Origin of the sequence: Frankia nepalensis (genome assembly GCF_016786325.1) — a bacterium.
GTDB classification, from domain to species: domain Bacteria; phylum Actinomycetota; class Actinomycetes; order Frankiales; family Frankiaceae; genus Pseudofrankia; species Pseudofrankia nepalensis.
The window spans coordinates 1-40,393 of sequence record NZ_JADWYU010000098.1; the positions used below are offsets into that span (position 1 = coordinate 1).

Here is a 40,393-nt window from a genome sequence, read left to right on the forward strand (position 1 = left end):
GGCCGGCGCGGACCGGCCAGCACAAAGGATGATCGGCTGGGCGCCGGCCGCGAGGCTCACCGACGCCGCCGGTCCCGGCCTGGGAACGCGTTATCACGTCGCCCCCGGGCAACCAGGTGGAAAGCTCTCGACGGGTCGGCGCGGCAGATGCTCGCGGCTAGACTGCCGCTGGGGTGAAAGGGGTCTCAAATGTCGTGGCCGGGCGGTAACCAGCAATACGGCAACCAGCCTTACGGCGGCGGCCAGCACGGAAACCCACCACCTGGCCAGCCATACGGCCAGCCCCAGTACGGCCAGCCCCAGCCTGGTCAGCCGCCGTACGGCCAGCCCGGCGGTCATGGCGGGCCGCCGGCTCCCCCCGGAAGCCAGCCGCTGGGGCAGCACGCCCAGAACTACGCCGGCGGCCCGCCGTTCGCCCTTGAGGAGGGCGAACGGATGCTGCGGGTCCGCCTCGACGGCGGCGAGATGTTCGCCAAGCAGGGCTCGATGGTCGCCTACAAGGGCCGCGTCGACTTCGCCTACAAGAGCCAGGGTGTCGGTGGGTTCATCCGGCGCGCGGTCACCGGCGAGGGCCAGGACCTGATGACGGTGAAGGGCCAGGGCATCGTGTGGTTCGCCGAGTCCGGCAGCCACATCTCCATCTTCAACCTGGACAACGACAGCCTCAACATCAACGGCCGCAGCCTGCTCGCGCTGCAGTCCGGCCTGCGGTACAAGATCACGACGACGTCCGGCGGGCTCGGCGCGATGGTCGCCGGCGGCGTGTTCAACACGGAGGTCTCCGGCAACGGAGCCGTGGCCGTGCTCTGCCTGGGCAGCCCGCTCGTGCTGCCGACGGACGAGCCCGTCTGCGTCGACCGGGACGCCGCGGTCGCCTGGACGTCGGGGGTGCAGACCCGGGTCGTGTCCAGCTTCAAGGTAGGCAACCTGCTCGGCCGCTCCTCCGGAGAGCTCGCCCAGATCGAGTACAGCGGCCGCGGCGGCTTCGTCGTCGTGCAGTGCGGCGAGATCCCCGCCGCCGGCACCGGCTCCTCGGGCGGCTCCCACTAGCCACCGCGCGCCGACCGCCGCGCCGGGCGGCGGGGAGCGGCGGTTCCCGGTGACGGCGTGAGCCTGGCGAAGTTACGCGACTTTCCAGCTCGGCGATGTCGATACGCGGTCGACGGCTTCGACCTAGGGATGGTGGGTGAGAAGGTCACCCACCGCCAGGAGGAGTCGGAAGGAGACGTCGTCATGACGAAGCTGCGGGCGCACTGCCTGAGCATGTCGTTGGACGGATACATGGCCGGGCCGGCGCAGAGTGTCGACAACCCACTGGGGGTGGGCGGCCCGAAGCTGCACGAGTGGATGTTCGAGACCAGAGCCGGTCGGAGCATGATGGGCCTTGAAGACGGCACGGACGGGGCCGACAGCGACCTGGTGACCGCCGGCTTCGACGGGATCGGCGCCACGATCATGGGCAGGAACATGTTCGGCCCGGTGCGCGGGCCGTGGGAGAGCGCCGACGAGTGGACCGGCTGGTGGGGTGAGGAGCCGCCGTTCCACCACCCGGTGTTCGTCCTCACCCACCACGCCCGCCCGTCGGTCGAGATGAAGGGCGGCACCGTCTTCCACTTCGTCACCGACGGTATCGAGGCCGCCCTGCGCCGCGCCGTCGAGGCGGCCGACGGCCAGGACGTCCGGCTCGGCGGCGGCGCCGCGACGGTCCAGGCCTACCTGCGCGCCGGGCTGGTCGACGAGCTGCACGTGGCGCTCGTGCCGGTGCTGCTTCGCGGCGGCGAACGGCTCTTCGACGGCCTCGACGACGGGCCGCGCGAGCTGGAGGTCGTCGAGGTGGTCCAGTCCCCGGGCGTCTCCCACGTCCGGCTGTCCCGACCGGCCGCCTGAGCGCCTCAGCAGGGCCGCCCACCGAACACGGCGATCAGGAAGGACAACAGCGGACCCGCGGGGATACACGCGGACGGGGCAGCTCCCGTCGGCGCCGTGGCGGGTTCCGTGGCCGCGGGCGGGGCAAACCGCGTGGTGGCCGCGGCCGGCGCCGGGGCGGCTGGCGGCCTGGGGACGACCTGCGTGGCGGCCGCGGGCGCGGTGCTCGCCACCGCGTCCGTGACGGCACCGGTGTCGCCCGGAGACGGCGCGGCCCCGTCGGGCGGGCCGCCGCCCTCGCCGGAGGGCGCACCGGTCGCCGTCCCAGCCGCGCCCGGCGCACCGGCTCCCAGGTCGGTCGGGAGCTCGGCCGCGGACGTGCCCGCCGCGTGGCCGCCCCTGCCGGGCAGACCCTTGAGGCCCACCGCCGTCGCGCCGCCGGCCAGCAGCACGAGCAGTACGAGGCTGACAGCCACGACCGCGCGCGGTAACACCGGCCCTGCCGGCTCCTCCACCTCCTCTGAATCGTCGAACTCATCCGGCTCGCCCGGACTCCTGGGATGGCCGAACTTCCGCGAGCCGGCCGGCGCGGCCGGGGCGCCGCCGGCCGGATCGCCGGGTTCCCCACCCGCCTCGTACAGCACTTCCCGCCCGGCGGGGTCGATGGTTCTGCGTGGCGTCGGTCGGCCCTGTCTCTGACGCATCAGCCCTCGCCGAGGTGCGGTCGCGGGCGGGCTGGCCCCGCCGCGACGGCCTGCCCTGTGTCGCGATCGGCGGCGCGGTCGCGCGCGGCAGCCGTGCCACCCGCCCGAAACCGGACCGTTACCGAGCGGAACAGTACCGACAAACGACGCCAGAGCCCACCGAATCCGGCCGCCCGCCGCCCTGGCCGGGGCTTGCGGCGTGACGAGGTGGCCGTCGCGGGGGACGGGTGAAACCCGAAGGCCGGCCCGGACGCCGCATTCCCCCCACCGGACATGCAACCTGTTCTAGTTTGTCGACGACGCGGCGTGTCGACGGACGCGAACGAGGGGGAGGCCGATGACCACGCAGACGGAGCTGGTGTTCGCGGAGCTGCTGGCGGAGCTCGGCGTGCTGCAGCGGCGGCTCGTCGAGCAGCTCGGGCCAGACGGCGACGAGCAGACCCTTCTCGAGGCCCACAAGTGGATCCTGTCGATCCTGCAGGTCGCCACCGACGTGAACGTCTGGGCCGACCCGGCCCGCCCCCGCTTCGTCGACATCGTCGGGCCGTACAAGAAATGGGGCGGCGACAACGCCGACGCCTTCTACAAGTTCGCTCCCGTCGACCCCGCCAGGACCTACCGGGTGCGGGTCGAGCCCGGGGACGCGGTCTACCTCTCCCTCACCGTCTACGGCGGGCCGCGCGACGGGCGCTACTCGGAGCGGATCGTCGGCACCGTCAACAGCACGACGGCGAAGCCCGGCCCCGACGGGTCCATCAGCGTCGTCCTGTCCGCCAGCCCGCCCGACGACCCGGACGCGGCGTGGATCAGGCTCGAGCCCGACGCGGTGGCCGCGATCACCCGCGACTATCTCGAGGACCCCGTCCGCGGCCGCCAGGCCCAGTGGCGGATCGACGCCGACGACCCGCCGAGCGCCTTCCGGGAGAACGACGCCGACCTGGCGGCGCGCCTGCGCGCCGCGCTCACCTGGGTGCGCGAGCAGGCGAACATGGTGCCGCTCGCGCTCGGCGCGCCGAACACGGTGGACCCGCCCTACCCGGTGCCGACGGCCACCTTCGGCTGGGCCGCCGGGGACGCCGCCTACGCGATGGGCTCCTTCGAGCTGGCCGAGAACGAGGCACTCGTCATCCGCGGCCGTTCACCCCGGTGCGTGTTCTGGAACCTGTGCCTGTGGAACCCGTTCCTGCACACCTACAACTACGACTACGAACGGGTGACCATCAACGGCGCCCAGGTGGTGTACGAGCCCGACGGCTCCTGGGTGATCGTGCTCGCGCCCGCGCCCAACGCCCACCCGAACTGGGTGTCCACGGCCGGCCATCGCCGGGGCCGCGTCTGGCTGCGCTGGTTCCTGCCCGAGGCCACCCCCGAGCGGCCGACCGTCGAGGTCGTCGACGTGAAGTCCTTAGGGTGACGGCGCGGGCCGGCCGGCCCGCGCCGGTGGAGATCGACGACCTGGCCGAGCCGCGCTTCACCGACGAGGTCCGCTCCGTGCTGGCCATGATGGCCGACGCGGGCCGGGGCCTGGCACTGGAGCCGGACGCGCTGATGGACGCGGCGGCGCGCGAGACGGGGCTGGCGGACTTCGGGCCCACCGACTTCGTCGAACGTCTCGGCGTGCTCTGCCGGTCGATGCGCGAGGACGCCGGCCTGTCGGACGCCGGTGTCCTCGCGCAGCACGTCCTGCTGGTCGGCCTGCTCAAGAGCAGGCTGTTCCTGGAGGACCTCGTCCGCCGCCACCCGGAGATCCTCGACGAGCGGATAACGGCGCCGATCGTGATCTGCGGCCTGCCCCGCACCGGCACCACCCACCTGCACAACCTGATGTCGGCCGACCCGGCGCTGCGCTGGCTGCCCTACTGGGAGAGTCGCGAACCGGTGCTGGCTCCCGACGAGGCCGCGGCCGTCCGGGCCGGCGCGCCCGACCCGCGCCCGGAGCGCACGGCGCGGGCGTTGTGGCTGGTGAACGCCGCGATGCCCTATTTCAACCGCATGCACGAGATGACGGTCGACCACGCCCACGAGGAGATCCAGCTCCTCGCCGTCGACTTCTCCACCATGCTGTTCGAGACGACGGCCCCGCTGCCCGGCTGGCGCGACTACTACCTGTCCCACGACCAGACCTCGTCCTACCAGTACCTGGTGAAGATCCTGAAGGCCCTGCAGTGGCTGCGGGGCGGGACCCGGTGGGTGCTCAAGTCGCCGCAGCACCTCGAGCAGTTCCCCGTGCTGCGCGCGACGTTCCCGGACGCGACCTTCGTGGTCACCCACCGCGACCCGGCGGCGGTGACCGCGTCGATGGCGACGATGATCGCCTACACCGCCCGGATGTCGCGTGACCGGGTGGACGTGGCCGCCGTCGGGCGGTACTGGGCGGACCGGCTGGAACGGATGCTGCGCTCCTGCGCGGCGGACCGCGACGGGCTGCCGGCCGCCCGGACCGTCGACGTCGTGTTCGAGGACTTCATGGCCGACGACGTCGCCACGGTCGAACGGATCTACCGGACGGCCGGCCAGCCGTTCGACGGGTCCGTCCGCGCGGCGATGACCGAGTTCATGGCCGCCCATCCCCGGGGCCGCCATGGCACGGTGCGCTACGACCTGCGCGCCTTCGGCCTGGACCCCGGGGAACGCCGCCAGGCGCTGGCCTTCTACTACGAACGGTTCGGGCTGCGCCCCGAGGGCTGACCGGGTTCGCGGCCGCCTGGCCGGCGCGTGGCACCGGGCCCACATCCGCGACTGAGGACGGGAGGACCGCTCAGTTGGGCGGCCGCGGACGGTCAAAGTTGTCGTAGGTCTCCCGCATGCTTGTAGAAGGTGGCGGCGGGGACCGGAGACCGGGAGCACGGCAGCCCGGGAGCGCGGGTGAGGCCGGCCAGGGTACGGCCACCTCGTCCGCACGACCGATGACGACGGCGGGAGAGCGACGTTGACCCTCGGAGATCAACTAGCGGTTGAAGTATCAGGCCTGGTCAAGACGTTCGGGAAGACGCGCGCCGTGGACGGCGTGGACCTCATGGTCCCCGCCGGCGGCGTGTACGGGGTGCTCGGGCCGAACGGCGCGGGCAAGACGACCACCATCCGGGTCCTGGCGACCCTGCTCGCGCCGGACGGGGGCACGGCGCGGGTGCTCGGGCACGACGTGGTCCGCGAGGCGGACGCGGTCCGGTCCCGGGTGAGCCTCACCGGGCAGTTCGCCTCGCTCGACGAGGACCTCTCCGGCACGGAGAACCTGATCCTGCTGGCCAGGCTGCAGGGCTACGGCCGGTCGGACGCGAAGAAGCGGGCGGCCGACCTGCTGGGGGCGTTCGACCTGACCGAGGCGGCCGGCCGCCAGGTCAAGACGTACTCCGGCGGCATGCGGCGACGGATCGACATCGCCGCGAGCATCGTCGTCACCCCCGACCTGCTGTTCCTCGACGAGCCGACCACCGGCCTGGACCCGCGCAGCCGTAGCCAGGTGTGGGACATCGTGCGGGCGCTGGTCGCCGGCGGGACGACCGTGCTGCTCACCACCCAGTACCTCGACGAGGCCGACCAGCTCGCCGACCGGATCGCGGTCATCGAGCACGGCAAGGTCATCGCCGAGGGCACCTCGGGCGAGCTCAAGGCCAAGGTCGGCGGCGGCGCGCTGCACGTCCGGCTCCGCGACGCCGCGCAGCGCCCGGAGGCGGCCCGGCTGCTCACGGCGGCGCTCGGCGTGCCGGTGACGCTGGAGTCCGACCCGGTCGCGCTGTCGGTCGCCGTGTCCGACGCCGAGCCGGTGCCGGCCGGGCTCGCCGAGCTCACCCGCGCCGGGGTCAGGGTCAGCGAGTTCGCGCTCGGCCAGCCGAGCCTGGACGAGGTGTTCTTCGCCCTCACCGGCCACCCCGCCGGCGACGACGACGCGGCCGATGACCAGCCACTTACCGGCAAGAGCAAGCGCGAGGCCAAGAAGGCCGCGAAGAAGGCGAAGGAGCACGCGGCATGACCACGACGACGACCCCCGCGGCGTCCGACCTCCTGAAGCCCGAACCGGCGCCAGTCCCGGCCGACCTCGTTGGCGAACGGCTGAGCGCGGTGCTCGCGTCGCGGACCAGGCCGCCCAAGCCGTCCGCGCTGTCGGCCTGCGGCACGTTCGGCTGGCGGGCCCTGCTGAAGATCAAGCACGTCCCCGAGCAGCTCTTCGACGTCACCGCCTTCCCGGTGATGATGACGTTGATGTTCACGTACCTGTTCGGTGGCGCGCTCGCCGACTCACCCAAGGACTACCTGCAGTTCTTCCTGCCGGGCACCTTGGTCTCGACGATCGCGATGATCACGATGTACACCGGGCTGGGGCTGAACAACGACATCAAGAAGGGCGTGTTCGACCGCATCAAGGCCCTGCCGGTGTGGCGGCCGGCCGCGCTCGTCGGCATGATGCTCGGCGACGTGGTCCGCTACTCGGGCGCCGGCCTGCTCGTCATCGCGCTGGGTCTCGCGCTGGGCTTCCGGCCGGACGGCGGCGCGATCGGCGTGGTGCTGGCCATGCTGGTGCTGCTGCTGTTCTCCTTCAGCCTCGCCTGGGTGTGGAACATCTTCGGGATGGTCCTGCGCACCCCCGAGTCGGTGCTGGGGGTCAGCATGATGGTGCTGTTCCCGTTGACGTTCGGCAGCAACATCTACGTCGACCCGTCCACCATGCCCGGCTGGCTGCAGGCGTTCGTCGACGTCAACCCGATCAGCCACGTCGTCACCGCCGTGCGCGGCCTGATGCACGACACGGTCACCGCCGGCCAGCTCGGCTGGGTGTTCCTCTGGTGCGCGATCCTCAACGTCATCTTCGCCCCGATCACGATGCGCCTCTACAACCGCCGCTGACCTACTCGGCGGTCGGGTCGGCGACGCGCCCGATGAACAGCGGGGTGGCGGTCTCGACGTCGTGGATGACGAACAGGTAGGGGCGGTCGACCGTGAGGTCGACGATCTGGTCGGGCGCCCCCGCCGCCACCTCCATGACCACCGCGGTCGCCGCGGCGGCCTCGGTGCCCTCCTCGTCGACGGCGATGAACGCCTCGTGGATGACCTTGTCGATCTTCAGCGGCTCGGCCGTGGTCATCCCGCTGAAGTCGGCGTCGTCGGTGAACGCGGTCGGCATGCCCAGGGCGGCCAGCAGGTCGCCGAGCTGCACCTTGGTGCGCATCGTCCAGCGCGGCAGGTCCAGGTTGACCATCGCCGACGAGAAGCCGGTCAGCAGCCCGCGCAGCGCCGGGCCGTCGAGCGAGGCCTGCGTCTCGTCGAACCGGCCCTCGTCGGGCAGGACGACGGCCATCGCCAGCTCGCCGCCGGCGTAGGGGATGTCGACCGCCCGCCAGCCCGGCCCCACCTGGTAGGCGGACGGGTGGTTGAGCGTCACGCTCATCAGGTCCGCGGAGACGACCGAGCCGTCGGCCAGGGTGAAGGGCGCCGGCTGGGCGTCGCCGAACGGCTCGTCCCAGGGGGCGCGCAGGTACAGCGCGTTCACCAGCACCAGCCGGGTGAGCGCGTTCAGCAGGCCGGGCGCGAGCAGCTCCGGGATGCGCTCATGGGTCTGGTCGGACACCCAGCGGTTGATCGCCCGGCCCGCGCCCGCCGCGTCCGCCTTGTAGTCGACCTGCCGCATCCCGGTCCCGTAGTAGCGGGCCAGGGTCTCGAGGAAGGGCTCCTGCCAGCGCAGGTCCCGCTGGCCCCACAGCGAGTTCGCCACGTCCAGGCTGATCTCGGCCTCGGAGCCGTCGGACCGCTCCCGCTTCCCGGCCCGGCTCTCGACGAGCTGGGCCAGCGCGTTCAGCCCTGGATGCAGCATGCCCTCGACCGCCGGCCCCTCGGGGGAGCTGCTGGTGTCCAGCGAGTGCAGCACGAGGTCCATCTCGGTCCCCGTCTGGCCGCGGGCACCCGCACGCGTCATGCCCAGCGCCACCGCCACCGAGTACGGCGAGCAGACCAGGTTGCCCTCCCCGGCCGCCGCGGCCTTCCGGTAGAGGTCCGCGGTGAACGCGAGCACCGCGGCGGCCGCGCCGTCGAGCGTCGTGGCGTCGGCGCTCGCCCGGTCGACCCTCACCTCGGCCACCGACCCGGACCCGCCGCCCGAGCCGCCCCCGCACCCGAGGGCGCCGGCGCCCATCCCCAGCCCAGCCGCGCCCAGGAGCGCGGTCCGCAGAAAGTCACGTCGCAGCATGCCCAGCTCCGACGCGCCGCCCGCCGGCCCGGTTCCTCACCCGGGCGCGGACGTCGCCGTCAGCTGGGCGACACCGGACCAGTCCGCGTCGCCTCGCCGACGGGGCCGCCGGGCCTCACGGCACGTGCTCGGGAGCGGGGGTCGCGGCCAGCGCGTCGCCGAGGCGGCGGGCCTGTTCGCTCGCGCCGCCGAGGGTGAACTCGAGCTGCTTGGCGTGCAGGAAGTAGCGGTGCACGAAGTACTCCTCGGCGATGCCCATGCCGCCGTGCACGTGGACGACGGCGCTGGCGACCCGGTGCCCGCCGTCGGCGGCCCAGAACTTGGCGGTCGCCACCGCCTCCGTCGCCTCCAGCCCCTCGCCGAGCCGCCAGGCGGCCTGCCACAGGGTCAGGCGGATCGCCTCGACGTCGATGTAGCAGTCGGCCAGCCGGTGCCCGACCGCCTGGAACGAGCCGATCGGGCGGCCGAACTGCTGACGGGTGCTGGTGTACTCGGCCGCGGCGCGCAACGCCCGCTCGGTGACGCCGAGCTGCAGCGCGCACACGCCCAGGGTCGCCCGGTCCCGCAGGGCCGTGGCGACTCCGGTCCCCACGGCGCCGGCCGGCCCGCCCAGCACGTCCTCGTCGCCGAGGCGGACGCCGTCCAGCCGGAGCAGGCCGGTGACCTCCCTGGCCGTCGTGAGCTGGGGGGAGACGCTGACCCCGGGAGCGGCCGGGTCGACGAGGAACACCGCCGTGCCGGCCTCGGTACCGGCCGGCACGAGGATCGCGTCGGCGACCGTCGCGAACGGGACCGCCGTCTTGACCCCGTCGAGCCGCCAGCCGCCGCCCGGGAGCCGGGCCGCCCGCGTCGCCGGGGACGCCGCGTCACGCCCACCCGGTTCGGCGAGGGCGACCGTGACGACCTTCTCGCCGCCGACGAGGGCGGGCAGCCAGGAGCGCCGCTGCGCCTCGGTGCCGTGCGCGGCCAGCGCGCCGGCGGCGACGGTCGCCGAGGCCCACAGCGGCACGGGCGCGAGCGCCCGCCCGGCCTCCTCCAGCACGAGGCACTCCTCGAAGACGCCGTAGCCCAGGCCGCCGAACTCCTCCGGCACGCCGACGCCGAGCAGGTTGGCCCTGGCGAGCTCGCCCCACAGCTCGCGGTCGAAGCGCACGACGTCGCCGGCACCGGCCTGGCCGGGCGAGGCGCGGGAATGCTCTTCCTCCGCGTCCGGGGAGGCCCAGACGTCACAGATGTCGGCCTCCAGCACGGTGAGCCGGTCGTGCGTGACCCGCTCGGTGAAGATCCGCCTGGCCAGGTCGGCCAGGTCTCGCTGCTCCTCGGTGTAGGCGAAGTCCATGTCGCGGCTCCTCGGCGGACGGGCGCGGCTGCCCAAGAAGGAGAACTTGTTCTAGTCACGCGCTAGCATCGGTCAGCGTAACCTGACGACCCGTCAGATACCGCCTCTCGCCGGCGATCCGCCGCGCGAGCCGGCGGGCCACCGGCTGACGGGCGGGCGGTGCCGGCCGGACAGGCCGGCCGTGACAGGAGGGCCCATGCGCGTCGCCTTCACCCCCGAGCAGGAGGACCTGCGGCGCGAGCTGCGGGACTACTTCGCCCGCATGGTCACGCCCGAGCTCGCCGCCGAGCTGGCCACCGGCGAGACGACCCTGCTCGGCAAGGACGGCGCCTACTGCCGCGCCATCCGCCAGCTGGGCAAGGACGGCTGGCTCGGCATCGGCTGGCCGGCCGCGTACGGCGGCCAGGACCGCTCGATGACGGAACAGCTGATCTTCGGCGACGAGGCGACGCTCGCCGGGGTGCCGATCCCGCTGCTGACCCTGAACAGCGTCGGACCGGCGATCATGGAGTACGGCACCCAGGACCAGAAGGACTTCTTCCTGCCCCGGATCCTGGCCGGCGAGCTGCACTTCTCCATCGGCTACTCCGAGCCCGGCGCCGGCACGGACCTCGCCAGCCTGCGCACCCGCGCCGACCGCGACGGCGACGGCTGGGTCATCAACGGCCAGAAGATGTGGACGTCGGTCATCCAGGTCGCCGACTACGTGTGGCTGGCCGCCCGCACCGACCCGAACCAGCCCCGCCACCGCGGGCTGTCGGTGTTCTGCGTGCCGACCGACGCCCCGGGGTTCTCCTGGACGCCGGTCCCCACCATCTCCGGCTCCATCACCAGCCAGACCTTCTACACCGACGTCCACGTGCCGGCGGACGCGCTGGTCGGCGAGGTCAACGGCGGCTGGAAGCTCATCACCGGCCAGCTCAACCACGAGCGGGTCGCGCTGTGCTCCGCCGCCGGCATCCAGCAGCTGCTGCTGTGGACCCGGCGGTGGGCCGAGGCGACCGAGGCACCGGAGGGCGGCCGGGTCATCGACCGCCCGCTGGTGCGGCACAACCTCGGCACCGTGCACGCCAAGGTCGAGTTCCTCAAGCTGATCAACTGGAAGATCGCCTGGGGGGTCGACCACGGCGCCAGGCTCGGCCCGGCCCAGGCGTCCGCCACGAAGATCTTCGGGACCGAGTTCGCCGTCGAGGCGTACAGGCTGCTGATGGAGTGCGTCGGCGAGGACGCCCAGCTCGTCCGGGACTCCCCCGGCGCCGTCCTGGCCGGCCGGCTCGAGCGCGCCTACCGGCAGATCCTGATGCTCACCTTCGGCGGGGGCACCAACGAGATCCAGCGGGACATGATCGCCATGCTCGGCCTCGGCATGCCGCGGCCCCCACGCTGACAGGAGACCGCGATGACCGAGCCCCAGCCAGCCCGCCCTCGGCCAGCCGGGCCCGAGCCTGCCGGGCCCGAGCCAGCCGAACCGCCGCCGGACCAGTCCCAGCCCCCGGTCCTGGTCGAGCGGGCCGGGCACGTCCTGATCGTGACGCTCAACCGGCCGCACGTCCGCAACGCGCTCACCACCGAGATGATGGAGCTGCTCGCGAACACCTGGGACGAGGTGAACGCCGACCCGGACATCCGGGTCGCGATCCTCACCGGCGCCGGCGGCGCGTTCTGCGCGGGCGCCGACCTCAAGCAGATGTCGGCCCGTCCGCCCGGCGAGGCCTTCAAGGGCGACGGCGACGGCACGACGCTCGCGCTGGACATGTCCGTCATGAAGTGGCTCATGAAGGGTTTCACCCTGACCAAGCCGCTGGTCGCCGCGGTCGAGGGGCCGGCGATCGCGGGTGGCACCGAGATCCTGCAGGCGACCGACATCCGGGTCGCCGGCGAGTCGGCCCGGTTCGGCGTCTCCGAGGTGCGGTGGGGCCTGTTCCCGCTCGGCGGGTCCGCGGTCCGGCTGCGCCGGCAGGTCCCCTACGCGGTGGCCGCCGACATCCTGCTCACCGGCCGGCACCTGGACGCGGCCGAGGCCAAGGAGATCGGCCTGGTCAACTACGTGGTCCCGGACGGGACCGCGCTGGCGAAGGCGACCCAGATCGCCGAGGCGATCGCCGCGAACGGGCCGGTCGCCGTGCAGGCCGTGCTGCGCACCCTGCGCGAGACGGAGTCGCTGCCGGAGGAGGAGGCCTTCAAGATCGAATCCGAGATCGGCATGCGGGTCTTCCTCAGCGACGACGCCAGGATCGGCCCGCGCGCGTTCGCGCAGAAGCAGACTCCGACATTCACCGGGCGCTGACCCGGCCGGCAGCGGGAGCCGTCATGGAGTTCAACCTCGCCGACCTGTTCGAGCGCGCCGTCGACCGCTTCGGCGACCGGGAGGCCGTGGTCGCCGGCCCGGCCCGGCGGACGTTCGCCGAGCTCGAGGAGCGCGCCAACCGGATGGCGCACCACTTACGCGGCGCCGGGGTGGGGCCCGGCGACCACGTCGCGGTCTACGCCTACAACGTGATCGAGTGGGTCGAGACGATGATCGCGACCTACAAGATCCGCGCCGTGTGCGTGAACGTCAACTTCCGCTATGTCGCCGCGGAGCTGGCCTATCTGCTGGACAACGCCGCGCCGGTCGCGATGGTCTTCCAGCGGCGGTTCACCGACCGGGTCGCCGACGTCGCGCCGAAGGTCACGAGCCTGCGTCATCTCGTCGTCGTCGAGGACGGCACCGACCCGGCGGACGCTGACGCCGAGTCCCTCGGCGCCGCGCGCTACGAGGAGGCCCTTGCCGCCGCTCCCCCGGGCCGGGACTTCGGGCCGCGCTCCGGCGGCGACCACTACCTGCTCTACACCGGCGGGACGACCGGCATGCCCAAGGGCGTGCTGTGGCGCCAGGAGGACGTCATCTTCGCCCTCGGCGGCGGCATCGACCTGATCAGCGGTGAGGTCGTCACCCGGCCGGAGGAGATGGCCGACAAGGGCGCGGACAGCGTCCTGACCTCGCTGCCGATCGCGCCACTGATGCACGGCGCGACGCAGTGGAGCCTGAACAACGGGCTGAGCAAGGGCCAGCGCACCGTCCTCGTGGACTCGTTCGAGCCGGCGGAGGTCTGGCGGCTGGTCGAGGCCGAACGGGTCAACATGGTCATGATCACGGGCGACGCGATGGCCCGGCCGTTGCTCGAGACCCTCGACGCCGCCCTGACCGCGGGGGTGGACCTCTCGTCGCTGTACGCGCTGTCGTCGACCGCCGCGCTGTTCTCGCCCGCGCTCAAGGAGGCGTTCATGGAGCGTCTCGGTGTCGTCGTCACGGACGGCGTCGGCGCGTCGGAGGCGGGCTCCCACGGTGTCAGCATGACGGTCAAGGGGCAGGCCGGAGCCGACGCCGGGGTGCGCGTCAAGGCGATCGCCGACGCGCTGGTCGTCGACGAGAGCCTGAACCCGCTTCCGGTCGGCGAGATCGGCAGGCTCGCCCGCAAGGGCCACATCCCGATCGGCTACCTCGGCGACCCGGTCAAGACCGCCGAGGTGTTCCGGACCGGCCCTGACGGCACCCGCTACTCCGTCCCCGGCGACTTCGCCCGGCTGGAGGAGGACGGGCGCATCACGCTGCTCGGCCGCGGCTCGGCCGTCATCAACTCGGGCGGCGAGAAGATCTTTCCCGAGGAGGTCGAGGGCGTCCTCAAGACGCATCCCGGCGTGTACGACGCCATCGTCACCGGCGCGCCGCACAGGCGCTGGGGCGAGACCGTCGCCGCGGTCGTCCAGCCCCGCCCCGGGGCCGCGCCGACGCTGGGCGAACTCCAGGCGCACTGCCGGGCGAGCCTCGCCGGCTACAAGGTGCCGCGGGTGCTCAGGCTCGTCGACGCCACGGTGCGCACCCCGTCCGGCAAGGCCGACCTGGTGTGGGCGCGCCGCCAGGCGGCGGAGGCGGCGCGGGCGGCCGAGACGGAGACGGCCGAGACGGAGGCGGCCGTGGGCGGCGGCGGGGACGGCGCGGGCGGTAAGGGTTGAGCATGCTGTCCTCCACGCCCGTCCTGGTGGGCGCCGCGGCCGCGGCGCGGCTGCCGGATGCCGTCGAGCTGATGGGTGCCGCCGCCGAGGCGGCGGCGACCGACGCCGCGGGCGCGGCGGGAGCGGCGCGGCTGCTCGCCGCCGTCGACCGGGTATACGTCACGCGGGGCTCGTGGGACCACCCGGACCCGGGCCGCCACCTCGCCCGGCGGTTCGGCGCCACGGCCGCGCGCACGGCCGTCGCCGAGCTCGGCGTGCTCCAGCAGAGCCTCATCACCCGGGGATGTCTCGACGTGGCGGCCGGCCGGGCGGACGTCGTGCTCGTGCTCGGCGCCGAGGCGGCGCACAGCGCCGGGCGGGTCCGGCTGGCCGGCGGCCCGCGCGCCGCCGCGACCGACGGCACCGGGCCCGACGAGTTGCTCGTGCCCGACGGCGACATCCTCGCGCCGCTGGAGATCCGCCGGCGCCTGTACCTCCCGGTCCGGCAGTACGCCGTGCTGGAGTCGGCGCTGCGGGCGGCCGACGGGGCCGGCCTCGCCGCGCACGCCGACGAGGTCGCCGCGTTGTGGGCCGGCTTCTCCCGGGTGGCGGCCGGCAACGAGGCGGCCTGGGCACGCGCGCCGGTCGAGCCCGCCGACCTGGCGCCATCGGAGCGCAACCCGATGATGGCCTGGCCCTACACCCGGTCGCACTGCTCGCGGGCCGGCGTCGACCAGGGCGCGGCGTTGCTGCTCTGCTCGGCCGGCGCCGCCCGGCGCCTCGGCGTGGCGGACGACCGGTGGGTCTTCCCGGTGGCGGCCGTCGAGTCCAACGTCATGACGCCGGTCGCCGCGCGCCCCCACCTCGCCCGCTCCCCCGGCTTCGCCGCCGTGGGCGCGCGCCTGGCCGACGTCACCGGGGTCGCGCCGGCCGACGTCGACCACCTGGACCTCTACAGCTGCTTCCCGGCGGCGGTCCGCCTCCAGGTCAGGGAGCTGGGGCTCGCCGGCCGGGACGACCTCACCGTCACCGGTGGCATGACGTTCGCCGGCGGCCCGTTCAACAACTACGCGTTCCAGTCGACCGTGGCCATGGCCCGGCTGCTGCGGGAATCCTCGCCGGGCGCGCGCGGCCTCGTCACCTGCGTCTCGGGGATGGTCACCAAGCAGGCCGGCCTGCTCTGGAGCAACGTCCCACCCGCCGAGGTTCCCGCCGGGAGGCCGACGATCGGGCAGGCCGGCGGCTTTCGCGCCGAGGACGTCTCTAGCGACGTCCGCGCCCGCGAGGTTCCGCTCCCCCTCGTCGACGACCCGCCGGAACCCGGCGATGGACGGGTCGCGGGGTTCACCGTCGCGTGCGAGAAGGGCGAGCCCGTCGAGGCGATGGCCGTCGTCACCCTCGCCGACGGCACCCGTGCCGTCGCGACCAGCGCCGACCCGGCGCTCGTCGCCGCGATGACCGCCGAGGAGTGGGTCGGCCGCCCCGTGACGGTCCGGGGCGGGGCCCTGCTTCCCTGACCGCCACCGCGCTACGCGGGGGCGACGTGGCGGGCGATGCCCTCGACGTGCTGCTCTATGCGGCGCAGGACGGCCAGGATCTCGGCCTGCGTGTCCGGCGCGGAGTCCCGCGGGCCGGCGGGCTCCGCCTCGCCGGATCCGGCGGGGTCCGGCCACGCCGGCTCGCGGCCGGGGTCGGGCAGCGGCTCGCCGAGGAGCACCCGCAGCAGATGGTCGCTTGACCAGCCGAGGGCGCGGCTCACCGCGGCCAGCGTCGCGTTCTGCGCGCGCCGGCCGCCGCCGCCGCGCTGCAGCACCCGCAGCGTCGCGACCGACACCCCGGCCAGGTCCGCGAGCTCCTGCTGGCCGACCCGGCAGGTCGCCATCCGCACGTTGAGCGCGGCAGCCACCGCGCGCCAGTCCTCGCGCCCGGCCGTGACCGGGCCATCCCCAATCCTTACCACGGGAGAAATGTAGCGCGTTAGATCACGGGGCACGCACGCAGGTCAAAACCGGGCCACGTTTTCTGCCGGCGAGCGCTCTTCATTCGCTAATCCGATCGCCGAGCGCTCCGCGAGCGGATAATCGTATCCATCGGTCATGGCAGCCGAATTTTTGGCAATCCGACAACGGACGCGGCGGCTCAGGTCACGGGCCGCCGAAGCATGGACTTCGCGGGCTGGTCGCCGCCTTCGCCGGCGACTGCATACTCCTCGCCAACGCCGCGAGTGAAGGCGGAATAGCGATTGAAGAAGAGCGAGGTCAGGTGGTCGTTGAAGATGCAGATGATAGCGTCCCGCGTATTCTTCCGGAACCAGGAAAACAGCGGTTCGAACGCCGCGAACACCGGGGCCCACGCGCCATCGTCCTGTTTGTCCTCGTCGCGGGCGAGGTGGCGGCCCGGGCCAGCGCCCGGCCCCGCCGGTCAGAGCCCCTCCGACCGGCGGGGCCGCGCCGCTACGCCGCCGGGTGGGCGGCGGCGAAGGCCCGTAGCTCGCGGGCGACGTCGGGACCGGCCGGCGTGTACATGGCCTCGCGGAAGCCGGCCTCGGCGAGCTGGTCGAGCCCGTGCCTGACGGTCTCCGGATCTCCCACCATCCGGTCGGTGTCGAGGTGTTCCAGCAGCGAGCGGTCCCGCTCGGTCAGGTGGGTCACGTGCCCTTCGAAGGTCAGCAGGTGACGCTCGTCCGCGGGGGCCAGCTCTTCGAGAGCCTCCCGCCATCGCTGGCCGCCCGGCAGGGCGTCGACCCCGGCCGCGCCCGCGAAGGCGTAGGCGGAGTGCCAGGGGGCCACCCGCCAGGGGCCGAGCGCCTCCAGCACCCGGCTGGACCGGCGGTCCTCGCCGGGGTCCAGCACGGTGCCCGAGACCATCGTCGCGGTCGGCAGCGTCGGGTGCGGCGGTCCGAACGTGCCGTCAGCCACCTCGGGGGCGCGCCTGTTGCCGCGCGGGCCGAACACGCTGAGCCACAGCGGCACCTGGATCGGCCGCTCGGCGGCCAGCCCCGGCCAGTGCAGCATCCGGGCCGCCCTGCCGTCCAGGCTGACCGTCTCGCCCGCGAGCAGGCCGCGCAGCGACCCGACATAGTCGATCATCGCGTCCAACGACATCGGGGGCTGCCCGATCGTCATGCTGGCCGTGTACCCGGTGCCGAAGCAGGCGCGAAAACGGCCACCCGACAGCCGGGCGATGGTCGCGATGGCGGAGGCCGTCGTCATGACGGAACGCTGGGCGGGTATCAGGACCGCGGTGCCGAGGCCGACGCGGCTCGTCCGGACGGCGGCCAGCGCCAGGTGCGCGAACGGGTCCTCGTACAGGGGCGCCGAATCGAAGATCCACACCCGCGCGTAGCCGAGTTCCTCGGCGAGCACGGCCAGATCGGCGAAGTCCGGGCCGGGCGGAAGGCCGCAGGACAACTCAAGCGCGTCCGTACCAGTCATGGACCGTTTATAACAACCAGTTCTACGTCACCAGCCGCGCCGAGCGGCTCGGGGCGCGCGGCGCCGACCGCTCATCACCGCGCGCAGCCAGCGGTCCTCCCGCCGATCCCGGCCCGGCGCCACGAGGGCGAAACGACCTGCCCGCCCCTTGGCCGCGCCTCGCGGCACCCGGGTCACGGGCGGCGCGGACGGGCCGCGCGCGCGAACTCGGCGAAGATCTCGGCCGTGGGGTCGGCACCCGCGATCGCCGTCAGCGCGCCGGCCCAGCCGGCAACGAAGTAGTCCCAGCCGTCGGCGAGCCGCGCGCCGCAGGCCGCGGCCTGCTGGAGGAACACCAGGTCACCGCGATAGTTGAGGTCCCAGGCGAGCAGATCCGGGCCGAAGCGCGCCCGGTCGGTGAGCGGGCTGCCCGCCGCGTCCTTGCCGAGACCGGTCGCGTTCACCACGAGCCCCGGCCGGGGCAGGGCGTCCAGCAGCGCGTCGCCATCGGCCGCGCCGGTCACCCGCGCGAACGAGAGCCGCGCGGGATCCGCGCCCGCGCGGTCCGCGACGGCGCGCAGGTCGGCGAGCGCGGCCGGGCGGACATCCGCGAAGACGGCCGAGCGCGGGGCGAGCGCGGGACTGTGCCGCCAGGCGACCAGCAGCGCCGTGGCGGCGCCGCCCACTCCCAGGCACAGCACGGCGAGATCGCCCGGCAGCGGCGCGCCCTGGCGCGCCGCCGCGCGGGCACCGCCGGCGCCGCCGGAGACGCCGGCACCGTGGTCGGTGCCGACGGCGCCGTGGCCGGCGACCCCGTGGGCGGTGGCGCCGGCCAGGCCCGGGAGCACGTGGCTGAGGGAGAGGGCGTCCCGGGCGTAGGCGGTGACCGGGCCGGCGGTGGCGAGGGCGTTGACCTCCCTGGTCAGCTCGACCGCCGGGTCGACGCTGTCGAACCGGTCGGCGCAGGCCCGGTACAGACGCAGTTTGTGGGCCGTGACCACGGCGCCGTCGACCAGCGGGTTGCTCGCCATCGCCTCGACGAGGCGGTGGTAGGCCGACGGCGGCGCGTCGGGCGGCAGGTCGACGCCGCGCAGTGCCCAGGCCCGCCCCAGCAGCGCCGCCCACGCCGGGAACACGTCATGACTGATCGAGCCCGCCGTGGTGACCCCGACGAACAGCACCAGCGGGCTCCCCCGCCAGTCCGCGATCTCGTCCAGCCGAAGCAGCCGTCGACCCGCCTGGGAACCGTTCATCCGCCCATCACCCACCGATCCGCCGCCCGACGGCCTGCCTGGCGTCGGCCCGAGGGCGGCGGCGCGGAGCCATGACTCGCCGCGGCCCACCGGTCCTGATCGGCGACGCGGAGCCGCGGAGTCAGGGCCGGCGCAGCTGGTAGGTCCGCACCGACTTCGGGTCGATCAGCTCGAGGGTCCGACCCGCCGGGTAGAGAACCGCGTTGAAGACGCCGGCGCAGAACGAGCCGCCAGCCTGCCGGCCGGGCAGGCCGGAACCGATCGGTTCCGCCTCGCCGGTCTCGGTGGTGAAGGTCAGCTGGTAGCCGTCCGCCGCGACGGTTCCCGAGCAGGACTGCCGGACCCCGTTTCGATGGTTTCCCGCCAGGACGTAGTCCTCGCCGGTGAGCTGCCACTGCTTGCCGCTGATCGTCAGCTGGTAGTCGGAGTAGCTGCCCGCCAGCGCGTAGTGGTGCACCCAGGGTCCCGCGGCTTGGGCCACCAGCTGGGTCGCCGGGTCCGCTGTCCCGGCGGACCGGCCACCTGGAACCAGCAGCGCGCCGACGGTCGCCGCCGCCAGGACCGCGGCTCCGGCGGCGGCCGCCAACGCCCACCGGCTCCGCCCACGGGTGGCCGGCGTTTCCGGTGGTGTCGGCGGGCTGGAGCGGTCGACCGGCGGGGATGGCACGAACCACTCGGTGGTCGCGCCCTGCGCGCTCCAGGGCGACGGCGCGGCTGTCGTTCGGGCGGCAGGCGATCCCGCCTCCCGAACGACGGCGGCCAGCACGGGCTCGCGGTCCGAGGACCGCCCAGCTACGAGGCCACGCCTGCCGTCCATCCACGCCCCCGGTGGCTGCCTTCGGCCGATCAGGAACAGCGAGGACTCTAGCCGGCGACGGGTCCGAGCGCCCCGGTTTCGTCATCGAACGGAAACACTTTCGAAACAGGCTGCCGGTAGGGGCCTGGACTCCAGGGGCGTTCGGCCCGCAACGCAGCCGTGCCGGCGACGGTGGCCCGGGCGGCGACCTGGGTACTCGGCGGTGGGCTGACCGGGGGCACCTGCCTCAGGTAGGCGTGGAAGCAGGTCGCCGGCCGCGACGAGCAGATCTCTTCCGCCGCGCCCCGGCGGCGGCCTTCGACGCCGCGGGTGCGGCCGACAGCCAGCTGACGGCCTGATGACCGGCGAAATCGTGTACGTGCGCCCTACAGACGCGAGCTGGTGCTTCGCTGTTTCGCCCCGTCAGGAACAGTCGACGTTGTACGGGCCGCTGCCAGCGTTCGTGACGACGTTGGAACACGAGACGACGTTGTTGGTGTCGTCGGGCTTGTGGATATTGACGCCATAGCCGGATCCGCCCACGTTGAGGGTGTTGCCGGAGATCACGTTCCCGGTTCCCCAGCCGTCGACCACGACATGTGTCTGGATCCCATCCAGCGGACTGTTCACGCCGGAGTTCTTCTCGATCCGCCAGCCGTTGCCCTTCAGGTCGATCCACGAGTCGGCGTAGTTGTCCCCGGTGATCCCTGACCCGTCGAAGCTGTTACCGGCGACGACGCCGCCGGTGGTTCCTTCCTTGATGTCCACGCCCTCGGCGGTGAACCCGCTCAGGGTGTTGCCGATGATCTGGTTGCGGTCGGAGTTGTCGACTCGGCCGCCGGAGAAGCGGTCCCAGTTCGACTCGGCCGTGCCGACGTAGATCGCCTCGCCGTAGCCCTCGTTGGTCCGCCCGGTGCCGTTGACGGTGACCCCCGCCACCAGGTTGTCGCTGGAGAAGTTGCGCAGGTGAACCGCCTCGTGCCCGACCTGCGTCACGGTCAGCTTGTGAATCACGGCATGGTTGGTCTTGTCGGCCATCAGACCCTTTTCACCGTTGCGGATCGTGAACCCCTCGAGCCGCCAGTAGTTGGCGCCGTCCAGGTGGAACACGTAGCCGTTGTCGACGTCTCCGCCGTCGATGACGGCGCCCCGCGAGCCGCGTACGGTGACCGGAGCCGCGGCGGTGCCAGGCTTGTTGCCGACGAAGTTTCCCTCGTAGACGCCGTCGGCGAGCTGGATCAGGTCGCCGGGCCGGGCAGCGGACAGCGCGGCGGACAGTTCGTCGCTGGTGGACACGTTGATGGTGCGAAGCGGCGCCGGCGCCGGTGGGACCGAGGTCACGGCGGCCGGCGGCGGCGCGACGGCCGGCGCCTGGCTGGGGACCGTCCCGCCAGTACCCTCGCCGACCCTGAACTCGGCCTCGATCACGTCGGGGTTGCCAGAGCCGTCCGAGCCACCGGTGCCGCTGGTGGGCTCGGCGCCGTCGGAGGCCGCGTCGTCGTCCACCCGCACCCGGGCGGACAGCACATGATCGCCGTCCGAGAGCTGGTCCAGCCGGACGGCGAACGGCGCGTCCCGATCGCTGAGCACGGTGTCGCCGTCGAGGGAGAACCGGACCCGTTCGACGCCATCCAGCGACGCCGTGCCGGCCACCAGGGACACCTCGACGCCGACGGCTACCGTCATGCCGTCCAGGGGCCGATCCCCTACCACCAGGGTCCACTTGCCGAGCGGCTTCGAGCTCGCGGTCGCGGCCGGTTGCGTCGGCGCGCCGGACGCCAGGCCGCCGTCCGCACCGGCGCCGACGGCCGGGTCGTCGTCCTCACCGCCCCCAAAGACCAGCACGGCGAGGAGCGCGACGACCAGCAGCACCGCGACCGCCGCCGCGGCCTTGCGGGGGCGGCTGTCGAGCAGCGCGGCGAGCCGCGCGCCAAGGCCCCGCCATCCGTCGCGGCCGCCCGGGCGGCGCGGCTCGCTGGTCGGGTCGGGCGCCGGACCCGCGGGGTCGTCCGACACGGGGTCGTCCGACACGGGGTCGGGCGCCGTGACCGTCGTCGTCGCCCCGGCGCCAGCGGCGGAGACCGCGGCCGGCGCGGCGGAAACCGGCTGCCGGCCGGCCCCGGCTGTCCGGCGCGGAATCGGTGTCGTTGGCGAGTCTGGTGTCGCCGGCGGCGAGTCGTGCCCGCGGCGCTGGTCTGGCTCGAGTTCCCCGGACGCGCGATCGTCGGGCGAGGTGAACGCCATGTGCGATGTACTCCCGGGAGACACGAGCCGGTACGGCAGGACACCGGGGTGCGCCGCTCGAGGTCCGGCGCCGTGCCCGGGAAAGCCGGTCGGCGCCGCCCGCCAGTGACAACTCGGGGCCAGCTCCGAGCGTAGTCGCCGGTCGTCCGCCGCCTTCCGCCGCCCGCGTGACAAACGGCACAGTCGCGCCGGGTAAACCCCGAGGATCCTGGCTGTGACATTTCCCGGCCAGGTGCCGTCCAGTTCCCGGCCAGGTGCCGTCCAAGTAGCCGAGGTAGTCACCATGGACGCGGCGCTGGAACAGCCACAGGCGGTGGGGTGCCGCGGTGGTGAAGCCGGTCGAGGACACGGTCGGCCAGGTCGGCCGGCCAGTCGCGTGGCAGGTCGAACACCTGCGTCCGCCGGTCGATGGTCATCGCGCCCGTCACCACCGCGCCCGCGCGCTCGACCAACGCCGAATACACGATCACACGTCGTACACGGCGAGCGCGGACTCCGCTCTGGCCAATCTCGTCGTGTCCGGGTGGCCACGCAGCTGAATGGCGCCTCTGGGAACGCCGGGCGGCCGCGGGATGCGGACGTGATGGCCGCGTGGGCGAAGAGTTTCCGCTGATCGGCTATGCGGCGCCGAGCAGTTGATTCATCCGTTCGGGCGTGATCGGGTCACCGCACAGCGGCGCGGCACCGAACAAGGGGACGAATGCCGCACCGTCCGGGATGATCTGGACAACGCTGTAGCAGGAGTTCGGCTCCTTGTAGTTCGTGCTCAGGTCGACCTCCTTGGGGATGAGCCCGGCGCCCTGATAGCTTGTCACGGCGCGCAGCGCCGCGATGAAGGATTCGCGGCTGGGGCACTGGCCGGCGAGTTTGAGGCCCTCCACGAACAGGTCGGCGGCGACGTAGCCGTTGACGGCAGTGTCCGTGGTCGCGGGTTGGATCTGCGGGGAGTAGGTGTTCATCGCCTCCAGGAACGCCTGCTGCTCCGGGGTATTTGCCTGCCATGGCTTGACCTGGTTGACGATGATTGCGTTCGCCAGGTTCTTGCCGTCCTTCTGGAGGATATTGTCGTCGTAGCCCAGCGGTAGTACAGCGGCCTTGAGTTCGACACCCCGCGCGCGTAGCGCCGGCAGGAGTTTGATGGCGATGTTCGGGAGGACGACGCCGGCGAGGGTGTCGATGTCGTTTGCCTTGATCTGCTGGGCGATGGCCTCGAAGTTGGTAACTGCCTCGGCGACCTGGTAGGTCTTGACGATCTCGATGCCGGATTCCAGCAGGCTCGCGGCGAGCTGGCGGCTGAAGTCGGAGTTGGACTTGCTTCCGGAGATCGTGAGCACCGCCGCCCGCGTCCCGCCCCGCTCGCGGACGAGCTTGCCCCAGGCGGTGTTCGAGCCCTCGCCGAGATAGTAGAAGGAGAACATGTTGCCGCGGTTCTGCCAGAGTGGGTCGCTGCCCATGCCGGTGACCGGGATGCCCTGCTCGGCCAGCCATTCGATCGAGCCTCCGGCGCCCCCGGGCGCCGTCATCATGCCGAAGACCCCCTCGTCCTCGACCAGCTCCCTGGTGACCCGGGCGTTGAGCTCCTGGTCGGCCTGGTCGTCCCGCCAGGCATAGGTGATCTCGCGCCCGAAGACCTCGCCGTTCGCGTTGGCGAGCTCCAGCCGGGCGTCGATCCCGCCGCGGAAGGCCGCGAGGCTCGCCGCGCCGTCGCCGGTGTCGCTCCAGGTCAGCCCGAGCTTGACATTCTCATTGGTGACGCCGGGCACGGAGGCGTCGCAGGACACCCCGCCGGCCGTGCCCGAACCGGCCTGGCCACAGGCGGCGAGGCCCACGGCGAGGGTGCTCGCGCTGGCGGCCAGCGCGGCGCCGCGCACTAATCGCTTCTGGACGGGTAACCACACGGCACGGCTCCTTTGTCATGATCACGGAAATACTCCTGAGAGGCGTCCGCCGCGCCAGGAGGGCATATGGCAACAACGTGGTGGCCTCGCGCCAGAGAGGGAATCCGATATGGCGTGTATCGGTCTTCCAGGTTTTCTACGTTGAAGGAGACGCCTTCCTTCTCCCTCTCGCTACACCCACCTTCACAGGCGATTGGCGGACTCCTCCACGTCCTGGCCGACTATCCTGGACATGCCGTGTTCGGTGAGGGCAGTGATGGTCATGGGCTGATTTCATGGCCGGCGGATCCTGGTGCCCGGAACCCCGTCGAGGACGTAGAAGCCGCCGGGTCCGAGAACGTGGCCTTAGAGGTCGACAGGCGATCCCATGGAAACGCCGCCGAGAGCATGCCGCGTCGGCTTGGCGTCGCCTGTGCTCTGGCCGTAGGCGAGGGAAATCGGATATCCGCGCTCGTCAGCTCAGGTGCGCCGGCCGCCGTTGACACCGATGACCTGCCCGGTGACGTAGGAGGACGCGTCGTCGCACAGGAACATCGCCGCGTTCGCGATGTCCTCGGGGCGCCCGGCGCGGCGCACCGGTGTGATCTTGGCGAAGTGCTCGAGGGAGTTGGTGAAGTTGCCCTTGGAGATCTCGCCGAGCAGCTGCGGGGTGACCACCATGCCAGGCGGGATGGTGTTGACCGTGATCCCGTACCGGCCGAGCTCGAGGGCGAGCGCCTTGGTGAGCCCGATCAGCCCGGCCTTGGCGCTCACGTAGGCGGCCATCCGCTCCTGGCCGCCCTGGGCGCTGGACGACGAGATGTTGACGATCCGGCCCCAGTTCACCGCGCGCATGTCGGGCAGGACGACCTGGGTGACGATGTAGGGCCCGCGCAGGTTGACCGCCATGACACGTTCCCACAGCTCGTCTGTGATCGACTCGAACCGGTCGAACTGTACGACGCCGGCGTTGTTCACCAGGATCAGCACGGGACCCAGGTCCGCGCGGACCTGGGCGACGGCGGCGGTGACCTGGGCTCGGTCAGAGACGTCGACGACGTAGCCGTGGACGGCGTCGCCCTGTTTCCGCAGGCGGGCGACCTCTGCGTCGAGCAGCTCGGCCTGGATGTCGAAGACGGCGACCTGCGTACCACGGGCCGCGAGCGCCTCGGTGATCGCGAGCCCGAGGCCTGACGCCCCACCCGTCACGATCGCGGTGATCCCCTCGAAGGGCATGTGTGTCCGTCCTGCTGGCTGTGGAGGGTGGCTTGACAGTGCCCGAGTGTGGCGGGCAACATGCCCTTAATCAAGCGATTGATTTATTTGGTGGGTCGACGGCGTTGGCCGCCCCGCGTCCGGTGCTGGCTTGGCACGGACCGGCGGTCCACCGCCTCCCGAGCGTCCGCCGTCACCGCGCGGAGGCCCAGGGCGCGTTCTCCGGGGGCGCGCCCTGGGCTCCGCGTGCGTCTCCCTTGCGCGTGGAACATCTCCGACCCACTGTTTCGCCCTGCTCGAGGAGAACTGGACTGATGGCGATCGAGGTGACGCGGCCCGCGAAACAGCCACCTGGAGTAGGAGACGATCACTCGGGAGAAGATCGTCGTCACGAACTTCCACCGCGTTCTCGACCGTTATCCGGCCGGTGCCAGTCCTGGCCCGCCTCGGCGGGCCGCGGTCAGGCTGCCCCGCGACCGGCCACGGCCTGACCGCGCACGTCCGCGGATCCCCAACCTCACTACTGGGAGCATCGTTATGGCGCTCGCGCTGCGCGACCTTGACGAGGTCATCGACGACTACACGGGCCTCTCGAGGGTCGCGCTGGACTACACCCAACTGATGAAGAAGCTGGTCGACGGGGGCAAGCAGCCCGGATTCTCGGTCGACAGCTGGGCTCCGGTCGCCGAACTGGTCGCGGTCGACTCCTTCGAACGAATCGGCCCCTTCAAGGAAGTCATGGCCTGGCCGGAGTACGCCGCCTTCCTCACCCAGTGGGCACGGACATCCGACTGGGAATGCTCGTTCAGGCGGGTCACCGAGGCCGGCCCCCTGGTGCTGCTCGAGCTCGAGGAGCGCAGCACGGTCGGCGGGCACAGCGGCGCGGTCAACTCGGCGACCACCTATGAGTTCGACGCCGGCGGCAAGATCACCCGCCTCGCGGTGTACCTGCAGATGCAGTTGCCAGACCCGGAGATGCTCAGGAGCTACGAGGGCATCCAGATCACGGAATGACGCGCGCGACCCGGCGGTCACGGCCCGCTGGGGCCGCGACGCCGGGCTGCGTCCTGTTGGTGGCCCGGCGTCAGGCACGGATGCGCGGTTGCGCTGCCCGGCCGGGCAGCGACGGTTCAGTGGCTCTCCCGTTGACGTGGAATCACAGGGGGCGCGCGGCTGCCAGCGGAAGAGGATCACAGAATGATTGACGTTGATGCCGTCGACTTCTTCATGAATGGCAGGGTGCTGCACAGCCCGTACGAGTACCTGGCCGCCATGCGCGCGCGGTGCCCGGTCCGGCGTGAGCCCCACCACGGCGTGTTCATGGTGACCGGCTACGACGAGGCCGTGCAGGTCTACAACGACACGGAGCGGTTCTCGGCCTGCATCTCCGTCACCGGCCCGTTTCCGGGCTTCCCGGTGCCGCTCGACGGCGACGACGTGTCCGCGACGATCGCCGCGTACCGCGCCAGGCTGCCGATGAGCGATCAGCTACCGACGCTGGACCCGCCGGTGCATACCGACCACCGGGCGCTGCTGGCCCGGATGATCACGCCGAAGCGGCTGAAGGAGAACGAGGAGTTCATGTGGCGGCTTGCCGACCGCCAGTACGACGAGGCCCTCGCCGACGGCAGGGTCGAGTTCAACGGCGCGTATGCCGGTCCGTTCGCGATGCTCGTCATCGCCGACCTCCTCGGCGTCCCCGAGTCCAACCACGAGGAGTTCCACGAGGCCTTCTACGGCGGGCAGGCCGGCACGATTGGCTCAACCAACGGAGAGTCGCTGCCCCACACCCCGCTGGGTTACCTGTACGAGAAGTTCACCGCCTACGTCGAGGACCGCCGCCGCGAGCCGCGCGGCGACGTGCTCACCGGCCTTGCCTCGGCGACCTTCCCCGATGGCTCGACGCCCGACCTGATGGACGTGGTGCGGGTGGCCTCCAACCTGTTCGCCGCCGGTCAGGAGACCACCGTGCGCCTGCTGAGCTCCGCGGTCATGATCCTCGCCGAGAACCCTGAGCTGCAGGCCGTGCTGCGCGCGAACCACGAGCTCATCCCGAGCCTCGTCGAGGAGACGCTGCGCTGGGAAAGCCCGGTGCGCGGTGACTTCCGCCTGGCGAAGGTCCCGGTCACCGTCGGCGGCGTTGATATTCCCGCGGGCAGCACGCTGATGCTGCTCAACACGGCCGCCAACCGTGACCCGAGAAAGTTCCCCGCCCCCGACACGTTCGACATCCTGCGCCCGAACGCGCGCAGTCACATCGCCTTCGGCCGCGGCGCGCACGCCTGCCCCGGAGCACCACTGGCCCGCGCGGAGGCGGTGGTCAGCCTGACCCGGCTGTTCGAGCGCACCTCGAACTTCTGGATCGACGAGGACAAGCACGGCCCCGCTGGCGCGCGGCGATACCGCTACCTCCCGACATTCATGCTGCGCGGGCTGACCCGCCTGCACCTCGAATACAGCGCGTAGCTCACCAGTCGGGCCGAGCGCTGGCCGCCCGCGCGCGGAGGCAAGCCGGTAACCAGCACGGGCCGCGCGCTCTCGGAACTCTTCGAATCAGGACTCGCGCGGCTGCCCGGCCCGGTGTCCTCGGCGAACCGATACACCCACCCGAGAAGGGAGCACTCGCATGGCGCGCGTCGAGCCGCTGCGGCCCCACCAGTTCCCGAAGGAGATGCGTTCGGCGCTGGCGGCCCTGGTTCCCCCGGAGCCGCGTTATCCCATGCCGAACGCCGAATGGCAGCCGAGGCCACTCGGCATGCTCGGGACATTCGCGCACCACCCCCGCCTCGCTCGGGCGTTCTTCACCTTCAATGGCCAGGTCCTGCTCGCGACGACGCTGACCCCCCGCCAACGGGAGATCCTCATCCTGAGGGTCGCCGCTCGGCGCGCCTGCGCCTACCTGTGGGCAGAGCACGCCCACCTCGCGGAGGAGGCCGGGATCGCCGCCGAAGAGGTGGCCGGGATCGCATCGGGCCCGGCTGAATCGCTCTTCAACCAGCTTGATGCCGCGCTGCTGAGCGCCGTTGACGAGATCGTCACCGACGGTCTGCTGACGGACGGCACCTGGGCGGTACTCGCCGCCGAATTCGACACTCAGCAGATGCTTGACGTCATCTTCACCGTCGGCGCCTACGAGGCGGTGTCGGCGATGCTGCGCTCCTTCGAGATCGAACCCGACGGCTCCCCTGGGCCGTGATGACCGCCGACCGGCACGACTTCGTGGGCACACCGGACGGCTGGAAGAGCGAGAAGCTCGTCGAGCAACTCGTCTGGTTCGTCAACAAACCAGGCGGCATGGGCTGACCGTCCGCTGGACGCGGCCCGAGATCCGCCTCCGCCACGACTGGCAGGGTCTACGCTGTTGATGTACCAACGATTGCGGAACCCGCGCCCCCTGCCGGTTCGGGGCACTCCCCTGTGCGGGTCTGGGACCAATCCGGTCATAGGAGGCCCCGCTCCCCCGACGGATCCCGTCCAGACCTCGGCACGTTCCCTCTCGTCATTCGAAAGTGACCGCGCCCTCGTCGTCGATCAACACCCGCAGGTCGACCCGGTTACGGACCGGGTCACCGGCGGCGCCGGCGAGGTACTGGCATCGGTAACCGGTGTCAGCCTTCTCGCCCGCCATACCGCGGCCGACAAGTATGGCGGCCGGAATCTCGTCGCATCGCGGATCATCGAAGTGGAACCCGGGAACTGACGTGGCGACCTGCCAGAACAGCTGGTACACGTTCGTGGCCGTCAACAGGGCCACCGGAGGTGGCTCTATCCGGTACGACACCCAGAGCGCCCCCGGGGGAGCGTCGCGGGAGACGATGATCTCCCATGCCATCTCCAGGCCGTCGTACACGGTGACGCATGGGGTCACCGCGCCCGGGGCAAGGTCGATCCGGTCGTTCTCGCACCGGGCGGTGAGGTCGCCCATGACGCCGGCCATCGTGAGGGTCTTCTGCCGCAGGTCCGTCAGGATGCGGTGCAGTTGCGCATCGCCGCCCGGCGCTGCCTGCTCCACCTCGTCGCGGCCGTACCAGGAGGCCACGAAACCGGGCTGCGGCCCGGTCACCCCGACCGGTCGCGCGGTGCCCACGATCGTCGGAGACGGGGTCGGGCCGGCCGCGGTATCACCGGGCCCCGCGTCCGTGTCACCGCCACAGGCGACGGCGCCCGCCATCAGGAGAAGAACGCCCGCGAGCAGACCGGCGACGAAGCCCGCGCGACGGGCACCCGGCCCGCGGCCGAAGGTGTTCCGGCCCAGCCAGCGAGAACGCCATCCATCCGTCGTCCCGCGCATTACGCACCTCCGGTAACGCGTCGCCTGTCGTCCTCATGGCGCGGGTACGTCGCCTGGGTCGTCAGCTCGGGCACCGCCTTCCCGTCGGGAAGCCACTCGCCAATGAGCCCGCGCTCGACGTCACGGCCTTGCGATCCGCGACCGAGCGCGCTCCCAGCCCTCTCGCATCCGATGCGGAATTCCTGCGTCAGAAGCGAAACCGCTGGTCACGAGGTCCTGAACCCGGCGCGCGGTACATCCCGTGGGCGGAACAAGTGTATTCCCATCCGACACGATTCACGCTGGTAGAACGAAGCACCCGGAATTGAACGACGGTCCTTGGCGGCGGGCGCATGTGCCGGTCGGCCCGCGAATGGACCGGCACGGTCGCGGGCGCCTCGAGGCGGGCTCCGACCGACGTGGCCGCTAGGTGGGCGGCCAGCCGGGGGCCTGTCGGTCGTCTCCACGACCCATCGCGCGCAGGTCGCGCGCGGCCACTGGTCCGGATCGCCGCGAGCGGCGGCGAGCGGGCCGTCCGGACTCGGCACGCCGCGCTCCCACGCCGACAGCCGACCACCCGGCGAGCGCGGTGGCCTGGCGACTCGGTCGGTCGGCCTGGCTGGGGAATGCTTGCGGGGTGGTTCCGAGTCCTGCCGCCGTCTCATGACGAGCGAGCCGCGCCGTCTCCCGGTGCCCTCGCCCGCTGGCCCGAGCCGGATCGGCGCGGTGTTCGGCGTGGCACGCCCACGGGGGCGGCTGCGGATTGCCCTGGTCTGCGCGATCGCGTTCACCGTGCCGCTGAGCGTGGGCGAACTTGCCGGAAAGCCGCAGGCCGGGCTTTTGGCGACGTTCGGCGCCTTCGCCGCCGCCTACTTTCCGGACGCGACGGTGGCCGTCCGGGCACGGGCACTGCCGGTGATCGGAGTCGGGCTCGCCGCGTCCGCCGCGATCGGGGTGGCGGCGGCGGGAGCCAGCTGGACGATCGCGGTGGGGATCTCCGCGGTGGCGGCCTTCGCGACGCTGCTCGTGCGCGCGTTCGACGTGCCCGCTCCCGGGGCGTACCCGTTCGTCCTCAGCTGCGCCGTGGCGACGCAGCTGCCGCAGGACGTCGAGCGGATCGGGGAACGGGCGGCACTCACGATGGCCGGTGCCGGTTTCGCCTGGCTGCTGACGATCTGTGCGTCGCTCCCGGACCGGCGCGGGCCGGCCCGGCGGGCGGCCGCGACGGCCCTGACCAGCCTCGCCACCATGCTGGAGGCGATCGGCACGCCGGCCTATGACTCCGCGCGGCACAACGCCGCGCAGGCGGTTCGGCACCTCAGGACGGTGCTCGGGGAAGGCTCCGGGCAGGGCCAGGGCGGGCAGACGCTCTCGGCGGTGGCGTTCGGGGCGCGGCACGTGTTCGACGCGGCCGTCGCCTATCCGACCATGACCCGGGAACCAGTACCCCGGGCGCTCCCGGAGACCCTGCGCGAGCTGGCCGCCGGGATCCAGGCCGGCGCCGGCGCCATCGGCGCCGACCCGGCCGGCCAGGACCAGGACCGTCACGACCTGCCAGGCGTGGGGACGGCCAGCTCGAGGGCGCGGGCCGGTCTCTGGGCGGCCGTCGCCGAGCTGGCCCATCCCCCGCCGGACCGGCCGACAGTCCCGTCGCTGCCGCCCGCCCGGGCAGAGTGGGGCCGGCGGTTGGGCCGGGGCTCCCTGGCGTGGCCACTGGCGGCCCGGGCCGGGCTGGCCGGGCTCGTCGCGGCGGCGCTGGCGATCGCGGCCGGGGCGGACCATCCCTACTGGGCTCCGGCCGCGGCGGCCACGGTGGTGCAGGGAACAACTGTCCGCGCCGCCGGCCGACGGTCACTGCAGCGGGCCGCCGGGACAGCCGTCGGCGTGCTGGTCGCGCTGGGCATTCTCAGCGTGCAGCTGCCCGCCTGGTGGCTGATCGCCATGATCGCCGTACTGGAGGTGGGCGCCCAGATACTCATGGCGGCGAACTACGCGCTGTCCACGGTGCTCATCACCCCGCTCGCGCTGATCCTGGTCGAGTTCGCCAGACCGGGCACGCCCCCGGCCGAGCTGGCCGCGCCGCGACTGCTGGACACGTTGCTGGGCTGCGCCGTCGGCCTGGCCGTGGTCCTGTTGCTCTGGCCGCACGCCGCCGAACGCAGGCTGCCCGGGGCACTGGCGGACTCCCTCGTCGCGACCGGCGACCTGCTCGTTCTTCGGCTCGCGGCAACCGGAGAAGGCGCGGCGGATGCCGGGGGCGCCCCGGGAGTCGCCGGTGCCCGTGAACGGCTGGAAATGGCCATCGCCCGGCTGACCGCCCTGCACGCCGACGCCGAGGACGAGCAGTTGCGCGGAACACGGGCGGCGGACCTGCTCTGGCCCGCCGTGGTCGCCACCCGCCGACTCGGCTATCTGGTGCTGGCCGATCCGGCCGGCCTGCGCGGGCCGCCGCCCGCCGGACCGGCCGCGGTCCGCGCCGCGTTCCAGGCCCGCGCGGACGAGATCACCGGCCATCCCGTGGCGGGCGGGGATCCGATGTCCGCGCTGCCCGCCTTCACCCCCCTGCGCACCGAGTTCGCCGCCCTGGCCGAGGCGGTGAGGACGGCCCGCTCGGCCGGAGCACTCCCCCCGCCCGGCCAGCTTTCCTGACCCGTCGCACCCGGCCATGACAGTCAGCCCGCGGTCACGGACCCCTGGACGGAGGGCCCGCCCGAATCACTGGTGGCCGACGCGGCGGGTGACGGTCCGGTCCTCGCCGGCTCCACGCGCGGGCCGGTAAGAATCGCCAGACGGAATCGTCCGAGGGAGACGCCGGTGCCAGAAGGAGACACCATCTACCAGGCCGCCCGCCGGCTGCGCCACGCGCTGGCCGGTCAGGTCCTGTCCGTGAGCGATTTCCGAGTGCCGCGGTACGCGACGGTCGACCTGACCGGCAGGACCGTGCTCGAGGTGGTGCCTCGTGGCAAGCACCTGCTGATGCGTTGCTCCGGCGGCACCACGGTGCATTCCCACCTTCGGATGCAGGGCGCCTGGCGCACCTTTGCCGCCGGCGAGCCCTGGCGTGGCGGTCCCGACTGGCAGATCCGGGTGGTGCTCGGCAACGAGCGGCACGTCGCGGTCGGCTATCGGCTGCCCGTCCTCGACATCCTGCGGACCGCCGACGAGGCGGCCGTCGTGGGTCATCTCGGTCCTGACGTGCTCGGGCCGGACTGGGACCTCGACCGTGTGCTCGCGGGCGCGCTGGCCCGCCCGGAGCGAGCGGTGGGCACGGTCCTGCTGGATCAGTCCGTCCTCGCGGGCCTCGGGAACGTCTATCGGATCGAGGCGTGTTTCGTCGCCGGAGTCTCGCCGTGGACCCGGGTCGGCGACGTTCCCGATCTCGGCGGGCTCGTCGGCCGAGCCCGACAGTTGATCATGGTCAACGCGGACCGGCCCACGCGGGTCACGACCGGGTCGACGCGGCCGGGCGAGCACCTGTGGGTCTACGGCCGCGGCCGGCGGCCGTGCCGTCGGTGCGGTACGGCCATCCGCGTGGCCGAACAGGCGCCGTCGGACGCCCCCGAGGAAGGACGCGTCACCTACTGGTGCCCACGCTGCCAGCGCGGGCCGGCGCCGACGGGCTCACCTGGCGGCGCCCGCGGTACCGGCATTCGGTCATAGCGCGGAGCAGGCCCTGTCCGGGTGGGCCGGGCGGCGGGCAGGACCGCCGCCTCGCGGACGCGATATCGCTGTCCGTACACCCCCACCGTCCGTACACCCACCGCTGGACGCGGCCCTGGACAGGGCACCTCTGATGCCATACACATGCATAACCGTGAAGACATTCGAAGATCGTGTCGCCGTCGTGACGGGGGCGGCGAGCGGCATCGGCCTCGCCGTCGCCGAGCGGCTTGCGCTCGCGGGCGTTCGACTGGTGATGACAGACCTCGATGGCGACGCGGTGGACGCGGCCGGGCGAGCCCTTCGCGACCGCGGCAGTGCTGTCGAGGCGCTTCAGCTGGACGTTCGCGACCCGGACGCCGTCGAGCGGGTCGCCGAACTCGTCGTCCGCCGGTTCGGCGCGCTCCACATCGCGGTGAACAACGCCGGGATCGTGAACCGGGGCCTGGCCTGGGAGCTCTCCCTCGCCGACTGGCACCGCGTGCTGGACGTGAATCTCTGGGGCGTCATCCACGGCGTGCGATCCTTCGTACCCCGAATCGTCGCGACCGGCGACGAGGGCCATGTGGTGAACGTGGCCTCGATGGCCGCCGTGCATCCGCAGGAGCGCCTCGGCCCTTACACCGTCGCCAAGCACGGCGTCCTGGGCCTTTCAGACGTACTGCGCGCCGATCTCGCCGCCGTCGGGGCGCCGGTCGGCGTCAGCGTCGTCTTCCCCGGCCGCATCCGGACAGCCATGAACCCGATCGGCAGCGTCGAACCGTCCACCGTCGCGCGCAACGTCTTCGACGCGATCGAACAACAGCGTCCGTACGTCTTCACCGACGACCACTCCGCCGGCCCCGTCGAGGCGAGGCTTCAGGGAATCCTCTCGGCCCGCGCGGACGTCATCCCATAGGCGCCCGCCCTGCATCCTGGGCGGGCGTACCGCCCACGGCCCTTTCCCGATCTTCGGCCGGCCGGAGAAGCAGGATCCGCGCGACATCGTGGACGCGGTCGGTCCGCCACGTGATGCGCGACGGCTACCTGACGCACGACAGCCAGGTGACGCACGGCGGCTCCGCCCGGCGCCTGTCCGCGCCGGCGGTCGCCGGCGCGGACACCGTCTGCTTCGGGTCAGCCCGAGGACAGACCGGTCACCGCTTGTTGAGCAGGCCGGCGTCGACGGGGACGACGGTGCCGGTGACGTAGCGGGCCTCGTCGGAGGCCAGCCACAGGACGGCGTTGGAGATGTCGATCGGCTCGACGAGGTCGACGGGCATGGCGTTGGTCAGCGCGTTGGCGAGCGCCGGGTTGCGCTCCATGATGGCCTTGATGTCGCCGTCCGCGGCCATTGGGGTGCGCACCGCGGTGGGCGCGATGCTGTTGACCCGGATGAAGTGCGGAGCGAGGTAGTTCGCCCAGGAGCGCATCAGTCCGATGACACCGTGCTTGGCCGCGGTGTAGGCCAGGAAACCCGCGGCGGGGATGCCGACGCCGACGAGCCCGCCGGTCGAGCTGGTGAGGATGATGGAGCCGCCCTGCCCGCGCTCGACCATCGAGGGGATCGCGACGCGGCCGGTGTTCCACACGCCGGTCATGTTGACGGCGACGACCTCGTCCCACTGCCGCTCGTCGGGCACGCTGCTACCGCCGGCGCCGATGCCGGCGTTCGCCACGACGATGTCGACGGGGCCCAGCGCGGCCGTGCCCTCGTCGAAGGCCTGCCGCAACGCGGTCACGTCGCGGACGTCCGCCTGGCGCGCCACGATGCGCCCGCCGAGCGCCTCGACCTCCTTGACGGTCTGGTCGAGGTCCGCCGGCGTGGCCGTCCCGTAGGACGCGGACTCGATCGGCGCGCAGATGTCGATGGCAATGATGCTGGCGCCTTCCGCGGCCAGGCGCACGGCGTGGCTGCGCCCCTGACCACGAGCCGCCCCGGTGATGAACGCGACCTTGCCGTCGAACTTGCCCATCTGGTTCTCCGTTCGGTTTCAGCCGACCGTTAGCCTTTGATCGGCCGGATTCGGGATGAGGCGGGTCAGATCACGCCGGCGGGACGGTCTCGCGGCCGGAGAGCAGGCGGCCGAGTCATTTCGCGGACGCGCGGACGACGAGCCAGACGAGCACGCCGATCACCAGCGCGCCCAGCACGGGCAGGGATCTCTTCAGCAGGGGCCAGGCGACCACGCCAAGAAGGCTGACCGGTGCCGCCGCGGAGCCAGCGGCGTCCGGGCTCGCGGTCGGCGGGGCCTTCGCGGCGACGGTCACCGGTGCCTGGGGCGTCTCGGCCAGCGGCTTGTCGGTCAGCGGTGTTTCGGCGACAGGTACCTCGACCGGCCGCCGCGCTTCGGCCGGCGCCTCGGCCGTGGCTTGCCCGACGACGGGTGCACCCGCCGCGGACGGGGCCTGCTGGACGGCGACGTCATCGGCCGCGGGGGCCGTCTCGCCGGCCGCGAGGATGTCGGCCTCCAGGTTGCGGACGAACTGGGCGACGAGCTTCGCGCTCACGTCCGCGAGGACGCCCCGGCCGAACTGGGCCGCCTTCCCGGAGATGGTCAGGTCGGTCGTCAGCGCAACGGCCGTGGCGTCACCGTCCGGCGTCAGGCGCATCGTGACGAGGGCGCTCGCGTTGCCCTGGCCGCGGGACTCCTTGCCGTCGGCCTTGATGACCGCGTGGTGAGCCACCGGGTCCTTCACCTGGAAGGTGGCCTTCCCCTTGTACTGCGCGACGATGGGGCCGACCTTCACCTTCACGGCGCCGTGGAAGTCCTCACCGTCGACGGAAAGCAACTGCGCGCCGGGCATGCAGGGCGCGATCCGCTCCGGAGCGGTGAGCAGCTCCCACGCCTTCTCGACGGGCAACGGAACCCGGAACTCGTTGACCAACTCCACCTGCGCACGTCCTCCAGATCGGCCGCGAGACCGCGGCTGTTGGGCGTTCACCCAGACACTAGCCGGTTGCTGAGCGACTGCCCAGCAGTGGTCCCGACACCCGGCCCGCCGCCGGGCGGACCGGAGCCGGAGCCGTTCTGGAGCCGTTCTGGAGCGGCGCGCGTTCGCGGACGAGGCTGTCGCGTCACGAGGAGCCGGGGCGCGCCGAGCCGTCGCCGACGCGGCGATCGGCTGACGCGGAGCCTCAGGCGCTGGCCAGTTCGGTGTTCGCGCGCTCTGTGACCAGTGCCAACACGCGGCCCGCGATCGCCAGGTCGTCGGCCGGGATACCGGCGTAGAGCCGGGCGGAGATCTGGGCGGTCTCCGTGGTGGTGCTCTCGTAAAGCTCCCGCCCGGCGTCGGTGAGCCGGAGCCGGGACGTCGTCGCCGGGTCCTCCTCCAGCAGCTTCGCGGCTGTCAGCTCCTCGATGACGCCGCGCACGACCGACTCGTCGGTCTTCAGCGAGCCGGCGACGTCGGCGACGAGCTCGTCACGGCCGATGGACTCGCCCGCGGCCACGACGGCCCGCAGCGTCACACTCTGGTGGAACGTGGCGCCGTGGCGGTCCAGCACGCCCTCCAGCAGGGCACGCCCGGCGAAGTGCGCCAGGGCGATGACCCGGCCATTGACCGTGGGATTGACCGTGGACGCGATGGTGGTCATGAAGACTCCCTCTTGTTGTCGGTGTGCTTGTTCTCGGTGCGCGGGTCGAGAGGCACGTCGAGCAGGGCCGCCAGCTCGCGGGTGAACTGTCGGGTGCGCGGGCTGTCCTGTCCCCCGAGCGGCTCCAGCAACTGGTCCAGCAGTCCCTGGACCACGTTGATCGCGCGGTGCGTGACGTCGCGCCCCTGCTCGGTGAGCGACAGCCGCACGGCGCGCGGGTCGTTCGGGTCCCGGGTGCGGGCGACGAGTCCGGCGGCTTCCAGGGCGCGGGCGAGCTTGGAGACGTACAGCGGCTCGAGCCCCGTGTGGTCGGCGAGCTGGCGCTGGCTGGGCCGCAGCCCGGAGCGCCGCATGCCGTACAGCGAGGCCATCAGCGCGTACTGGGCGTGGGTCAGGCCCAGCGGCGCGACCGCCCGGTCGACGGCTACCCGCCACTTCATCGACAGCCGCCAGACCAGGAACCCCGCCGTGGCGCTCTCCGCCGCTGAACTCACTCCAATACAGTACATGGCTACTATGTACATGGCTACTATTTGCCCGGAGGCACCCGAGGCGGCCCTCGCCCTCCAGGGCCCTGCCGGAAGGCGCGGTCCCGGTGGGCATCTGGCCTGCTCCCCGTGCGGGCCGACGTTGGGTCCGGTATAAATCGGGCCGGGAGATACCCCCTTCGCCCTGGATGGGGACCAGGCAGGCGCGGTTCCTTCCATAGGGGGATTGGATGGGTCAGCTGCCGCCTGGGGTGGAGCCCCTGGACGAGCACGATCCGGACGTGCTTGGCCCGTACCAGGTACTCGGCCGGCTCGGCGACGGCGGGATGGGCAGCGTCTATCTGGCGCGCCACGGCGGCACCGGGCCGTTCGTCGCCATCAAGGTCATCCGCCCCGACCTGGCGCGCATCGACCAGTTCCGCGAGCGGTTCCAGCGCGAGGCCAGCGCCGCGCAGCGGGTCGCCCGCTCGGCGACCGCGGCGGTCATCGACGTGAACACCACCGGCAGCCGGCCGTACCTCGTCACCGAGTACATCGAGGGGCCGACGCTCGAGGCGCGCATCCACACGCGCGGCCCGCTGTCCGTCTCCGAGCTCGAGTGGCTCGCGACCGCCGTCGCCACGGCGCTGCGCGCCATCCACGCCGCCGGCGTCGTCCACCGCGACCTCAAGCCCTCCAACATCCTGCTCTCGCCCTTCGGCGCCAGGGTCATCGACTTCGGAATCTCCCGGGCGCTGGACGCGACCACCATGTTCACCGAGGGGACCATCGGCACGCCCTCCTTCATGGCCCCCGAACAGGCCATGGGCCAAACGGTCACCGAGGCCGCCGACATCCACGCCTGGGGCGCCGTCCTCGCCTACGCCGCCGCCGGCCGCCCGCCCTTCTCCGGCGACTCGCTGCCCGGTGTCATGCTCAACGTCGCCACCGCCCCGCCCGACCTGAGCGGCCTGCCCGCCGCGTTGCACCCCCTGGTCGTCCGCGCCATGGCCAAGGACGCCGCCGAGCGGCCCACCGCCGCCGAACTGCTCGGCCTCCTCCACCACGCCGGCACCCTCGTGGCCCCGGCGGCGGGCGGACCGGGCTCCGCGCCGGCTGAGTTCCCAGCCGGCTCCAGCATCCGTTCGCCAGCGCTCCCCTCCTCGTCCGAGGACCTCGGCCCGACGCCGCATTCCCTCGACAACGCCACCGTCGCCTTCGAACCCCCGCCCGCGGCGACTCCCCTTCCGGCTTCGAGCTCTCCGACGCCCGCGGCGACCGGCACCGGGCCTGCGGCGGCGGCGCACAGCGCCGCCCCGTCGAGCAGCGAACCGGCGCGGCCAACCCTTGTCCTGCGCCGCCCGCGGCGGCGACGGCGGACCGCCGCCATCGCCGCGGCACTCGCGGTCGCGGCCGTCGCCGCGGTCACGGCCGCCGGCCTGGCCCTGAGCCCCGGCGGAGACGGCGTCGCCAGCGTTTCCGCCACGTCCACCGGCGCGCCGGTCACGGCCGCGCCCCTGCCCGCCGGCGCCGGCCAGCGGCTTACCGGGCCGGGCGACCCCGTTCGGTCGGTGGCGTTCTCCCCGGACGGGCACACGCTGGCCGCCGGCGCCGCCGACCACCGGATCTACCTGTGGGACGTCACCACGCCGACGAGCCCCACCGCCTTCGGCCAGCCACTCACCGGCCCCGGTGAATGGGTGTCGTCGGTGGCCTTCTCGCCCGACGGGCACACGCTCGCCGCCGGCAGTGACGACCGCCGGGTCTACCTGTGGGACGTCACCACGCCGGCCAGCCCCACCGCGCTCGGCCAGCCGCTGACCGAGCCCGGCGACTGGGTGCGGACGGTCGCCTTCTCGCCCGACGGGCACACGCTCGCCGCCGGCAGCGGCGACGGCAAGGTCTACCTGTGGGATGTCACCACGCCGGCCAGCCCCACCGCGCTCGGCCAGCCACTCGACGGCTACGGCAACTCGGTGCGGTCGGTGGCGTTCTCCCCGGACGGCCGCCTCCTCGCCGTCGGCGGATACCACGACGACGTCGCCCTGTGGGATGTCACCCGGCCGGCCGCTCCCGCTCCCCTCGGCTCGCGGCTCACCGGACCTGGCGACTCCGTCCTGTCGGTCGGGTTCTCCCCGGACAGCCACGTCCTCGCCGCCAGCAGCGCCGACGGCAGGATCTACCTGTGGGACGTCACCCAGCCGGGCCGTCCGGCCCCCCTCGGCCAGCCGCTGGCCGGTCCCGGTGGCCAGGCGCAGTCCGTGGCGTTCTCCCCGGACGGCCGGGCGCTGGCCGCCGCGAGCGACGACCACGGCATCTACCTGTGGAATGTCAGCCGTCCTGACACTCCCACCCAGGTCGGCCAGCCCCTCACCGGGCCCGGCGATGTCGTGACCGCGGTCGCTTTCTCCCCGGACGGTGGCTCCTTCGCCGCGGGCAGCGAGGACCACGCCGTCTACCTCTGGTAAGCCTCGCCAGGTGCCCCGGGGCGGTCGAACCGACCCCGCGGGGGGCAGGAGCGGCGGATCCGAGGGCCATGACGATGCCGCGGGGCCGCTACTTCATCTTCCACAGGCGTACGGAGCCGTCGTCGGAACCGGTGATCAGGGTGTCTTCGTTCGACGAGAACTCCCAGTCCCGCACGGTGCCCGTGTGGCCCGCGAGAGGCCGGCTGGAAGTCGGGCTGCCGGGTCCGCTCAGGTCCCACCACCGCAGCGTGTCGTCGCCCAGCTGGACGGCCAGGACCTCGCCGTCGGCGGAGAACTCCCAGCCCCGCACGGTGCCGTCGAGCCCGGGAAGAGGCCTGGGAGGGCCGGAGCCGCTCAGGTCCCACACCAGCCCCCCGCCGTCGGCCGGTTCCCCACCCTCGTCGTCCAGCCTGACGGCCAGGACCTCGCCGTCGGCGGAGAACTCCCAGTCCCACACGGTGTCGTCGAGCCCGGGAAGGGGCCCGCGCAGGACGGGAACGCCAGAACCACGCAGGTCCCACACGAACGCGCCACCGTCGTCCAGCCTGCCAGCCAGGACCTGGCCGTCGGCGGAGAACTCCCAGTCCTCCACGGTGCCGTCGAGCCCGGGAAGGGGCCCGCGCAGGACGGGAACGCCAGAACCACGCAGGTCCCACACCAACGCACCGCCGTCGGCCAGCCTGACGGCCATCGCCTGGCCGTCGGCGGAGAACTTCCAGTCCCAGACGGTGCCGTCGAGCCCGGAAAGGAGCCTGGGAGGGCCGGAGCCGCTCAGGTCCCACACCAGCGTCTCGCCATTGGCGGGCGTGACGGCCATGACCTCGCCGTCGGCGGAGAACTCGAAATTCTGCACGGCGCCGTCAAGTCCGGGAAGCGGCTCGCGCAGGACCGGACCGCCAGAACCACGCAGGTCCCACACCAGCACCCCGCCGTCATCCAGCGTGACGGCCATGACCTCGCCGCCCGCGAAGAACACCAGATCCCGCACGGCGCCGTCGAGCCCGGGAAGCGGCCCGCGCAGGACCGGACCGCCAGAACCACGCAGGTCCCACACCAGCACCCCGCCGTCATCCAGCGTGACGGCCATGACC

Annotated in this window: 35 protein-coding genes; 17 read left to right on the forward strand and 18 right to left on the reverse strand. The window is 72.6% G+C overall.

Annotated features, from left to right (window positions below; translation table 11 throughout):
* Positions 1-435 precede the first annotated feature (435 nt).
* The gene (locus I6A81_RS09540; protein ID WP_203002961.1) at positions 436-1,050 is read left to right on the forward strand and encodes an AIM24 family protein; all 615 of its coding nucleotides are present in this window, start codon (positions 436-438) and stop codon (positions 1,048-1,050) included.
* A 183-nt stretch (positions 1,051-1,233) separates the two neighbouring features.
* The gene (locus I6A81_RS09545; protein WP_203002960.1) at positions 1,234-1,887 is read left to right on the forward strand and encodes a dihydrofolate reductase family protein; all 654 of its coding nucleotides are present in this window, start codon (positions 1,234-1,236) and stop codon (positions 1,885-1,887) included.
* A 5-nt stretch (positions 1,888-1,892) separates the two neighbouring features.
* Here I6A81_RS09545 and I6A81_RS09550 read toward each other — a convergent pair whose 3' ends face one another.
* The gene (locus I6A81_RS09550; protein WP_203002959.1) at positions 1,893-2,342 is read right to left on the reverse strand and encodes a hypothetical protein; all 450 of its coding nucleotides are present in this window, start codon (positions 2,340-2,342) and stop codon (positions 1,893-1,895) included.
* A gap of 565 nt (positions 2,343-2,907) precedes the next feature.
* Here I6A81_RS09550 and I6A81_RS09555 point away from each other — a divergent pair.
* From I6A81_RS09555 to I6A81_RS09570, 4 genes are all read left to right on the forward strand, one after another.
* Entirely contained in the window at positions 2,908-3,984 is a 1,077-nt protein-coding gene (locus I6A81_RS09555; RefSeq protein ID WP_203002958.1) for a DUF1214 domain-containing protein, read from the forward strand.
* Positions 3,981-5,258 (forward strand): sulfotransferase family protein, encoded by a 1,278-nt coding sequence (locus tag I6A81_RS09560; protein WP_203002957.1) that lies wholly within the window; start codon positions 3,981-3,983, stop codon positions 5,256-5,258. Before I6A81_RS09555 ends, I6A81_RS09560 begins: the two co-directional genes overlap by 4 nt.
* A 241-nt stretch (positions 5,259-5,499) precedes the next feature.
* Positions 5,500-6,540 carry an ATP-binding cassette domain-containing protein gene (locus I6A81_RS09565; RefSeq protein ID WP_203002956.1) on the forward strand — a complete coding sequence of 347 codons (1,041 nt, stop codon included), beginning with the start codon at positions 5,500-5,502 and terminating at the stop codon, positions 6,538-6,540.
* Positions 6,537-7,412: an ABC transporter permease gene (locus tag I6A81_RS09570; protein WP_203002955.1), complete on the forward strand. Its 876-nt coding sequence runs from the start codon at positions 6,537-6,539 to the stop codon at positions 7,410-7,412. The genes I6A81_RS09565 and I6A81_RS09570 overlap by 4 nt, the downstream gene beginning before the upstream one ends.
* Before the next feature lies 1 nt (position 7,413).
* Here I6A81_RS09570 and I6A81_RS09575 read toward each other — a convergent pair whose 3' ends face one another.
* Together I6A81_RS09575 and I6A81_RS09580 are read right to left on the reverse strand one after the other, a co-directional pair.
* Complete coding sequence (locus tag I6A81_RS09575; protein ID WP_203002954.1) at positions 7,414-8,748, reverse strand: serpin family protein; 1,335 nt, start codon at positions 8,746-8,748, stop codon at positions 7,414-7,416.
* A 115-nt stretch (positions 8,749-8,863) separates the two neighbouring features.
* Complete coding sequence (locus I6A81_RS09580) at positions 8,864-10,087, reverse strand: acyl-CoA dehydrogenase family protein (RefSeq protein WP_203002953.1); 1,224 nt, start codon at positions 10,085-10,087, stop codon at positions 8,864-8,866.
* A 196-nt stretch (positions 10,088-10,283) separates the two neighbouring features.
* Here I6A81_RS09580 and I6A81_RS09585 point away from each other — a divergent pair, with 196 nt between their 5' ends.
* The 4 genes from I6A81_RS09585 to I6A81_RS09600 are packed head-to-tail and all read left to right on the forward strand — an operon-like array spanning position 10,284 to position 15,579.
* The gene (locus I6A81_RS09585; RefSeq protein ID WP_203002952.1) at positions 10,284-11,474 is read left to right on the forward strand and encodes an acyl-CoA dehydrogenase family protein; all 1,191 of its coding nucleotides are present in this window, start codon (positions 10,284-10,286) and stop codon (positions 11,472-11,474) included.
* A gap of 12 nt (positions 11,475-11,486) precedes the next feature.
* Positions 11,487-12,374: a crotonase/enoyl-CoA hydratase family protein gene (locus I6A81_RS09590; protein WP_203002951.1), complete on the forward strand. Its 888-nt coding sequence runs from the start codon at positions 11,487-11,489 to the stop codon at positions 12,372-12,374.
* Positions 12,375-12,397: 23 nt separating this feature from the next.
* On the forward strand, positions 12,398-14,083 hold the full coding sequence (locus I6A81_RS09595) for an acyl-CoA synthetase (RefSeq protein ID WP_203002950.1): 1,686 nt from the start codon (positions 12,398-12,400) through the stop codon (positions 14,081-14,083).
* A 2-nt stretch (positions 14,084-14,085) separates the two neighbouring features.
* A complete protein-coding gene (locus I6A81_RS09600) occupies positions 14,086-15,579 on the forward strand; it encodes an acetyl-CoA acetyltransferase (protein WP_238429059.1) in 1,494 nt (497 codons plus the stop codon).
* Positions 15,580-15,590: 11 nt separating this feature from the next.
* Here I6A81_RS09600 and I6A81_RS09605 read toward each other — a convergent pair whose 3' ends face one another.
* The 9 genes from I6A81_RS09605 to I6A81_RS09645 form a co-directional block, all read right to left on the reverse strand.
* Positions 15,591-16,022 carry a hypothetical protein gene (locus tag I6A81_RS09605; protein ID WP_203002948.1) on the reverse strand — a complete coding sequence of 144 codons (432 nt, stop codon included), beginning with the start codon at positions 16,020-16,022 and terminating at the stop codon, positions 15,591-15,593.
* Positions 16,023-16,201: 179 nt separating this feature from the next.
* The gene (locus I6A81_RS09610; protein WP_203002947.1) at positions 16,202-16,405 is read right to left on the reverse strand and encodes a hypothetical protein; all 204 of its coding nucleotides are present in this window, start codon (positions 16,403-16,405) and stop codon (positions 16,202-16,204) included.
* A 110-nt stretch (positions 16,406-16,515) separates the two neighbouring features.
* The gene (locus I6A81_RS09615; RefSeq protein ID WP_203002946.1) at positions 16,516-17,496 is read right to left on the reverse strand and encodes an LLM class flavin-dependent oxidoreductase; all 981 of its coding nucleotides are present in this window, start codon (positions 17,494-17,496) and stop codon (positions 16,516-16,518) included.
* A gap of 173 nt (positions 17,497-17,669) precedes the next feature.
* Entirely contained in the window at positions 17,670-18,728 is a 1,059-nt protein-coding gene (locus I6A81_RS09620) for a hypothetical protein (RefSeq protein WP_203010156.1), read from the reverse strand.
* 121 nt (positions 18,729-18,849) lie between these two features.
* Positions 18,850-19,314, reverse strand: a complete 465-nt coding sequence (locus I6A81_RS09625; protein ID WP_202999283.1) for a hypothetical protein — start codon at positions 19,312-19,314, stop codon at positions 18,850-18,852.
* 633 nt (positions 19,315-19,947) lie between these two features.
* Positions 19,948-21,540 carry an Ig-like domain-containing protein gene (locus I6A81_RS09630; protein ID WP_307874559.1) on the reverse strand — a complete coding sequence of 531 codons (1,593 nt, stop codon included), beginning with the start codon at positions 21,538-21,540 and terminating at the stop codon, positions 19,948-19,950.
* A 506-nt stretch (positions 21,541-22,046) separates the two neighbouring features.
* Positions 22,047-22,232, reverse strand: coding sequence for a hypothetical protein (locus I6A81_RS09635; protein ID WP_202999286.1), 186 nt, complete (start codon positions 22,230-22,232; stop codon positions 22,047-22,049).
* 153 nt (positions 22,233-22,385) lie between these two features.
* Positions 22,386-23,666 carry an ABC transporter substrate-binding protein gene (locus I6A81_RS09640; RefSeq protein WP_202999288.1) on the reverse strand — a complete coding sequence of 427 codons (1,281 nt, stop codon included), beginning with the start codon at positions 23,664-23,666 and terminating at the stop codon, positions 22,386-22,388.
* 459 nt (positions 23,667-24,125) lie between these two features.
* Complete coding sequence (locus I6A81_RS09645) at positions 24,126-24,881, reverse strand: SDR family NAD(P)-dependent oxidoreductase (RefSeq protein WP_202999290.1); 756 nt, start codon at positions 24,879-24,881, stop codon at positions 24,126-24,128.
* A gap of 516 nt (positions 24,882-25,397) precedes the next feature.
* Between I6A81_RS09645 and I6A81_RS09650 the strand changes: the two genes are divergently transcribed.
* The 3 genes from I6A81_RS09650 to I6A81_RS09660 all read left to right on the forward strand — a co-directional run bounded on the left by I6A81_RS09650 (position 25,398) and on the right by I6A81_RS09660 (position 28,056).
* Entirely contained in the window at positions 25,398-25,874 is a 477-nt protein-coding gene (locus I6A81_RS09650; protein WP_202999291.1) for a hypothetical protein, read from the forward strand.
* A gap of 183 nt (positions 25,875-26,057) precedes the next feature.
* A complete protein-coding gene (locus I6A81_RS09655) occupies positions 26,058-27,326 on the forward strand; it encodes a cytochrome P450 (RefSeq protein WP_202999292.1) in 1,269 nt (422 codons plus the stop codon).
* A 160-nt stretch (positions 27,327-27,486) separates the two neighbouring features.
* Positions 27,487-28,056 (forward strand): carboxymuconolactone decarboxylase family protein, encoded by a 570-nt coding sequence (locus I6A81_RS09660; RefSeq protein WP_202999293.1) that lies wholly within the window; start codon positions 27,487-27,489, stop codon positions 28,054-28,056.
* 303 nt (positions 28,057-28,359) lie between these two features.
* On the opposite strand, the gene I6A81_RS09670 is transcribed toward I6A81_RS09660, so the two are convergent.
* Positions 28,360-29,151 (reverse strand): hypothetical protein, encoded by a 792-nt coding sequence (locus I6A81_RS09670; protein ID WP_202999294.1) that lies wholly within the window; start codon positions 29,149-29,151, stop codon positions 28,360-28,362.
* A 714-nt stretch (positions 29,152-29,865) separates the two neighbouring features.
* Here I6A81_RS09670 and I6A81_RS09675 point away from each other — a divergent pair.
* The 3 genes from I6A81_RS09675 (at position 29,866) to I6A81_RS09685 (ending at position 33,688) form a co-directional block, all read left to right on the forward strand.
* On the forward strand, positions 29,866-31,779 hold the full coding sequence (locus tag I6A81_RS09675; RefSeq protein WP_307874560.1) for an FUSC family protein: 1,914 nt from the start codon (positions 29,866-29,868) through the stop codon (positions 31,777-31,779).
* A 165-nt stretch (positions 31,780-31,944) separates the two neighbouring features.
* Positions 31,945-32,790, forward strand: a complete 846-nt coding sequence (locus I6A81_RS09680) for a DNA-formamidopyrimidine glycosylase family protein (protein ID WP_202999296.1) — start codon at positions 31,945-31,947, stop codon at positions 32,788-32,790.
* Positions 32,791-32,944: 154 nt separating this feature from the next.
* The gene (locus I6A81_RS09685; protein WP_202999297.1) at positions 32,945-33,688 is read left to right on the forward strand and encodes an SDR family NAD(P)-dependent oxidoreductase; all 744 of its coding nucleotides are present in this window, start codon (positions 32,945-32,947) and stop codon (positions 33,686-33,688) included.
* A gap of 238 nt (positions 33,689-33,926) precedes the next feature.
* Here I6A81_RS09685 and I6A81_RS09690 read toward each other — a convergent pair whose 3' ends face one another.
* The 4 genes from I6A81_RS09690 to I6A81_RS09705 all read right to left on the reverse strand — a co-directional run bounded on the left by I6A81_RS09690 (position 33,927) and on the right by I6A81_RS09705 (position 36,876).
* Positions 33,927-34,745, reverse strand: a complete 819-nt coding sequence (locus tag I6A81_RS09690; RefSeq protein ID WP_202999300.1) for a mycofactocin-coupled SDR family oxidoreductase — start codon at positions 34,743-34,745, stop codon at positions 33,927-33,929.
* Positions 34,746-34,860: 115 nt separating this feature from the next.
* Positions 34,861-35,664 carry an SRPBCC family protein gene (locus tag I6A81_RS09695; RefSeq protein ID WP_202999301.1) on the reverse strand — a complete coding sequence of 268 codons (804 nt, stop codon included), beginning with the start codon at positions 35,662-35,664 and terminating at the stop codon, positions 34,861-34,863.
* 244 nt (positions 35,665-35,908) lie between these two features.
* On the reverse strand, positions 35,909-36,367 hold the full coding sequence (locus tag I6A81_RS09700; protein ID WP_202999303.1) for a winged helix DNA-binding protein: 459 nt from the start codon (positions 36,365-36,367) through the stop codon (positions 35,909-35,911).
* The gene (locus I6A81_RS09705) at positions 36,364-36,876 is read right to left on the reverse strand and encodes a MarR family winged helix-turn-helix transcriptional regulator (protein WP_407661279.1); all 513 of its coding nucleotides are present in this window, start codon (positions 36,874-36,876) and stop codon (positions 36,364-36,366) included. Before I6A81_RS09705 ends, I6A81_RS09700 begins: the two co-directional genes overlap by 4 nt.
* A 209-nt stretch (positions 36,877-37,085) precedes the next feature.
* Here I6A81_RS09705 and I6A81_RS09710 point away from each other — a divergent pair, with 209 nt between their 5' ends.
* Positions 37,086-39,302: a WD40 repeat domain-containing serine/threonine protein kinase gene (locus tag I6A81_RS09710; protein WP_202999307.1), complete on the forward strand. Its 2,217-nt coding sequence runs from the start codon at positions 37,086-37,088 to the stop codon at positions 39,300-39,302.
* 88 nt (positions 39,303-39,390) lie between these two features.
* On the opposite strand, the gene I6A81_RS09715 is transcribed toward I6A81_RS09710, so the two are convergent.
* On the reverse strand, positions 39,391-40,393 hold a 1,003-nt coding region (locus tag I6A81_RS09715), incomplete at its 5' end, for a WD40 repeat domain-containing protein (RefSeq protein WP_203010157.1).

What these genes read in the sequence shown, in the direction of transcription:
- I6A81_RS09645 (WP_202999290.1), bottom strand. Translation starts at nt 24,881, where the DNA reads ATGCCCTTCGAGGGGATCACCGCGATCGTGACGGGTGGGGCGTCAGGC.
- I6A81_RS09540 (WP_203002961.1), top strand. Translation starts at nt 436, where the DNA reads ATGCTGCGGGTCCGCCTCGACGGCGGCGAGATGTTCGCCAAGCAGGGC.
- I6A81_RS09570 (WP_203002955.1), top strand. Translation starts at nt 6,537, where the DNA reads ATGACCACGACGACGACCCCCGCGGCGTCCGACCTCCTGAAGCCCGAA.
- I6A81_RS09590 (WP_203002951.1), top strand. Translation starts at nt 11,487, where the DNA reads ATGACCGAGCCCCAGCCAGCCCGCCCTCGGCCAGCCGGGCCCGAGCCT.
- I6A81_RS09545 (WP_203002960.1), top strand. Translation starts at nt 1,234, where the DNA reads ATGACGAAGCTGCGGGCGCACTGCCTGAGCATGTCGTTGGACGGATAC.
- I6A81_RS09655 (WP_202999292.1), top strand. Translation starts at nt 26,058, where the DNA reads ATGATTGACGTTGATGCCGTCGACTTCTTCATGAATGGCAGGGTGCTG.
- I6A81_RS09620 (WP_203010156.1), bottom strand. Translation starts at nt 18,728, where the DNA reads ATGAACGGTTCCCAGGCGGGTCGACGGCTGCTTCGGCTGGACGAGATC.
- I6A81_RS09580 (WP_203002953.1), bottom strand. Translation starts at nt 10,087, where the DNA reads ATGGACTTCGCCTACACCGAGGAGCAGCGAGACCTGGCCGACCTGGCC.
- I6A81_RS09595 (WP_203002950.1), top strand. Translation starts at nt 12,398, where the DNA reads ATGGAGTTCAACCTCGCCGACCTGTTCGAGCGCGCCGTCGACCGCTTC.
- I6A81_RS09575 (WP_203002954.1), bottom strand. Translation starts at nt 8,748, where the DNA reads ATGCTGCGACGTGACTTTCTGCGGACCGCGCTCCTGGGCGCGGCTGGG.
- I6A81_RS09585 (WP_203002952.1), top strand. Translation starts at nt 10,284, where the DNA reads ATGCGCGTCGCCTTCACCCCCGAGCAGGAGGACCTGCGGCGCGAGCTG.
- I6A81_RS09650 (WP_202999291.1), top strand. Translation starts at nt 25,398, where the DNA reads ATGGCGCTCGCGCTGCGCGACCTTGACGAGGTCATCGACGACTACACG.
- I6A81_RS09690 (WP_202999300.1), bottom strand. Translation starts at nt 34,745, where the DNA reads ATGGGCAAGTTCGACGGCAAGGTCGCGTTCATCACCGGGGCGGCTCGT.
- I6A81_RS09710 (WP_202999307.1), top strand. Translation starts at nt 37,086, where the DNA reads ATGGGTCAGCTGCCGCCTGGGGTGGAGCCCCTGGACGAGCACGATCCG.
- I6A81_RS09660 (WP_202999293.1), top strand. Translation starts at nt 27,487, where the DNA reads ATGGCGCGCGTCGAGCCGCTGCGGCCCCACCAGTTCCCGAAGGAGATG.
- I6A81_RS09700 (WP_202999303.1), bottom strand. Translation starts at nt 36,367, where the DNA reads ATGACCACCATCGCGTCCACGGTCAATCCCACGGTCAATGGCCGGGTC.
- I6A81_RS09555 (WP_203002958.1), top strand. Translation starts at nt 2,908, where the DNA reads ATGACCACGCAGACGGAGCTGGTGTTCGCGGAGCTGCTGGCGGAGCTC.
- I6A81_RS09705 (WP_407661279.1), bottom strand. Translation starts at nt 36,876, where the DNA reads ATGTACTGTATTGGAGTGAGTTCAGCGGCGGAGAGCGCCACGGCGGGG.
- I6A81_RS09670 (WP_202999294.1), bottom strand. Translation starts at nt 29,151, where the DNA reads ATGCGCGGGACGACGGATGGATGGCGTTCTCGCTGGCTGGGCCGGAAC.
- I6A81_RS09600 (WP_238429059.1), top strand. Translation starts at nt 14,086, where the DNA reads ATGCTGTCCTCCACGCCCGTCCTGGTGGGCGCCGCGGCCGCGGCGCGG.
- I6A81_RS09615 (WP_203002946.1), bottom strand. Translation starts at nt 17,496, where the DNA reads ATGACTGGTACGGACGCGCTTGAGTTGTCCTGCGGCCTTCCGCCCGGC.